Source organism: Kribbella hippodromi (assembly GCF_039531045.1).
In the GTDB taxonomy this organism is placed as follows: Bacteria; Actinomycetota; Actinomycetes; order Propionibacteriales; family Kribbellaceae; genus Kribbella; species Kribbella hippodromi.
Genome location: NZ_BAAAPH010000003.1, coordinates 130,510 through 172,504 on the forward strand (window position 1 = coordinate 130,510; position 41,995 = coordinate 172,504).

General features: G+C 68.5%; 41 protein-coding genes. 14 read left to right on the forward strand and 27 right to left on the reverse strand.

All coding sequences use genetic code 11. The features are described from left to right. Positions 1-225: 225 nt before the first annotated feature. Positions 226-543: a hypothetical protein gene (locus tag ABD260_RS05470; RefSeq protein WP_344232221.1), complete on the forward strand. Its 318-nt coding sequence runs from the start codon at positions 226-228 to the stop codon at positions 541-543. Here ABD260_RS05470 and ABD260_RS05475 read toward each other — a convergent pair. From ABD260_RS05475 to ABD260_RS05515, 9 genes are all read right to left on the reverse strand, one after another. Beyond that, on the reverse strand, positions 540-1,925 hold the full coding sequence (locus ABD260_RS05475) for an amidase (protein WP_344232222.1): 1,386 nt from the start codon (positions 1,923-1,925) through the stop codon (positions 540-542). The two genes, ABD260_RS05470 and ABD260_RS05475, sit on opposite strands and share 4 nt — an antisense overlap. A gap of 65 nt (positions 1,926-1,990) precedes the next feature. Beyond that, on the reverse strand, positions 1,991-2,764 hold the full coding sequence (locus ABD260_RS05480) for an SDR family NAD(P)-dependent oxidoreductase (protein ID WP_344232223.1): 774 nt from the start codon (positions 2,762-2,764) through the stop codon (positions 1,991-1,993). 11 nt (positions 2,765-2,775) lie between these two features. Then, on the reverse strand, positions 2,776-4,209 hold the full coding sequence (locus tag ABD260_RS05485) for an aldehyde dehydrogenase family protein (protein WP_344232224.1): 1,434 nt from the start codon (positions 4,207-4,209) through the stop codon (positions 2,776-2,778). Beyond that, positions 4,206-5,075, reverse strand: a complete 870-nt coding sequence (locus ABD260_RS05490) for an ATP-binding cassette domain-containing protein (RefSeq protein ID WP_344232225.1) — start codon at positions 5,073-5,075, stop codon at positions 4,206-4,208. Before ABD260_RS05490 ends, ABD260_RS05485 begins: the two co-directional genes overlap by 4 nt. Further along, positions 5,068-6,021 carry an ABC transporter ATP-binding protein gene (locus ABD260_RS05495; RefSeq protein WP_344232226.1) on the reverse strand — a complete coding sequence of 318 codons (954 nt, stop codon included), beginning with the start codon at positions 6,019-6,021 and terminating at the stop codon, positions 5,068-5,070. The genes ABD260_RS05490 and ABD260_RS05495 overlap by 8 nt, the downstream gene beginning before the upstream one ends. Positions 6,022-6,052: 31 nt before the next feature. Further along, positions 6,053-6,871, reverse strand: a complete 819-nt coding sequence (locus ABD260_RS05500) for an ABC transporter permease (protein WP_344232227.1) — start codon at positions 6,869-6,871, stop codon at positions 6,053-6,055. Then, positions 6,871-7,815, reverse strand: coding sequence for an ABC transporter permease (locus ABD260_RS05505; RefSeq protein WP_344232228.1), 945 nt, complete (start codon positions 7,813-7,815; stop codon positions 6,871-6,873). The genes ABD260_RS05500 and ABD260_RS05505 overlap by 1 nt, the downstream gene beginning before the upstream one ends. Next, complete coding sequence (locus ABD260_RS05510; protein ID WP_344232230.1) at positions 7,812-9,317, reverse strand: ABC transporter substrate-binding protein; 1,506 nt, start codon at positions 9,315-9,317, stop codon at positions 7,812-7,814. The genes ABD260_RS05505 and ABD260_RS05510 overlap by 4 nt, the downstream gene beginning before the upstream one ends. Before the next feature lie 269 nt (positions 9,318-9,586). Next, positions 9,587-9,712 (reverse strand): hypothetical protein, encoded by a 126-nt coding sequence (locus ABD260_RS05515; protein ID WP_344232231.1) that lies wholly within the window; start codon positions 9,710-9,712, stop codon positions 9,587-9,589. A gap of 218 nt (positions 9,713-9,930) precedes the next feature. On the opposite strand from ABD260_RS05515, the gene ABD260_RS05520 reads away from it, so the two are divergent. Further along, positions 9,931-10,689: a FadR/GntR family transcriptional regulator gene (locus tag ABD260_RS05520; RefSeq protein ID WP_344232233.1), complete on the forward strand. Its 759-nt coding sequence runs from the start codon at positions 9,931-9,933 to the stop codon at positions 10,687-10,689. Positions 10,690-10,805: 116 nt separating this feature from the next. On the opposite strand, the gene ABD260_RS05525 is transcribed toward ABD260_RS05520, so the two are convergent. Continuing rightward, positions 10,806-11,174 carry an MmcQ/YjbR family DNA-binding protein gene (locus ABD260_RS05525; protein WP_344232235.1) on the reverse strand — a complete coding sequence of 123 codons (369 nt, stop codon included), beginning with the start codon at positions 11,172-11,174 and terminating at the stop codon, positions 10,806-10,808. Beyond that, complete coding sequence (locus ABD260_RS05530) at positions 11,171-11,566, reverse strand: MmcQ/YjbR family DNA-binding protein (RefSeq protein WP_344232236.1); 396 nt, start codon at positions 11,564-11,566, stop codon at positions 11,171-11,173. Before ABD260_RS05530 ends, ABD260_RS05525 begins: the two co-directional genes overlap by 4 nt. A gap of 117 nt (positions 11,567-11,683) precedes the next feature. Here ABD260_RS05530 and ABD260_RS05535 point away from each other — a divergent pair, with 117 nt between their 5' ends. Then, positions 11,684-12,613, forward strand: coding sequence for a helix-turn-helix domain-containing protein (locus tag ABD260_RS05535; RefSeq protein WP_344232237.1), 930 nt, complete (start codon positions 11,684-11,686; stop codon positions 12,611-12,613). 20 nt (positions 12,614-12,633) lie between these two features. Here ABD260_RS05535 and ABD260_RS05540 read toward each other — a convergent pair whose 3' ends face one another. Continuing rightward, positions 12,634-13,617 (reverse strand): aldo/keto reductase, encoded by a 984-nt coding sequence (locus ABD260_RS05540; RefSeq protein ID WP_344232238.1) that lies wholly within the window; start codon positions 13,615-13,617, stop codon positions 12,634-12,636. 99 nt (positions 13,618-13,716) lie between these two features. Here ABD260_RS05540 and ABD260_RS05545 point away from each other — a divergent pair, with 99 nt between their 5' ends. Continuing rightward, entirely contained in the window at positions 13,717-14,337 is a 621-nt protein-coding gene (locus tag ABD260_RS05545; protein WP_344232239.1) for a TetR/AcrR family transcriptional regulator, read from the forward strand. Positions 14,338-14,444: 107 nt separating this feature from the next. Here the strand turns inward: ABD260_RS05545 and ABD260_RS05550 are convergent, their stop codons facing one another. From ABD260_RS05550 to ABD260_RS05575, 6 genes are all read right to left on the reverse strand, one after another. Beyond that, a complete protein-coding gene (locus ABD260_RS05550) occupies positions 14,445-14,612 on the reverse strand; it encodes a hypothetical protein (RefSeq protein ID WP_344232240.1) in 168 nt (55 codons plus the stop codon). A 112-nt stretch (positions 14,613-14,724) separates the two neighbouring features. Next, positions 14,725-15,753 (reverse strand): alcohol dehydrogenase catalytic domain-containing protein, encoded by a 1,029-nt coding sequence (locus ABD260_RS05555; protein WP_344232241.1) that lies wholly within the window; start codon positions 15,751-15,753, stop codon positions 14,725-14,727. Positions 15,754-15,825: 72 nt separating this feature from the next. Continuing rightward, positions 15,826-17,262 carry a carboxylesterase family protein gene (locus tag ABD260_RS05560; RefSeq protein ID WP_344232242.1) on the reverse strand — a complete coding sequence of 479 codons (1,437 nt, stop codon included), beginning with the start codon at positions 17,260-17,262 and terminating at the stop codon, positions 15,826-15,828. 700 nt (positions 17,263-17,962) lie between these two features. Next, positions 17,963-18,508 carry a hypothetical protein gene (locus ABD260_RS05565; protein WP_344232243.1) on the reverse strand — a complete coding sequence of 182 codons (546 nt, stop codon included), beginning with the start codon at positions 18,506-18,508 and terminating at the stop codon, positions 17,963-17,965. 90 nt (positions 18,509-18,598) lie between these two features. Then, entirely contained in the window at positions 18,599-21,133 is a 2,535-nt protein-coding gene (locus ABD260_RS05570; RefSeq protein WP_344232244.1) for an MXAN_6230/SCO0854 family RING domain-containing protein, read from the reverse strand. 576 nt (positions 21,134-21,709) lie between these two features. Beyond that, positions 21,710-21,910: a DEAD/DEAH box helicase gene (locus tag ABD260_RS05575; RefSeq protein ID WP_184830968.1), complete on the reverse strand. Its 201-nt coding sequence runs from the start codon at positions 21,908-21,910 to the stop codon at positions 21,710-21,712. 118 nt (positions 21,911-22,028) lie between these two features. On the opposite strand from ABD260_RS05575, the gene ABD260_RS05580 reads away from it, so the two are divergent. Further along, positions 22,029-23,375: a GGDEF domain-containing protein gene (locus ABD260_RS05580; RefSeq protein ID WP_344232245.1), complete on the forward strand. Its 1,347-nt coding sequence runs from the start codon at positions 22,029-22,031 to the stop codon at positions 23,373-23,375. Here the strand turns inward: ABD260_RS05580 and ABD260_RS05585 are convergent. Beyond that, complete coding sequence (locus tag ABD260_RS05585; protein WP_344232246.1) at positions 23,365-24,339, reverse strand: zinc-binding dehydrogenase; 975 nt, start codon at positions 24,337-24,339, stop codon at positions 23,365-23,367. The two genes, ABD260_RS05580 and ABD260_RS05585, sit on opposite strands and share 11 nt — an antisense overlap. Before the next feature lie 105 nt (positions 24,340-24,444). Between ABD260_RS05585 and ABD260_RS05590 the strand changes: the two genes are divergently transcribed. The 3 genes from ABD260_RS05590 (at position 24,445) to ABD260_RS05600 (ending at position 29,074) form a co-directional block, all read left to right on the forward strand. Beyond that, complete coding sequence (locus ABD260_RS05590; protein ID WP_344232247.1) at positions 24,445-27,294, forward strand: DEAD/DEAH box helicase; 2,850 nt, start codon at positions 24,445-24,447, stop codon at positions 27,292-27,294. Further along, positions 27,287-28,621, forward strand: a complete 1,335-nt coding sequence (locus ABD260_RS05595) for an SWIM zinc finger family protein (protein ID WP_344232248.1) — start codon at positions 27,287-27,289, stop codon at positions 28,619-28,621. The genes ABD260_RS05590 and ABD260_RS05595 overlap by 8 nt, the downstream gene beginning before the upstream one ends. A gap of 72 nt (positions 28,622-28,693) precedes the next feature. Then, complete coding sequence (locus ABD260_RS05600; protein WP_344232249.1) at positions 28,694-29,074, forward strand: MerR family transcriptional regulator; 381 nt, start codon at positions 28,694-28,696, stop codon at positions 29,072-29,074. 67 nt (positions 29,075-29,141) lie between these two features. On the opposite strand, the gene ABD260_RS05605 is transcribed toward ABD260_RS05600, so the two are convergent. After that, entirely contained in the window at positions 29,142-30,128 is a 987-nt protein-coding gene (locus ABD260_RS05605; protein WP_344232250.1) for an aldo/keto reductase, read from the reverse strand. Between the two features lie 80 nt (positions 30,129-30,208). Here ABD260_RS05605 and ABD260_RS05610 point away from each other — a divergent pair, with 80 nt between their 5' ends. Then, positions 30,209-31,132 carry a hypothetical protein gene (locus ABD260_RS05610; RefSeq protein ID WP_344232251.1) on the forward strand — a complete coding sequence of 308 codons (924 nt, stop codon included), beginning with the start codon at positions 30,209-30,211 and terminating at the stop codon, positions 31,130-31,132. Position 31,133: 1 nt separating this feature from the next. On the opposite strand, the gene ABD260_RS05615 is transcribed toward ABD260_RS05610, so the two are convergent. The 3 genes from ABD260_RS05615 to ABD260_RS05625 form a co-directional block, all read right to left on the reverse strand. Beyond that, complete coding sequence (locus ABD260_RS05615; RefSeq protein ID WP_344232253.1) at positions 31,134-31,466, reverse strand: iron chaperone; 333 nt, start codon at positions 31,464-31,466, stop codon at positions 31,134-31,136. A gap of 3 nt (positions 31,467-31,469) precedes the next feature. Continuing rightward, positions 31,470-32,450: an SGNH/GDSL hydrolase family protein gene (locus tag ABD260_RS05620; RefSeq protein ID WP_344232254.1), complete on the reverse strand. Its 981-nt coding sequence runs from the start codon at positions 32,448-32,450 to the stop codon at positions 31,470-31,472. 69 nt (positions 32,451-32,519) lie between these two features. Beyond that, positions 32,520-33,383: a TrmH family RNA methyltransferase gene (locus tag ABD260_RS05625; protein WP_344232255.1), complete on the reverse strand. Its 864-nt coding sequence runs from the start codon at positions 33,381-33,383 to the stop codon at positions 32,520-32,522. Between the two features lie 383 nt (positions 33,384-33,766). Here ABD260_RS05625 and ABD260_RS05630 point away from each other — a divergent pair, with 383 nt between their 5' ends. From ABD260_RS05630 to ABD260_RS05645, 4 genes are read left to right on the forward strand one after another with little or no spacing between them, the layout of a single operon-like run. Next, positions 33,767-34,957 carry a hypothetical protein gene (locus ABD260_RS05630; RefSeq protein WP_344232256.1) on the forward strand — a complete coding sequence of 397 codons (1,191 nt, stop codon included), beginning with the start codon at positions 33,767-33,769 and terminating at the stop codon, positions 34,955-34,957. Next, the gene (locus ABD260_RS05635; protein ID WP_344232257.1) at positions 34,954-35,697 is read left to right on the forward strand and encodes a hypothetical protein; all 744 of its coding nucleotides are present in this window, start codon (positions 34,954-34,956) and stop codon (positions 35,695-35,697) included. Before ABD260_RS05630 ends, ABD260_RS05635 begins: the two co-directional genes overlap by 4 nt. Further along, positions 35,690-36,487 carry a hypothetical protein gene (locus ABD260_RS05640; RefSeq protein WP_344232258.1) on the forward strand — a complete coding sequence of 266 codons (798 nt, stop codon included), beginning with the start codon at positions 35,690-35,692 and terminating at the stop codon, positions 36,485-36,487. The genes ABD260_RS05635 and ABD260_RS05640 overlap by 8 nt, the downstream gene beginning before the upstream one ends. Beyond that, positions 36,484-39,621, forward strand: coding sequence for a coiled-coil domain-containing protein (locus ABD260_RS05645; RefSeq protein ID WP_344232259.1), 3,138 nt, complete (start codon positions 36,484-36,486; stop codon positions 39,619-39,621). The genes ABD260_RS05640 and ABD260_RS05645 overlap by 4 nt, the downstream gene beginning before the upstream one ends. Here the strand turns inward: ABD260_RS05645 and ABD260_RS05650 are convergent, their stop codons facing one another. The 3 genes from ABD260_RS05650 to ABD260_RS05660 form a co-directional block, all read right to left on the reverse strand. Further along, on the reverse strand, positions 39,622-39,825 hold the full coding sequence (locus ABD260_RS05650) for a KTSC domain-containing protein (protein ID WP_344232260.1): 204 nt from the start codon (positions 39,823-39,825) through the stop codon (positions 39,622-39,624). A 155-nt stretch (positions 39,826-39,980) separates the two neighbouring features. Next, positions 39,981-40,133: a hypothetical protein gene (locus tag ABD260_RS05655; protein ID WP_344232261.1), complete on the reverse strand. Its 153-nt coding sequence runs from the start codon at positions 40,131-40,133 to the stop codon at positions 39,981-39,983. A 278-nt stretch (positions 40,134-40,411) separates the two neighbouring features. Next, positions 40,412-40,765, reverse strand: a complete 354-nt coding sequence (locus ABD260_RS05660; protein WP_344232262.1) for a helix-turn-helix domain-containing protein — start codon at positions 40,763-40,765, stop codon at positions 40,412-40,414. A gap of 145 nt (positions 40,766-40,910) precedes the next feature. Between ABD260_RS05660 and ABD260_RS05665 the strand changes: the two genes are divergently transcribed. Then, positions 40,911-41,204, forward strand: coding sequence for a hypothetical protein (locus tag ABD260_RS05665; protein ID WP_344232263.1), 294 nt, complete (start codon positions 40,911-40,913; stop codon positions 41,202-41,204). Between the two features lie 484 nt (positions 41,205-41,688). On the opposite strand, the gene ABD260_RS05670 is transcribed toward ABD260_RS05665, so the two are convergent. After that, positions 41,689-41,995 (reverse strand): hypothetical protein (locus tag ABD260_RS05670; RefSeq protein ID WP_344232264.1); only part of this gene is annotated, 307 nt, incomplete at its 5' end.

Below are 41,995 nucleotides of genomic sequence, written 5' to 3' on the forward strand. Positions count from 1 at the left end.
GGTCAAAGGCGGCGTTGCGGGTGAGTGATCTGCCGAAGGGGTGGGACGGGGGTGTCGCGCCGGATCCGCGGACGGCGGAGCCGGCTGGGTTGGTGGAGTACGAGCCGAAGGTCTGTTCCGTGGTGCATGATCCGGCGCGGGATGCGGTGCGGCCGGCGACAAGTGTGCGGGGGGCAGTACTTGCTTCGGGCAAACAGTCCGACCGACGACCTGACCGTCACGGAAGTGATCTTGTCCTGGCCGGAATCGCAGGTTGAGCGGGTGCAGGGGATCGTCACGGCGCTTCCGCGGTGTGCGACGACCACGGTGAAGTACACGTACTCGACGAGCGACACGTACCGGATGTCAGTACGGAAGGTCGGCGTCGCCGGGCTGAAGGACGGTGTGGCTTTGCGCGTGGATGATGGAATTTCTTGGGGGTACGTGGCGCGGGGCGGTACGTTGATGAAGCTCATCGCGGAGAGTCGCACCACGCCAACAGATGCCGCGTTCGGGCAGCTATTGGTGAAGGCTGTTGCGCGGCTGGATGCTGTTGCCGGTTAGGGGGTGGGCCAGGTGCGTTGGTTGTGCAGGTGGTTGCCTAGGGCAAGTGCGGTGAGGTCTTGGTGGTGGGGTACGGCCAGCTGTGCGCCGATCGGAAGGCCCGTGGACGACCAGCCGACGTTGGTGGTGGTGGCGGGGTGGTGGGACATGTTGTACGGGACCGTGAAGCCGATGTGTTCGAAGGGCTTGGCCGGGTCGTCGGTGGGGTAGGCGAGTTCGGCGGGGAATGCGGTGATGGGGGCGACCGGGGAGAGGATCGCGTCGTGGGTGGTGAAGACGTGGGTGACCGCGGCGGCCATCGCTGACATTTGGCTGTAGCCGTGGAAGACGTCGGCGGCGGTCAGATCGGTTGCCGTGGACACCCATTCGCGGATCTGCGGGAGTACTTTGGCGCGGCGTTCTTCGGGCAGGGCGGCGATATCGGTGGCGGAGCGGATTCGCCAGAACCGGTCGAGTCCGTCCAGCATGTCGCGGGTGATGATCGGCGGAATCGGATCGATGATCGCGCCGGCTGCTTCCAGTACGGTCGCGGCGGTGGTGATCGCCGCGGTCACCTCGGGATCGACGGGCAAACCGACGCCCGCGTCGAGCAGAAGAGCGACGCGAAGCCCGACCAGCGAACTGTCCGCCCAACCGCCCGCCAGAGCCCCAGCCGACTCAGCGGAAGCAGATGGTAGGGAGGTGTGGTCGCGGGGATCGTAGCCGGACATGACAGTCAGGGCGAGGGCTGCGTCGGCCGCGGTGCGGGTGAGAGGCCCGATCGCACGCCCGGCGTACGGGTTGCCGACCGCGATCCGCCCGTGCGTAGGCTTCAACCCGATCAACCCGCACCAGCCAGCCGGCAACCGGATCGATCCGCCGATGTCGGTGCCGACATGAATCGGACCGTACCCAGCTGCCGCCGCGGCCGCCGCCCCAGCGCTCGAACCGCCCGCCGTCCGCGACAGATCCCACGGGTTGCGCGTCAACCGGTGAAACGTCGACACCCCGGACGACAGCATCCCGTACTCGGGCATCGTCGTCTTGCTGAAGATCACCGCCCCGGCGTCCCGCAGCCGCGCTGCCGCCGGCGCATCCTCCGCGGCCGGTACGAGGTCGGTCGCTGCGGTTCCTTGCGGTACGGGCGTCCCGCGCGTCGCGATGTTCTCCTTGACCGTCAGCGGCACGCCGTCAAGCGCACCCGCCGTACCGTCCCGCCAACGCCGCTCCGACTCCTGCGCCGCCGCCCGCGCACCGGCCGGATCCAGCGCGTACAGCGCGTGGATCTTCGGCTCGAACTCCTCCACCCGAGCGAGAACGGCGTCGATGACCTCGACCGGTGACAGCGAACGGTCCCGGTACCCAGCCAGCAGTTCGGTCGCAGTCAGATCAGCGAGACTCACAAAACCTCCTTGGTCGAAACATCCACAGGGTTCGACAACTCAGCTCGGCGGTTGAGTCAGTTGGTTCAGTTGGGTGGTTCGAAGCGGCCGTCGACGGCAGTCCAGCCGCCGTCGACCGCGAGTACGCTCCCGGTCACAAAGCTCGCCGCGTCCGACGCCAAGTACACAACCGCCCCAGCCAACTCCCCTGGTTGCGCCCACCGTCCCAGCGCCCCCTTCTGCGCATACGCGTCGTACCACCCCTGATCAGCCTTGATCTGCGCGGTCAACGGCGTCTCCACCACCCCCGGAGCGATCGCATTCGCCCGCACCCCGGCCGGCCCAAGCTCAGCCGCCACAGTCCGCAGCAACTGCACAAGACCAGCTTTAGTTGCCGCATACACCGATTGCCCCGGCTCGACCGTGGTCCCGCGGATCGAACTGAACCCGATAATGCTGCCACTCCCCCGCTCCGCCATTCCCTTGCCAAAGGCACGCATCAACTGAAACGACGCCCGCAAGTTCAGCGAAACCACCCGATCGAACTCCTCGCCGCTGTAGTCGAGAATCCGCTTACGTACGTTGGTTGCCGCCGTGAACACCAGCACATCAACAGGCCCAAGCTCAACCGCCGCACGTTCGATTGCCGCATCGTCCAAAATGTCGAGCCCGTAGGCCGTCAGCGCGTTCGGGTAGCCCTGGGCAACGGTCTGCTCGGCACCGGCCAGGTCCCGATCGGCGCAGGTCACCCGCGCTCCATGCGCCGCCAGCGCGAGCGCGCTCTCCCGGCCGATCCCACTCCCGGCCCCGATGACGACGGCTCGTTTGTCGTCCAGCCGGAACAGTTTCGCGTAGTCCATCGGGCCACCTCTCACGGGCGCGGGCGGATGATCGCCATCCTGGTCGTGGTCAGTTCCTCGATCGCGAATCGCGGTCCTTCGCGGCCGGTCCCGGAGTCCTTCACGCCGCCGTACGGCATCACATCGGACCGGAAGCCGGGTACGTCGTTGATCACCACACCGCCGACGTCAAGCCGGTCGATCGCGGCGAATGCGGTGTCGAGCGACGACGTGAAAACGCTCGCGTGCAGGCCGTACCGGGTCGCGTTCACGGCCGCCAGCGCGCTGTCCACATCGGGCACTGATCGGACCGCGATCACCGGGCCGAAGATCTCCTCGTCCCACGCGGGCAGTCCGTCGGGTACGTCGGTCAGCACGATCGGCCCAAGTACGTCACCCGGCGCCTCGTACGCGATGGATGCACCGGCGTGTACCGCATCGCCGACCCAGGCCCGTACGCGCTCGGTCGACGCGGGATTGATCAGCGCGGACACGCGGGTCGCCGGATCGCGCGGATCACCGACGACAACCGTGGGCAGCCGAGCGCCAAGTCTCGCCAGCAACTCGGAGCGTACGGACTCGACGGCGATCACCCGTTGCACCGAGATGCACGCCTGGCCGGACGCGTAGTACCCGCCGCGGATGATCGCGTCCGCGGCCGCATCCAGATCGGCGTCATCGGCAACAACTAGCGCCGAGTTCGAACCGAGCTCGAGCAGGACTTTGGTCGGCGCCGCGTCCCGCGCGATCCGGTGCCCGACCGCGGCCGAACCAGTGAACGACACCGCACCGATCCGCGCGTCGGTGGTCAGCGTCGCGCCCACCTCCGGTCCGCCAGTCACCAGCTGCAACGCGCTCTCCGGCGCACCCGCATCAGCCAACGCCGACCGCATCAAATGCACCAGCCACAGCGTGGCGAGCGGGGTCTGCGGCGCGGGCTTCACGATGATCGGGCAGCCGGCGGCAAACGCAGGCGCGATCTTGTGCGCCGCGAGCAGCAGTGGATAGTTGAATCCGGTGATCCCGACGACGACGCCGATCGGTTTACGTACCCAAAATCCCTGCAATCCTTCGCCGCTCGGCAGCAGATCGAGCGGCACCGTCTCACCATGAAGTCGCGCGACCTCCTCCGCCGAGGTCTCCAGCGTGAGCAGCGTCCGATCGATCTCGACCCGGCAGTCGACCAACGGCTTGCCGGTCTCCAGCACCAGCAGGTCGACGAACGCGTCCCGCTCGGCAAGAACTGCGGAATGCACGCTCTGCAAGACTTTCCGGCGTACGTGCGACGGCAACCGGCCAACGGTTTCGCGGACCGCCGCCGCGTGATCGAGCGCGGACCGTGCCAACTCGACGTCACCCTCCGGTGCGTCCGCGATGGTCGATCCGTCGTACGGGAAGATCACCGGGATCGTCGCGGCAGGCTCGATCCAGGACTCGCCGATCGGCAGGCCGGCTGGGAACTTCATGCGGGTTCTCCCTTCGCGAGCAGGTCGGACGTGGTCGCACCGGACAGCGCGCGCTGCAGTGTCGGAATCGCGGACACGAGCCGCTGGGTATACGGGTGCTGCGGCGCGGCGTACACGTCACCGGTGTAGCCGGTCTCGACGATCTGGCCGGCGTTCATCACGGCCACCCGGTCGCAGACGTGCTTCACCACCGACAGGTCATGCGAAACGAACACCAGCGTCAGGTCGAGCTCATCGACCAGGTCGGAGATCAGGTTCAGTACTTGCGCGCGAACCGACACGTCGAGCGCGCTGACCGGCTCGTCCGCGACCAGGATCCGGGGTCGCGGGGCGAGCGCGCGAGCGATCGAGATGCGCTGCCGCTGGCCGCCGGAGAACTGATGCGGGTACCGGTCGCCGGCGTCCGCGGACAGGCCGACCGCTTCGAGCAGTTCGCGTACGCGCTGCCCCGAGGCCGGATGCCCTTGCACCACAAGGGGTTCGGCGATGATGTCGCGGACCCGCATCCGTGGATCGAGCGAACTCATCGGATCCTGGAAGACGAGCTGGAGGTTCTCGCGCAGGAACCGCAAGCGCCGGTCCGGCAGCCGGGTGATATCGGTGCCTTCGACAACCACCTTGCCGGAGGTGGCACGGTCGAGGGCTGCGATGATGCGGAGCAGCGTGGACTTTCCGCAGCCGGATTCGCCGACGATGCCGAAGCGTTCGCCCTGTTTGATCTCCAGGTTGATGCCCCGGAGGGCGTGGACGACGGGCGCCGGTTTGAGCAGGGACGTCCGCGGGCGCGGGTAATCACGGACGAGCTCGATGACCTGGATCGCGGTCGGCGTTTCGGGCTCGTGCGTGGTCGGGATGTGATCAGGCATCGGCACCTCCCGCGGGGTGGAAGCAGGCAAAACCTTCTGCCTCGGGTCCGGACCAGGGAGGCGTCTGCTCGCACGCTGCGGTCGCGTGCGCGCAGCGGGTCCGGAACACGCACCCGGACGGGAAGTGCCCGGCGGACGGCACGTTTCCGGGGATGGTCGTCAGACGGCGCGACGTGGTCTCCAGGTCCGAGGCCGCGAGCAGACCCTCGGTGTACCGGTGGCGCGGCCGGGTGAACACCTCGCTGACCGGCCCGGATTCGACGACTCGGCCGCCGTACATGACCAGTACGCGTTCGCACACCGTGGCGACGACAGCGAGATCGTGCGTGATGAAGAGCAGGGCCGACGATCGTTCCAACACGCCGCGGACGATCAGGTCGAGGACGAGTGCCTGGACCGTCACGTCGAGGGCTGTGGTGGGTTCGTCGCAGATGAGCAGCGCGGGATCGTTGGCCAAGGCAAGGGCCAGCACGATTCGTTGCCGTTGGCCACCAGATAGCTGATGCGGGTATGCGCGGAGGGTTTCGGTCGGGAGTTGGACGCGTTCGAGCAGATCGGCGGCAGCCGTACGCGCTGTGGGTTTGGTGCGGGTCTTGTGGATCAGCATCGCTTCGGCAACCTGGTCGCCGATCCGCATGGTCGGGTTGAGGGCGGTCATCGGCTCCTGGAAGACCATCGCGATGTCGTGCCCGCGTACGCGGGACAGGTGGCGTTCGTCGGCGCCGATCAGCTCGTGGTCGACGCTTTCGAGGCGTACGGAACCTGTGGCGTGCACGTCCTCCGGCAGCAGACCGAGGATGCTCAGCGCGGTCAGCGACTTGCCGGAGCCGGACTCACCGATCAGGCCGACCCGCTCGCCCGCACCGACGGTCAGGTCGACGTCCGACACCAGGGTGGTGTCGCGGACCGAGACCGACAGGCCGCGCACCGTGAGTACGTCGCTCATCGGCGGCCTCGCTTCTTGACCGAGCCCGCTTTCATCGGCGGTCCTCCAGTTTGGGGTCGAAGCGGTCGCGGAGGCCGTCGCCGAGGAGGTTGAAGCCGAGGACGGCGATCGCGATCGCGATCCCAGGCACCACGGCGAGCCGCGGGGCGCTGAACAAGAACTCCTGGCTCTCCTGCAGCATCCGCCCCCACGACGGCGTCGGCGGCGGCGTGCCGTACCCGAGGAACGACAACGCCGCCTCGGCCAGGACCGCGATCGCGAACGACACGGAGGCTTGGACGGTGATCAGACTGGTCACATTCGGCAGGACGTGCCGGACAGCGATCGGCCAAGGACGCCGGCCGGCCGCGCGCGCCGCCAGTACGTACTCGGTCCGCATCACCTGGAGCGCGCCGCTTCTGATCACCCGGGCGAAGCTCGGCACCGAAGCGATGCCGATGGCAACCATCGCGGTCAGCGTACTGGCGCCGAACACCGCGCCGAACATGATTGCCAGCAGCAACGCGGGGAACGCCAGCAAAAGATCGTTCGCGCGCATGATCACCTCACCCGGCCAGCGCCGCACCATCGCAGCCAGGATGCCCAGCGGTACGCCGATCACCGCCGCGACGCCCACCGCGACCACGCCGACGAACAAGGTCGTACGCGAGCCGACCATGATCTGGCTAAGTACATCGCGACCGAACTTGTCGGTGCCGAACCAGTGCGACCACGACGGCTGCTGCAAGCGCGCTGCCGGCGTCACGAGCGTTGCGTCGTACGGCGTCCACACGAACGACAGCAGCGCCATCAGTACGATCAGCGCGACGATCACGCCGCCGGCGATCAGGCTTGGATTGAGTCGTCGCATCATGACGTCCTCAGGCGCGGATCGAGGGCCGCGTACAGCACGTCGACGAGGAAGTTGACCAGGAGCACGGCGAGGACGAGCACCATCACGACGTCCTGCACGAGGAGGAGATCGCGGTTCGAAACGCCGTCCAAGAGCAGGCTGCCGAGGCCTGGGATCACGAACACTCGCTCGACGACCACGGCGCCGATCAGCAGCGTGGCCAACTGCAAGCCGAGCACCGTGATCACCGGGACCGCGGCGTTGCGCAGTCCATGTCGCCAGAGTGCCTGGAACGGGCGGAGGCCTTTGGCGCGCGCGGTGCGGAGGTAGTCCTCGCGGAGAACATCCAGCACGGCGCTGCGTACGTACCTGGTGAGCACCGCACCTTGCACGAGACCGAGCGACAACGCCGGCAGGATCAGTTGCTTGAGGAACATGCCGGGGTCCTGCGCGGGCGGGGTCCAGCCGTTCGCGGGCAGCCAGCCGAGTTTTACCGCGAACACCACGATCAGCAGGATGCCGGCCAGGAACGCCGGGACCGCGACGCCGACTTGGGACAGCGCGGACAGCGCCAATCCGGAGACCTTGCGGTGGCGGGCGGCCATGATCGTACCGGCGGGGGCCGCGACCACGAGAGCGATGATCATGCCGGCAACCACCAGCCACAGGGTGACCTGGAGCCGGTCGAACACCTGCGGCCCGATCGCCGCCTTCGACACGTACGAGGTGCCGAAATCGCCGCGCAACAGGCCGCCGAGCCAGTCGAAGTACTGCGCCGGTAGCGGGCGGTCCAGGCCGAACTGCCTTCTGAGCTCGGCGACTGCCTCATCGGAGGCGTTCACGCCGAGCGCGACCCGGGCCGGATCGCCGGGCAGGACCGCCATGAACGCGAACACCAGCACCGAACTGATCGCGAGACTGACCAAGAACACTCCCGCGCGCTCGATCAGGCGGACGATCATCGCGCAAGCTTGGAAAGATCGAAGTTCTCGGTGATCGCGTTCTGGGGCAGGCCCTTGACGTTCTTGTCCGCGACGATCAGGTTCGGCAGCAGGAACAGCCAGTCCCCCGCGGCCTGCTCCGACAACCGCCGGGCCGCCTTCTTCATGTCGGCGATCTGCGTGGCCTCGTCACCGGCGTCTGCCGCGGCCAGGTCTGCCTGCAGCGTCGGGTCGTTGTAGCGGGTGTAGTACTTGGCGTTGAAGACCGCGCCGAGATCGCGCGGCTCGACGTGCGCGATGATCGACATGTCGTAGTCGGCGTTCCTGAACACGGTGGTCAGCCAGGCCGCCGGGAACTCGAGCTGATCGATCTGCACCTTCAGCCCGGCCTGCTCCAGCATGCTCTTCACCACCTGGCCGCAGGAAGTTGCGTACGGCAACGTCGGCAGCCGGAGGCGGAGCGTCTTCCCGGCCGCACCTGATGCCTGCAGCAAGGACTTTGCCTTGGTCAGGTCGTACGGGGCGATGCCGGTGAGGTCCTCGTACCAGGGGTCGGTCGGCGGGACCATGCTGCCGATCAGCTTGCCGCGGCCGGCCCAGCAGGTGTCGAGCAGGGCCTTGTGGTCGATCGCCATCCGGATCGCCTGCCGGGTCCGGATGTCCTTGAACACCGGGCGCTCGTTGTTGAACGACAGCAGCACCTCGCCGTTGGTGGTGCCTTCGATCACCTGGTACTTCGCGTTGCTGGTGAACTGGCTCAGTGCCTCCGGTGCTTGGACCGTACCGATCACGTTGATCGTGCTGGTGAGGAGCGCGTTGTTCAGCGCGGTGGCGTCTTTGAAGTACTTGAGGGTGATTTGCTGGAAGAACGGTTTCGTACCCCAGTAGCTGTCGTTGCGGAGGAGGACGATCGAGTCGCCGCGGTTCCACTTGGAGAACTTGAACGGGCCGGTGCCGATTGGCGTGGTGGCTAGTGCGCTGACGCCGGTTTCGGAGAACATCGCGCCGATGCGGGTGGTCATCCGGAACAGCCAGTCGTTACTCGGTTTCGCGAGCGTGACCTGGAGCTGGGTCGGGGACAGTGCCTTCGCGGATGCGACCACGTCCATTGCCGACTTCAGCGAGGTCGTCCAGGCGGTCTTGACCCGGTTGATGCTGAACACCGCGTCGTTGGCGGTGAACGGTTTGTCGCTGGTGAACTTCGCGTTCGCCACCAGGTCGAACGTGTACGTCTTGCGGTCCGGCGAGACTGTCCACGATTTCGCGAGTGACGGGACGATCTTGCCTGAGTCGTCCTGTTTGACCAGCGTCTCGTAGACGTTGCCGAGCAGCGCCTGCGGGATGGCGGCGCCGTCGGTGGTGGTGAAGTCCAGGCTGGCCGGCTCCGCTACCAGACCGATCGACAGATTCTGATCACCACCGGGCGAACTCCCGCCGGAGGACGTACCGGAACCAGCGGAGCACGCGGTCAACGCAAGCACCGCCGCCGCGACAACCGCAACCACCCGGACAGGAACCTTCACGCCAACTCCTCCAGTACCTCGACCCATCACCACACCCACCACAACACCCACCAGCACAACCCCGCGTCACCCACCAGCACAACCCCAGCGTCGCCGACCAGCACAGCCCCGCGTCCGGCGCCACCGCCGCACTACAACCGCACCACCATCACCTGCCAGCACATCATCGCCGCACCGCGACCACTCCGCCGCACAACCACTGCTCAACCACCATCACCCGGCGCCACATCACCACCGGCACCACATCACCGCCCGGCACCGGTGGTGCATCACCGCCGGCACCGCATCCGCCGTACGGCGACCACTCCGCCGCATAACCACTGCACAACCACCACCATCGCCCGGCGCCACATCACCACCGGCACCACATCACCGCCGTACCGCGACCACTCCACCGCTCAACCACCGCCGCGCTGTCCTCCGGCGTCGTGTCACGGCCGCATTCTTGCGAACTGGTTCCTCCGGGCAGCCGGGCCACGCCGGGCGGCGGACTTCGCCGTTCAGCTGTGACTGGTCAGACCAGTGGACTAGGTAGCCGTGGGGCACTAGGTTTGTCGCACCACACCGCCGTGTCAAGACGATTGGGTGTGTCAACCAGATTGGAGTGCACCGGATGACAAAGACGCCGCAGTTCGAGCCGGTGCAGCCCATTCGCGCGTACCAGCGGATCGTCGAACAAGTGGAGGATCAGCTCGCCCGCGGTGAGCTCACCCCGGGTCAGCGGCTCCCGAGCGAACGGGAGCTGGTCAGTCAGTTCGCCGTCAGCCGCTCGACAGTCCGCGAGGCGCTCCGGGTGCTGGAGAGCAACGGGGTGGTCCGCTCCCGAGCGGGTGATCCGAACGGTCCGGAGGTGCTGCCGTTCTCCCAGGTCGCGCTGCGCAAGCAACTGGTCCGGCTGGCTCGCGTCGACGAGCTGACGTTGAGCGAGCTGATCGGCTTCCGGATGATCATGGACGGCGCCGCGATCCAGGTCGCGTCCCGGCTGCGTACGCCCGAACAGCTGGACGAACTGGAGGCGACGCTGGTCGCGATGCGGGACGCGATCGACGTCGACTTCGACGCGTTCAGCCAGGCTGATCTCGCGTTCCACGAGCTGATCGCACGGATCAGCCGGAACACGCTGATCCAGACCTGCAACGAGGTCGTCCGCGGCGTCGTACTCGGGCTGATCTCGGACAAGATCGCCCACGCGCCGAACAGCCGCTCGCTGATGCTCGAGTCGCTACATCACCACGCCGAGGTAGTCGACGCGATCCGCGACGGCAACGGTCACGCGGCAGCACGAATCGCCCGGCAGAACATGTACGACTACTACGCCGGCTACGTACCCGAATCCGACCAGGAAACCCTCCAGGCCCTGATCGAAGACTGACCTACCAATCCACCCGCACAACCGCCTCTCGGGTGGTGGGAGGTGCGGGTGTGGTGGGCGTTGCTTGGGACGCTGACGGGCGGGAGTTCAGCCGCTCGCGGGGAGGTTCGCGGCGCTCATCGCGCACCGGGTCGCTCGTGTCGCGGCAGTGTCTCGACGACCAGGTCGTAGGAGTACTCGACGGCGTCGATGACCAGTCGCCTGGTGATGCCAGTTCCTGGGCCGATTGAGATCCAGTGTTGTTTGTCGAGGTAGCGGCCCGGGGTGATCGTGGCGTGTTCGCATGTCTGCGCGTGGGCGTGGTTGGGTTCGCACTTGACCGTGATGATCTGGTCGTCGGGGTCGTCGGTGATGATCAGGAACACCTTGCCCGCGACCTTGTACACGTCCAGGTGCTCGGTGAACGGGTAGCCGTGGTCGGTGGCCGGCAGCGCGAGGGCCGCCTTGCGGGCGGTGTCCTGGAGCCGGTCTCCGGCCGCGCTCACCGGGCCGCCCGCGCTCCGACGCCGTAGGAGTGCGGGCCGACGGGCTGCTCGGCCTTGGGCAGGTGTGCGACGACGAGCCGGTAGGAGTCGGTGACGAGTTCGGTGACCAGCTGCTCGTCGATGCCGTCCCCGTCTTCCAGGGTGATCCAGTGCTTCTTGTTCATGTGGTATCCGGGCGTGATGTGGCTGTACTGCTCCCGCAGGGCGCGGGCCTCGCCGGGGTCCGCCTTGAGGATCACGACGGAACGCCCGGGAACCTCGGTCATCAGCATGAACACCTTGCCGCGCACCTTGAAGACCTCCCAGTCGTCGCCGAAGGGATGCTCCAGCTGGGCTCCGGGCAGTCCGTCGGCGCAGTTGGCGGCGATCTTGTGCAGGGCCGATCCGCTCATGGGTGCCTCGTTTCTCTAGGTGGTTCCGGGCCGACGGGGGCGAGCGGCGTGGTCGCGGCCGCACGTTCCATCCTTTCCCCGAAGACGGCATATCGGGCGGTAGACTACGGACACGTGATGGTCGACAAGCGACACCTACGGTCGGGCGGGCAGGCCGGAGACGCCGAGATCACGTTGTACGGCTTCCAGCCTCCGGTCGGCACCCCGTACGGGCTCGAGGTGAATACCGTCGAGGACTTCTTCGCTCAGCACGACGACTGGCCGTGGAACCCTCCCCTGCCGGGCCGCGCAACCTTCCACTACCTCATCGCGGTCACCGAAGGAGAGCTGCTCCACGACGTTGACCACCTCACGCGGACCGTCGTCCCTGGCCAGTGGTTGTGGGTGCGGCCCGGACACGCCCAGTGCTGGCACCCGCCCGGGGCCGCCCGCGGCCCGTTCATCCTGTTCGAACCGGGCGTGCTGCGGCCCGACACCGCCCGACTCCTGGCTCAGGTCACAGCGCACGACGCCCCCGCGGTACTGACCCCGCACCCCGAGGACGCCGCCTGGCTCCACCAGACCGCGCTCCAACTCCTGGACGAACACCGCGCCCTCGGGCGGCGACCCCTGGACGTCCACCACGCCCTGCGGCGCAGCCTGCTCGAATCGCTGCTGCTGCGCCTGGCGGCCGCACCGGGCGTCACATCCATGAGCGCGACCACGGCCAACACGGGCCGCGGCGGCAGATACGGGCGTTTCCTGGACGCCTTGGAGCTGCACTTCCGCGAACTACACCGGGCCGCCGACTACGCGCGGCTGCTGGACTGTTCGGTCCGCACCCTCAGCCGCGCCGCCAGGGATGCGACCGGAAAGGGTGTTCGTGAGCTCATCGACGACCGGCGCCTGCTAGAAGCCCGCCGCCTGCTGGGCGAGGGCGGGTGGGACGCCCGGGCCGTGGCCACCCAGCTCGGCTTCACCGATCCCGCGAACTTCGGCCGGTTCTTCCGCGACCGCACCGGTCTCACCCCGGCCGCTTTCGCGGCCCGGGAGGCAACGCGCAGGTAGGGGTGCCGATCGGGCTGGGGTCACACCCAGTTGGGGGCATGCTCTTCGGCGTAGCGGGCGCCGAATCCGCCGTTCGGGAGGATCTCGTGGATCGCGGCGAGATCGGCCTCGGTGAGGGTGACGTCGGCGGCGCGGGCGTTCTCCTCCATGCGGGCGGCGCTCCGGGTGCCCGGGATCGGGACGATCTGCTCGCCCTGAGCGAGCAGCCAGGCCAGGGCGAGCTGGGAGACGGTGAGGCCCTTGGCTGCGGCCAGCCGGCCGAGCCGCTCCACGGCTTCGACGTTCTTCTCGAAGTTACCGGGCTGCCAGCGCGGATCGGAGTTGCGCATGTCGCTGGCGTCGTATGAGCCGGCGGGCTTCGCGGTACCGGTGATGAAGCCGCGACCGAGGGGCGAATAGGCAACGAAGCCGATGCCGAGCTCCTGCAGAACCGGAAAGAGCTGCTCGACGTCGCGCTCGAACAGCGAGTACTCGGTCTGCAGGACCGAGACCGGCTGGACGGCGTGCGCCTTGCGGATCGTCTCCGGACCCGCCTCACTCAGGCCGAAGTACTTCACCTTGCCCGCGTCGATCAGTTCCTTCACCGTCCCGGCGACGTCCTCGATCGGCACGTCCGGGTCGACGCGGTGCTGATAGAAGACGTCGATCTGGTCGACGCCCAAGTAGCGCAGGCTGTTGTCGGCGACTTTGCGGATGTTGTCCGGGCGGCTGTTGAGGCCGAACCCCTGGGACGGGTCGGACAGGTCGAAGCCGAACTTGGTGGCCAGGACCACCTCGTCGCGGAAGTCCTTGACCGCCTCGCCGACCAGGATCTCGTTGGAGCCGGTGCCGAAGCCGTAGAGCTCGGCGGTGTCGAAGAAGGTGACGCCCAACTCATGGGCGCGACGGATAGTGGCGATGCCCGCCTGCTCGTCGCCCGGCCCGTAAGCCATGGTCAGGCCCATCGAGCCGTAGCCGATCGCCGAGACGGTCAGGCCCTGGGTGCCGAGTGTCCGGTGCTGCATGTGAATCCCTTCCGGATCGAACCAAACAGTTTGGTTTGAAGCCTATCCCGACCATCGCCAGAATCAAACCAAACGGTTCGGTCTGGTAATCTTGACGGCATGAGCGCACCCACCCAGGATTCGGTCCGCGACCGCATCGTGAGTGCCGCCAAGGCCGAGTTCTCCCAGCACGGGATCGCCGGGGCGCGGATCGACCGCATCGCCAAGGCCGCCAAGACCAGCAAGGAACGTGTCTACGCCTACTTTTCCAGCAAGGTCGCCCTCTATCGGTTCGTCTCCGCACAGGAGCTCACGGCCGTGGCCGAAGCGACCCGCCTGGACCCTGCCGACCTGCCCGGGTACGCCGGCCGTCTCCATGACTACTTCACCGGACACCCCGACCGCTTCCGGCTCATGAGCTGGGGGCAGTTCGAGCTCGACGCCGGCGACCCCCTCCCTCATGACGCCTTCCGGGAGTCAGTGGCCCGCAAGCTCGAGCAGATCCGCGAGTCTCAGGAAGCCGGCCATCTGGACGCCCAGTGGGACCCGGTCGACATCCTCGTCCTCGTCAACCAGATCTCCACTGCCTGGGCCGCACAGCCTGACTTGCTGCCCCCGTCCCGCGAGGATCGCGCCACGTTCCTGGCGGCACGCCGAGCCGCTGTCGTCACGGCCGTCGAGCGGCTGTTTCCTGCGGCGGCGAACCGACAGGTTCCCAGTTCCTCCGCCCGTTCCTCCTGAGCAGGCCGCGGGCGGCCACTGCCACATCGCTCACCCACCGAGAGCCCGTCGGATGAACTCCTCGCGGGTCGCGTTGGCCGCGCACGACACCGCCGCGTCGCCCGCCGTCAGGTCGGACCCTTGAAGGCCCCGCCGCCCCACATGTGCAGGTCGACGCTCACGCCCGCCTCGTGGCTCACGTGGTCCCCTCGGCCGCCCATGATCATCCCGCCGCCGTGGAGGCTGAGGATGCCGCCCTTGGGGCCACGGTCCTCGGCGGGGCTGAGGATCAGCACCGTGATGTCCGGTGCGCCTTCCGGCCCGGGGACCTGGCGCTCCTCCCGGGTCGACCTAGTGCCCGACCGAGTCGCCGGCTGCGATGAGTACGTCGCGCCCCGCGATCGGTTGTCAGTTGTCCAGGACGACGACGTGCTTGCCCGGTGTGGTGCCGGACTCGACGTCGGCCTGGGCATCACGGACCTGCTCCAGGCCGTGGTAGACCTTCGCGACCGGGGCCTTGAGGCTTCCTTCCGAGATGGCCTGAAGCTGGTGGGCGAAGGCATCGGCCGGGAGGTCGGCGGCATCGCCCGCGTAGGCGGTCAGCCGCACCCCGTTGGGGATCATGAACGGGGTGAAGTCGGTGATGGTCCATTGGCCCGCCAGGGCTCCGGTGAAGCAGAGGGTGCCGTGCCGGCGGACGGTGCGCAGGGTGTCGGTGAGGACCGAGCAGCCGACCAGTTCCAGTGCGGCGTCGACGCCGTTCGGGAACAGGCCGCGCACCTGGTCGCTGAGGGTGCCGTTGTCGACGAGGGGGTGGTCAACTCCCGCTGCCCGCAGTTCCCCGGCCCTCGCCTCACTGCGCGAGGTGGAGATGACGGTCGCGCCGAGATCCTTCGCGATCGCGGCCGCGCTCAGCCCGACAGTGGAGGTGCCGCCGCGGATCAGCAGCGTCTGCCCGGCCTTCAGGTCAAGGCCCCGGGTCAGGGCTCCGTACGCGGTCTGGAACATCTCCGGCAGCGCGCCGACCACATCCCAGGGCAGGCTGGTGGCGAACGGGATGACCTGCCCGGCGGGGACGGTGACGTACTCGGCGTACGCGCCGTCGTACGACCGGCCCATGCCGCCCATCATGGTCGCCACCTGCTGGCCCGGCCGCAGACCGCTGTCTTCGTCGGCCTCGTCGACCACGCCGACGCCCTCGATGCCCGGGATGCGCGGGTAGGTGACCTCCGGGTCCGACTCTCCCTTGCGGGTGCTGACCTCGGACTCGTTGACACCGAACGCCTTCACCTTGATCCGCACCCAGCCGGGATTGCGTACGGGCACCGGCACATCCTTGATCTGAAGCGCGTCCAATCCGCCGGGGCGGGTGACGACGACGGCCCGCATCGTCGCCGGTGCAACGTCGTCGGCCGCTGCTGCTGTCGACTGACTCATGCCGAGTTCCTCCCTCTGTTCATCCCTGATGCCTGTTCCCCTGGTGCGCTGTTCCGCATTGCCCGCTCGCCGTCAGGGGCGGTCGATGCCTTCCCACAGGTCGAGGACCTGCTGGTAGTGGGCGGTGCCCTCGAACGGAGAGTTGCCGACGGTTCCCGAGACGAGCTGGTCCGTGACGGCGGGCCACAGACGGGAGTGCTCGCCGGTGGCGAAGTCGAGCACGATGTCGCGGATACGCGTGTCCCGCTCCGCCTGCTCCGCGCTGCGGCCCGGCTGCTCCTGGCCGACCAGGGCGTACATCTCGGTGCCGTGCACGGCGGGCGCACCGTCGGCGGGGCCGATCAGGAGGAGGTGGGCGTTGCCGCCGGCGGCGGCGTGGGCCAGGGCGCCGCGGGCGGCCGGGATCGCGAAAAGGTAGTCCGCCATGACCGCGGCGCGGACCTCCGCCGGGGAACGGCCGCCCTGATCGTAGGTATTGACGATCTTCTCGGCGCGGGAGCGGGAAATACGCCACCTCGCGACCTCATCGACGACGCGGTCGATCGTCTGCGGGTCGAACCGGTCGACGTCGTTCGCCACCCACCAGCCCATATCGTCGCTGGCCATGCTCAGCAGCACGTCGACGTCGCGGTGCGCCCCCGAGGCCAGGACGTCCATGGGGTGCGCGTGCACCACCGCGCCAGGCTGCCCGATGTCCAGGACGACGCCTGTGGCCTTGTTGTCCACCCCTCCGCGGACACCGAGGTCCGTCGGCGCGACCTTGCGCAGGGCGTCCCGCAGGGAGAACGGATCGAGGTCGAGCACCTTCTCCGGGTTGTTGGCAACGCCGAGCTCGGTGACGAACCGGTCCGTGAGTTCCTCGGCCCACCAGGCCGGGATAGAGCGGGCGGGCCCGCCGGAGAACCCGGCCAGGCGCCGGTACAGGCCGTCCGCGGACGAGGCGCCGAGCAGTCCGAGGGTGGAATAGGCGCCGCCACTGTGACCGTAGACGGTGACGCTGGCGGGGTCGCCACCGAAGTGGGCAATGTTCCGCTGCACCCAGGTGAGCGCGGCGATGATGTCCTGGAGGAAGAGGTTGCTGGCCTCGGCGAGCCGCCCGCCGTACTGCGAGAGCGAGAGCGCACCCAGCGAGCCGAGCCGGTAGTTGATCGACACACCCACCACGCGCCCCGTCGCGGCCAGACCGGAGGCATTCGAGGTGATCTGCGTGTTCGCGCCGTACTCGAATCCGCCGCCGTGGATGTACACGGTCACCGGAAGCGCCTTGCCGGCCGGCTGCTCGGGGGCCCACACGTTCAGGTTCAGGCAGTCCTCGCCCATCCCGCTGTCCGCCTCCAGCCAGTCGCCGCTGTCGGGCTGGATCGAGACGACGCCCTTGCGGTCGTAGGGGAGGTCTGGATCGAAAGCCGCGACCACGGGGCGGCGGTACCGCTCGGCGGTGGCGTACGGAATCCCCCACCAGGACCGCACCCCAGGTGCAGTTGGGGCCTTGGGTGCGATAGCGGTCACGGCATGTCCTTCCGGCGGGCGTTGGTGTTTCGCGCGGTTTGTCGGCGGCTGATCAGTCGGCGGCGCGATGCCGCTGTCCCATCGTTGCCCGAGAACCGACAATTCGCCCGACCGGCAGCGGACACATGCTGGTCGCCAGGTGACATTTTTCGCGCGGCAGCTCGGCGAGGACCGACAGCATGCCGAACACCGCGTGGAGCGGTTGCTGCCCAGCCTGGCGCGGATGCTCTCCCGCATGGAGCGAGTGCCGAGCGGATGCTGCCACACCTGGAACGGATGCACTTCTACGTGGAGCGGGTACTTAGCGGTGCTACTCCGCGTAGACGGGTGCCAAGCGGGATGCTGCTCCGCGTGGAGCGGATGCACTTCCGCGTGGAGCGGATGCACTTCCGCGTGGAGCAGGTGCTGCTCAGCCTGGCGCGGGCGTGCTCCCGCGTGGAGCGAGTACCAAGCGGTGCTGTTCCGCGTGGAGCGGATGCACTCCCGCATCTAGTGGGTACCAAGCGGTGCTGCCGGATGTGCTCCCGCACGTCGGTCAGGTACGTGTACGCGGCCGCGCGATCGAGGGGTGCTGCTCTGGGTGGGGTGGGGCTGTGGGGCCGGTGCCGGACGGCAGGAGGCGGTTGGCGGTGCGCGCCGTCGCCGTCAGGAGCCCGCCCGCTCCGAGGCGAAACTGCTTCCTGCCGTCCGGTACGGGTCCTCAGGTGTCGTGCTCGAGGATCCGAACCCGGGAGACCTTCAGCAGCTTCCTGGCCTTGGCGCTCCAGTCGGAGCACAGGAAGCGGGCCGCGGTCTCCGGCCAGGCGACCACCACGACCTCGTGGCTTCCGGTCGTCTTCACCATCTGCATCAGGGCCAGCAACACCTCGCCGTGCGTGATGGACACATGCACCGGATCGCGACTCGCGGCCCGGAGCCTTCGGGAACTGTGCTCGATCACCGAGGCCAGATCGACGGCCGGGTCCGCGAGGGTGGCCACCGGTGTCCGGCTCGGTGCCGGCGGGATGACCCGCGCCGACGGGACTGTCGCGGAGCCGACCACGGTCGCCGAACCGGTCAGCCCGGCCACGTCCGCGAACGTCGAACCCAGCAACGCCATCGGTCCACCGAACCCGTTCTCCGGATGACTGGAGACCAGCAGGTGGTACTCGACGGTGTCCTCGTACCTTGCGTGCAGGGCGGCAACGCGGCGCGCGTCGCCCTCGCTCATCTCCCGCTCGATGAGCACCACCACGTCGTACGTCATTCGTGGCTCCCTTCGCCAATTCCGTTGTACTCCTGGACCCCGATGCGCCAAAACCGCCCCCGCGTCCGTCACGGAATTGTCAAACTCCTCTCAGGAGGCTCCCAGACTCGCCCGGGCGCGGGTGTCAGGCGCCAGCCCGGCCAGCAGCTGCGGCGCGTCGACCAGCGCCACGCTGGCCCGGTCGAGCAAGCGCGGGTGCAGCGCGAACACCTCGCTCCCCGGCCGCGGCGTGACATCGCCCGTCAGCACCGCGACGAAGTCCGACCGGCCGGCCGCGTCCTCGTCCCAGGCGCGGTCCGGCTCCAGCCGCGCCGTCACCCGGCGCGCGAACGTTGCGATGTCCTCAGCCGCGTCCCGGATGTACCCGACGACCGAGCCGTCGGCGCAGCGAACCGCGATCTCATCGGTCCGGGCCGCGGCGTGCCAGCAGCAGATCTCCCACAGGCTGACCCGATCGCCCGAGCCGTACACCTCCTCCAGCGTCGCGGACATCAGCCCGAGGCGGCCGCCGTACCGGGCGATGTTGTGGCCGTAGCCGGCCGCGCCGAGGTTCACGTCGTACCAGCGGAGCTCCTTGGTCTGCAGGTCGACGCCGAACGGCATCAGGATCTTCGCCGGACCGGACAGATCGAACCGTTCATCGACCGCGGCCGGGTCGAACAGCCCGTTCGGCCGGCGCATCACGCCGACGAACCCGCGCTCGAGTACGTCGAACGGCACGTCGTTGTAGCTGAACACCACCGGCAGTACGTACCGGCCGCCGATCCGCCGCACCGCGCGGAGGTCGACATCGACGAACTCGGTCGAACCATCCGGCGCGGGCGCCGAGGTCAGGTCGCCGGAGTGCACCAGCGCGTCCTCGTCGAACCGCAGCCGGGTGTAATCGCAGAGCCCGACGAATCCCCACTCGTCATCGAACACCGCGACCGACAGGTCCAGATCGATCCGCCGGCGCCTCGGCTCGACCCAGTGCAAGAACAGCCGCAGCAACTCGTCCGGCGGGATCGGCACCGCGCTCCCCCGCGTCATCCGCAGCAGGCTCGACGACGCGGTCCGCTCCGAGGTGGGCGCGGCCAGGCGGGTCAGCTCCTCGTCCAGGAAGGCGCGCCGCCAGCGCGGCAGATCCGTTGCCCGGCGCAACATTTCGCCGGTGAGGACGCCGGACAGCGCCGACGCCAGCTCGGACGGGATCGGCTCGCGCTCGTCGACCGCGGTCCAGACCCGGGCCGTGCCGCCGCGCGGAAAGAACAGGCGCAGGTCACCCGGTGGCGTACGCACCTGGCCGAGCGCCGCGGTCAGCACCACCGGCGACACGTCCGACGCGGCGGTCGTCAGCGCGTCGACGAGGAGCGGGTGCTGCTCCGGCGGAAGGGTCCGCGCCAAGTGCACCAGGCGGCGTACGAGCTCGCCTGGGCGTTGACGAAGCAGATCGAGCGCCTGATCGGGGCGGTCACGCGCGAATGCACTCTCCACCCGCGCGGCGAAGGTGGTCATCACCAATCGTCCATCCGCGATGCGTACGAACGGATGGCGCGACGCCTCGCCGGCTACCGCGCGACCGGCCGGCGTACTCAGATCCAGATCCGTGCGGCGCAGGATCGCGAAGGCCAGCGCGGCGACCGGGAAACGTGCCGCGAACTCGAACGGGTGCAGGTTCTCCGCGATGCGCTTCCAGACGCGCTCGTGCCGCAGCAGGTCCTCGATCAGGGTCTCGACCGGCATCCGGTCCAGCCGCTGGAGCAGCAGCCGCCGGGTGGCGCGTGGCAGCGACTTCCGGCGGAGCGGTGGCGTACGGAGGCTTGGGTCGGCGTCCATCAGGGCATGGATCACGCGAAGCACATCGGTCGCGGTGTCCGTGCGGTCGATCAGCTCCGGATCGTCCGGAAGGAACCGGGCGAGCACCAGCGCGCGGGTTTCGCGTACCGGAATGTCGGCGGGCAGCCAGGACGAGTCCGCTCCGTCGAGCAGGACGAGCAGATCGGCGCGGTCGGACGCTGAGAGCGGCGCACGGCGTTGCAGGAGCGCCTCAGCGGTCTGCCGGGCGGAGTCGCGCGTTGCCAGCGACAGCAGCCGGAGGCGGTCCGAACGGACGTGCGCGGGCTGATCCGCTTCGGTGGACGGCTGCAGGAACGGGTCATTGGGGTCGATCCGGCGCAGGCACAGCGGGCAGGCGCTGAGGTCCGCACCGTCCCAGCAGGTACGGCAGACCAGGTGGGCGCACGGTGCGACCGGTTGGACCGTGCTGGTGTCCCCACACAAGACACAGGGCTGGTTGGGCTCCTGGAGCAGCCGGGCGAACACTCTGTTCACGTAGAACGTCTCGGTGTTGCCCGGGACGGACTGCGGGAAGTCACGGAACAGTGGCGTGTGCTCGGTGTCGAATCCGGACTCGGCGTCGAGCAGGTCGAGCAGTGCGGTGCCGAAGCCGGCAAGGGCCGGAGCTGAGAGGGCAGTGCAATGCCGGTACAGGTCGACTGACAGTAGGTAGCCCCGCTGGATCAGGTCCGCCTGGAGCGCGGACAGGCCGGCCTGGATCGTCAGCGGGCGGCGCAGCCAGTGCCAGGCCGAGCGCCGGACCGGTGGGGTGAGCGTGGCGGCGTCGACAAGCCTGCGGTGACGGAGCATAACCGCCGCTTGCGTGCCCCATGCCTTGGTCAGTGCACGCGAGTTGTCAGGTGCGGCAGGCATGGCGGCGGCTCCCCCGGTCGGCGGTGCGGACAGCGCCAGGGGCGGAGAGCGGACGCGCTACTTGGCCTGGTGAGGGAGAAGGAAGCACGTCCAGGAGCCGCCCCTGGCACCGAGAACGCTACCGGCGGCCACCGACAGTTTCCGGCCGGACAGCCGGAGCACTCGGGCCGCCGCGGAGCCGAGCCTGGGGCCGGAAAAAGGGCCCGGAAAAGAAGAGCTCCGGTAGCAGGGTCGGGGCCGCCCCGCCCAGACCCCGCTACCGGAGATCTCCAGAGTAGAACCTGCACCCAAATAGCGCTCCACCGGGTCCTCGATTCGGTCCGGAGCCGGCACTGCTGCGCCGCCGCCCGGCCGCGGTTCGTCACCCTCGGCAGGCGGCAGCGTACGCATTGTGCCCGGCGACGACCGCGACAATTCCAGGTACAGTGCATCTCGTGGAATTCCGTACCGTCCCGGATTCAATCCGTGACGATTGCGGTGAAATGTAAGAAACAGGTAAAGAATTACCCGGGGTTACCAGTCGTTGCCGCCGGCGAACCAATCGTTACCACCAGCGACGAACCAGTCGTTGCCGCTACCGGTGAACCAGTCGTTACCACCGCCGCGCCGGGCGGAACGGCCGGTGAACCAGTCGTTTCCCCCAGTCAGCCAGTCGTTCCCGCCCCCGGTGAACCAGTCGTTGCCGGTGCTGGCGATGCGCATGGTGTTCTGCATGATTTCGACCCTTCTGATGACCAACTGGTGGAATGCCCCGAACTTCGGAGTGACCTGACGTGAACGTCCAGTTACGATGAACGCATAACCGCCGGGATATACCGTGTGAGGGCTGCTGATGATTCTGATCGGTCGGAGCAACTGGTTGCCACCCCGGCAATGGAAGCTCTGGTCGTTGCCGAGAACAGCATTGGCTTATGTGCTCGCGATCGATGTGATCGCGGTCACGATCACCGCCCTCGCCGTTCGCACTACGGTGAGCGGCCCGCATCCCGGGGTCCGGCACGCGGAGTGGGTGGCGTTCGTCGTGCTGGCCGCGACGTCGACGCTGCACCTGGAGTCTGCCCGCAGTATCGAGCGCCGACGCGAGATGGCGGCCAATACTTCGCCGCACACCAATCTGAAGTGCCTGTGGACGTTCGCGGCGCTGCTGCTGCTCCCGCTGTCCCTGGTCATCCCGCTGATCGTCTTGTCGTACTGCTACTCCTGGTTCCGCGTGTACGGGCGGACCGTGGCGCACCGGAAGGTGTTCTCCGCGTCGACGTACATCCTGGCCAGCGCGGCAGCAGCCGCCGTACTGCGCGCCGGGGGCCTGTTCGACGCTCCGCGGGTGCCAACCGGCTTCTGGTCACTGCTGGTGGTCGTAGCTGCCGCTGCGACGTGGTGGCTGGTGAACTACGCGCTGGTGATCGGTGCGATCCTGCTGTCGAGTCCGGAGGCCACAGCCCGCCAGGCGCTCGGTGAGCTGTCCGACCAGCTGGTGGTGTGTGCAGGGCTTGGGCTGGGCGTAGCGATCGCTGCGATCCAGTCGTCGTACCCGTGGGTCGTGCCGGTGCTGATGGTGACAGTGCTCGCACTACACCGGGATCTGTTGCTGCCGCAGTACCAGCGCGCAGCCGGTACGGACGCAAAGACCGGTCTGGCCACGTCGTCGTACTGGGCGAGCGCGGTGCCCGCGGAGCTCGCTCGTGCGGACACACTGCGCAGCACTGTCGGTCTGCTGTTGCTGGACCTCGACAGGTTCAAGGAGATCAACGACACGTACGGGCACCCGGCTGGTGACCAGGCGCTGCGTGCAGTGGGACAGGCGATCCGTGCCGAGGTCCGCAACGGTGATCTGGTCGCACGGGTCGGTGGAGACGAGCTGGCAGTACTGCTGCCGGGTGCATCCGAGCCAGAGGTACTGGAGATCGCGGACCGCATCCGTGAGCGGCTGGTGAGCCTCAGCTTGTCGGTCAGTACAACCGGTCGGGGCATGGCTGTCATCAACGGCGTACCAGCCTCGTTTGGCGCGGCCATCTACCCGGAGGTGGCGACGACCATGGACCAGCTCGTGCTGGCCGCCGATGACGCACTGCTGACAGCCAAGCGGGCCGGGCGCAACCAGATCATCGCTGCCCGGCCGCACCCGGCCACTACGGAACAGCCAGAGTCAGAGGACTCGGACCGGTCCGTCAGCGACTGACTCTGATCAGGGCCTTGCCACGGAGGGTGCGACCCTCCAGAGCGCGGTGAGCGTCGGCCACGTGGTCTAGGTCGTACTCCTGGTCGACCACTGGCTTCAGATCGCCTGCCGCGGCTCGGGCGATGACGTCCGCGCCGGTGACCGTCGTAGTCGTACTGTCGGCGCGGAGGTCCATGATCCCCTTGACGGTGATGGCACGCCGCGCAGCCTCGTCCGGGTCGATGGCAGCGAAGCCGCCGCTCGGTGCACCGTGCGCCGAGATCCACCCGCCGTCCGCGGTGGCCCGGAACGCGGCCGCGCCGAGTTCGCCACCGGCGCCTTCGAACACGATGCCGGCGCCGCGGTTGTTGGTCACCTCCAGTACCGCCTTCTCCCAGCCGGGGTGGCTGTAGTCGATCAGTACGTCCGCGCCCTGCGTACGACTGAGCTCAAGCTTCTCGTCACCACGGGCGGCTGCGATCACCCGTGCGCCGGCCTGGTGGGCCAGTTGGACGAGTAGTAGGCCCATGCCGCCGGCGGATGCGGTTACTAGTACGTCCTGGCCGGTCATTGGTGGTGCAAGTGCTTCGAGCATGAGGGCGGTGAAGCCGTCGCCGTACACCGCGACTGCGGTTTGAAGGTCGAGCTCGGGCGGTACCTCGACCAGGTCGGTGGTCGTCAACGCCAACTCGGCATGCGCGCCGAAGCCGATGGAGCGGCCGACGACGGTCTTTCCGATCCAGTCCGCCGGTACGTCCGGGCCGACCGCGCGAACGGTGCCACCGAGTGTGCCGCCGGGAACGTACGGTGGCTGGACGTCGAAGAACTTGCCATGCTCCCCACGGCGGATCGCGGTCTCGACGAAGATCACGTCGGCGTACCCGACTTCCACCAGCACCTGCCCCGCGGCGGACACCGGGTCCGGAAGAACCTTGGTCTCGATCACGTCCGGACCGCCGAACCCGGTCACTACTGCTGCACGCATGACTACCTCTCCAGTCCTCGACTTCAGTACTCCCGAGCCTGCTACCTCAACGTCGGTTGAGGTCAAGAAACCGAAGTTGTCGGCGCGGCCGCGTACTGTGCGGGCATGCTGAACGCCGTCTTCGTCCCCGCTGACCCACCCCGCCTGGGTCAGCTGGCGCTGTACGGCGATCTGACTGCGGCCGAGCCGGCCAACGGCACCGCCACCCTCGCCCTCCCCCAATCCAGCACCGTCCGCGAAACCACCATTCCCGCCCACCTGCTCACCATCCCCACCCTGCTGACTCACCTGACCGATCCGACGGCATCGGAGGGTTGGGAAGCGTCGGTTGGTTGGCAAGCCTGGCGGGCAGCGGGGCTTGCCGGGCTGGGCTTGATCGGGCGTGGACGATTGGTGCCAGACCACAGTCCCGCCGGGTACGGCGCTTGGCGGGTCGCTCCGCTGGAGCCACTCGATCTCGCCTGGCTCCGCAACCTCAGCGCCGCGATGCCGCCGTACGCCTATGCGGTCCCGATCGAAGGGTCCGACCCGCTGCGCATCGTCGAGCCAGAGGAGCTCATCCGCGCCTTCTGGGACGCCCTGGCCGACACCCTCGTCCGCACCCCCGCCGCCGCGCTCACCACCCATCCCAGCGCCGCTCCCTTCGCCGCCACCGCCCCCACTCCGATCGAAGGCTCCACCACCTGGCTGGACGAAACCACCCTCACCGAACAAGCCGGCACGCACCTGGTCCTGCGCATAGAACCTCCGGACCTCCCCTCCAACGAAGACGCGCACCACAGCCCGTACGCGGACTTTCGGGCGGTTTTGCAGCTTCGGAGTGGGGTGGATCCGAGTCTGCTGATTGATGTTGCCCAGCTCTGGAACGCACCGTCCGCCGTGCTCTCCGCGCTCGGCGAACGGGCCGAGACTGACCTGCTACTGGCGCTTCGTCGCGGCGCCCGCGTCTGGCCGCCGCTCGGTGCCGCGCTCGCCGACGCCGCGCCGGAGCACGTCACCATCGACGACACCGCCCTGGAAGAACTCGCCGAGGGCAGCGCCGCACTGGAGGGCGCCGGCATCGAAGTGCTCTGGCCGACCGAACTCTTCGCGGGTCAACTGGCGATCCGCGGCACCGCCGGCACCCCGACCCCCGGCGCCGTCACCGGCCCCGACTTCAACCTCAACGACCTGGTCGCGTTCCGCTGGCGCCCAACGCTCGACGGCGAGGACCTGACCGAGGCGGAAGTCTCCGCCCTCGCCGAAGCCAAACGCCCGATGATCAGGATGCGCGGCCGCTGGATTCGGGTCGACCAGGACCTCGTCCGCAAACTCCGCGACGGTTCGACGCGCCGGCTGACCGGTGCCGAAGCGCTCGGTGCCGCGCTCACCGGGACGATCGATGTCGACGGCGAGCTGGTTCCGTTCGACGCCGGCGGTTCACTGGCCGCGATGCTCGGCCGGCTGCGTACCGCCGAGGAACCAGCTCCGTTCACGGACCCGGTCGGCCTACGCGCTACGCTCCGCGACTACCAGCGCCGCGGCGTCGCGTGGATGGCGCAGCTCGCCGACCTTGGCCTCGGCGGTTGCCTGGCCGACGACATGGGCCTGGGCAAGACCATCCAGGTGATCGCCCTGCATCTGCACATCAACCGCCGCGGCCCGACGCTCGTCGTCTGCCCGTCGACCCTGCTCGGCACTTGGGAGCGCGAGTTCGCCAGGTTCGCGCCGGACGTGCCGACCCGGCGCTACCACGGTTCTGGTCGGAGCCTCAGCGATCTGGGCGCGGACGAGGTCGTGCTCACCACGTACGGAGTGGTGCGGCAGGACCATCGCGTCCTCGGTGAAATCTCCTGGGGCCTTGCCGTCGCGGACGAAGCACAGCACGCGAAGAACCCGCTGTCACGTACCGCCCGCGCCCTGAGAACGTTGCCGTCAGCAACCAGGATCGCCCTGACCGGTACGCCGGTGGAGAACCGCCTGTCCGAGCTCTGGTCGATCCTCGACTGGTCCGCGCCTGGGCTGCTCGGCACGCTCGATCGCTTCCGCCAAGACGTCGCGGTGCCCGTCGAGCGCTTCCACGACGAGGAGGCGACGGCTCGGCTCGGGCGGGTGACGCGGCCGTTCCTGTTGCGCCGGAAGAAGAGCGATCCCGGGATCGCGCCGGAGCTGCCGCGGAAGTCCGAGCACGACGTCGTCGTACCGCTGACCACCGAGCAGGCCACGCTGTACCAGGCCGTCGCGAAGGAAACGCTCGCCAAGATCGAGTCGGCGGAAGGGATCGCGCGCCGCGGGCTGGTGCTGAGTCTGCTGACGCAGCTGAAACAGGTGTGCAACCATCCGGCCCAGTTCCTGCACGAGAAGGGTCCGCTCGAACGGCGCTCCGGCAAACTCGCCGCGCTCGACGAGCTCCTGGACGTGATCCTGGCCGAGGGCGAGTCGGTGCTGATCTTCAGCCAGTACGTGGAGATGTGCCGGCTGATCGAAGCGCATCTCGCGGCGCGGCAGGTGCGTACGCTGTTCCTGCACGGCGGGATCGGCGTACGGAAACGGGAGGACATGGTCGAGCAGTTCCAATCCGGCGCCGCGCAGGTGTTCTTGCTGTCGTTGAAGGCCGGCGGTGTCGGGCTGACGCTGACCCGCGCGACACATGTCGTGCATTACGACCGCTGGTGGAATCCTGCGGTCGAAGATCAGGCGACGGACCGCGCGTACCGCATCGGGCAGGACCGGCCCGTACAGGTGCATCGGCTGGTCACCGAGAACACACTCGAGGACCGGATCGCGACGGTCATCAACGCCAAACGGGACCTTGCTGACGCGGTCGTCGGTTCCGGCGAGGCGTGGCTGAGCGAGCTGTCCGACACCGAGCTGACGGAGCTGGTCGAGCTGTCCACCACACCGGCGAAATCGGGCGCGGCGAGCGCGTACAACCCTTCCACAGTTGGCAAATCCGGCGGTGATCCGGGTGGCTGATGAGGAGCGTACGCCGTGGCAAGGCTGGCGGCGGAAGGGTGAGGACGCCGGGCTGCCTGCGGCGAAAGGGCCGGGCAGCCGGCGTACGTTCGGCGCGACCTGGTGGGGTCGTGCCTGGCTGGATGCGCTGGAGCAGCGGGCCCGGCTCGATCCGGGTCGGCTGTCGCGCGGACGGTCGTACGCGCGCCGGGGCAGCGTGCTGGAGCTGACTGTCGCGGCCGGCGAGGTCGAGGCGACTGTGCAGGGCAGTCGCAGTACGCCGTACCAGGTGACCGTACGCATCCGCGCGTTCTCGACGACCGAGTGGGATGCGGTGCTGAAGATCATGTCGGCGCAGATCGGCCGCGTCGCCGCGCTGCTCGACGGTGAGCTTCCACCCGAGGTGGTGGATGACGTACGCGCCACAGGTCTCGATCTGCTTCCTGGCGCCGGCGAGGTGATCACCCACTGCACCTGCCCCGATTTCGCCGTCCCGTGCAAACACTCCGCCGCCGTCTGCTACCTGATCGCCGACGCCTTGGACGAGGATCCCTTTGCTCTACTCCACCTCCGCGGCCGCTCCAAACAAGACCTCCTCACCACTCTCCGCGCCCGCCGCTCGCACCCCACCACCACTCTCCCCACCTCGCCCCGCCCCCGAGGCATCCCAGCCCTAGCCGCCTTCGCCGCCCACTTGCCGGCCCGCGCTGTTGATGCCCCGGAGGGTGCGGATGGTGTTGTGGGTGGTCTGGTGGCGGTGCCGGCTGTGGGGCGGGTGTTGGGGAAGGCGGGGGTGCCGGTGGCAGTGGGGGTGTTGGAGGCGCCTCGGGGGTCGGGGATTGAGGTGCGGGAGCTGGTGGAGCTCGCGACGGACGCGGCCCGGCGGGCTTGGGAGTTGGCGTCGGGCAACGGGGACGGCGGTCTCGAGCTGACCTTCGAGCAGGACCTCGCGCGCCGCGCATCGCACGTACTCGGCACACCGGAGCTCGCTGACCTCGCCCACCGCGCCGGGATCTCCGCCCGCCAACTGACCACCTGGGCCGCCGCCTGGCACGAAGCCGGCGCCAGCGGCCTCGCCGTCACCCTCGACGAGCCGCACGACGCAGCTCCCGAAGCACTCGCCGAAGCTTCCCCCGAAGCATTCGCCGAAGCACTCGCCGAAGCACTCGCCGAAGCCGAGCAAGCCCTCCGACCGCTCGGCCCAACCAGCACTCAAGCCAACCGGGTAACGACCGGCAAACTCCAACTCCGCTTGGGCAAAGACAACCTCTGGTACCGCTTCGACCTCCAGTTCAACGACTGGACCCTCACCCGCCCACCCGCCGCCGACCCCCAAGACCTTCTCTGAGATCGACCGCGCGGGTGGTTGACCGGCGGTCGGAGCTGGAGCCTGCTCCAGGTGAGCTGTTAGGTTCTCGTGATGACGACCTACTCGCCGGCCGAGGCGGCCGAACAATCCGGGTTCAGCATCGACACGCTGCGCTATTACGAGCGCGAAGGCATTCTGCCGCGCATCGAGCGCACCGCTGGTGGCCGGCGCGTCTACAGCGACGGCGATCTCTGGATGCTCGGATTCCTGCGTTGCCTGCGGGACACCGGCATGTCGATCGAGCAGTTGCGCCGGTACGGCGAAATGAGCCGCGACGACAACACGATGCCGGAGCGAGTCGCTTTGCTCGAGGAGCACGCCGACTCGATCCGGGCGCGGATCACCGAGCTGAACGCGATCCTCACGCGAGTCGAGGAGAAGACGGACTGGTACCGCGGGGAACTCCGCCGGACGAGCGATGCGGCATCCTGACCGGCTCCACCATCCGGACATCATCGTGTTCTTCGCGCGGCGGTCCAGCTCCATCTGTGGCTGCCGCTTATGCGCCGTCCAGCGCCGCCAGCTCGTCCTCGGTGAGGATGGTTGATGCGCCGAGCACGGCTTCCTCGACCTGTTTCACGCTGCTGACTCCGACGATCGGGGTCAGCGCCGGGCTCCCGGAGGCCAGCCACGCGAGCACCACCTGGCCGGGTTGAAGTCCACGCGCAGCGGCAACCCGGCGCAGCGCCGCCATCCGTCGCTCAGTGCCTGGATGGCAGTACTCGGTCTCGAGTGGCCGGTCGTTGCGGTCGTAGCGGCCTTGGAGGGTGGCCGTGTAGACCCAGCCTTCGAACGACGGGTTGCGTCGCAGGAAGTCGAGGCCATCCGGTGACAGCATTCCCAGCGGGATCGGCTGGCCCTCCACGGCCATGCCGCCGGCAGGCTGAAGATACGAGTAGCGCTGCTGGTAAGCGGCTGGTTGCGGCTGGCCGGCGCGTTCGGCGGTGGCCCGAATCCGCTCGAGCAGCCAGGACGGGTGGTTTGACACGCCCCAGCGAGCGGTCAGCCCGTCACGGACCAGACCGCCGAATGTCTCGACAAGGTCGTCCACCGGAACGGTCGGGTCTTCGACGTGCGCCCAGTACAGGTCCACACCGTCTACGCCCAGCCGCTCCAAGCTCGTCGCCATGGCTGCGCGCACGACATCCGCGCGCAGTCCTTCCAAGTGGTCGGGGAACCCGCCGACGCACGTGGGCTGGGCACCTACCTTGGTACTCAGGCGGACGTGGACACCGGGGTTTGACGCCAGCCAGCGGCCCAGCAGCGCCTCACTCTGACCGCCGAAACCCGTGTCGGACGTCCAGAAGCTGTAGTTGTCGGACGTATCAATAAAGGCCCCGCCCAGTTCGGCGTACCGGTCAAGGATCGAGAAAGCGGTCCGTTCATCCACCGTGGTGCCGAAATACATCGTCCCGAGGGCCATCGTGGGTGCATTCATGGGCCCCACCCTCCCTGCTGGAGCGCGCTCCAGGTCAAACCGGCTCACGAGAGTAGCCTCGCCACCAGCGCGCCGGCCCTCAAAATCTCCTCTAAGCTCCACCCCTAGCCACACCCTGGGGGAGATCCATGCGCCGCATCACCACACTCGTCGCCACCGCGGCAGTCGCCCTAACCCTGCCCGCCTGCGACCCAGCCACCACCCAACAGTCCAAACCATCCGCAACCCCCACCACCGCCGCAAACCTCTGCGACCAAGTCCGCCCCCACCTCCCCGGCACCTGGACCACCGCATCCGAACCACCGAGTACCGCCGCACCGCTGTCGGACAGCTGCGCCCTCGTGGACTCCGCAAGTCCCGCCCGCCGCATCCGCATCTCACTGTCGCTCCTGCCCGTCACAGACAAGCAGGCTGCTGCGTATCGCAAGCACGACGAGGTGATGGTGAAGTCGGGAGGTTACGTCGTCAAGGTCACCGACGGTGAGGCCGGACCTGGATCGTGGGCGTTGAACCCAGCCGCCGCTGCACCCTGGCTCGTCTTCCGGGCCGCAGGTCACCAGATCCGCCTGCGGATCGAGAACGCCGGTGCCGGAACGATGGAGGACCTCCGCTCAGTTGCGCGCGCCGTCACCGGTCTGTCGGGCGGTCTGCCGTCCTTGCCGGCCGTGATCGCCCGGCCGGAGTGCGAACGCGGAACACCAGCTGCCGAGCACATCCTCGGCGCGAAGGCCGTAGTACGCCGTGATGCTCTGGTTGACGGCCACCTCTGGTGCCGGTGGGGTTCAACGGACCGCACAGCGTGGGTCAGCTCAGGAACGGCCGGCTCTGAGGCATCGTTGGACTTTGTTGACGTCAAAGCCGGTGCGACAGGCGAGGTCGGGATCTCACACAGTGTCAGTGTCGGCGCCGAGGGTTGGCAGCAGAACGACGGCCTCCTGGCCTTCCGTACCGGTTCTGGCGCGTACGTCACGGTTGGTTCTGAACCGTGGGACGAGATGCGCCCGATCCCCATCGTCGTCCTCGCGCGGGCGATTGTTCCTGCGTACAAGTAGGTCAGCGGTTGGTGTACGCGTGGGCCAAGCGGGTGATCAGGTCGTACGGGATGGGCTTGTTCAGTGGGAACTTCAGGGTGCCTTTGCCGGAGCGGTACGGTTCGATGGCGGTGGCCAGGTCTTCGTCGACGGGTGGGATCGGGTACAGGGCGACGTGCGCCTTCCAGCCGCTGAAATGTACGAGCGGGCGGTCGTCCAGGACGATCGTCGGGATCTGGTAGCTGATCTTCTCGCCGGCGCCCGGTACGGCCGCGTGGATCGTACGGCGTACCTTCTCCAGCACCTCACCGACCTCCGCCGGAAACGACTGGATGTACTCGTCAACGGTCTCCATGGCCTACCTCCGGCGGCGTAATGCGGTGTGCTTCTCCAGCTCCGGGATCAACTGGGCGGCGATCTTCGCGTGTCCGGCGACCGAGGGGTGGACCTGGTCGGTGCAGTCGTCCTCGGTGATCCAGCCGGTCGAGTCGATGCACACCAGCTTCGCATCGTCGAGCGATTGCACCGCGGACCGGATCGTCTCGGCGTGCTTCCCGCTGAAGGGCGTCAACGACACGATCGTGGTCTCCGGGTAGGCGGCGCGCACCCGCCGTACATAACGCGCGTACTCCTCGACGTCCAGCGTCGGATCGTTCACCCCGAGATTGACGACCACCACGTCGGACGGCTCGACCCGCTCGGCGCGCGAGCCGGCGTAGTTCCAGCCGAACGAATCCAGCCCCGACGGCACCTCCCCGTTCCCCGGCTTGCTGATCCCCTGGCTGCCGAACCCGACCTGGTACGAGGTCGCGCCGAACGCCCGTGCGGTCAGGTACGCGTACGAGGTCGTGCCGTCCGCGCCTTCCGACTCCGGATGCGTACTGAGCGAGCGCACGCCCTGCGTAATCGAATCCCCGTAGAACTCGATCCGCGGACCAGCGGGCCGCCCGCTCAGCCGGAGCCGGGTCTTCACATCGAGCACCAGCCCCGCGAACACGACCGCGCACCCGAACGGCGGATTCCACCGGTTGGCATGCTCGTTCACATCCTTCACCACGACCTCGACCTGATGCCTGCCGTCGGGCGCGGACAGTTCGACGACCGGCTTCTCGATGATATGCAGTTCGGGCTCGCCGTCGTCGAGCGTTATCCACAGGTGCGGGGCGACACTGAGGCCGTCGGTGTCGAAGAGCAGTTGCACCCGCTCGCCCGCGTACGAGAACGAGATCCGGGACCCGGAGTTGACCGTCACCGCGACGCCGGGCTCCTGTCCCCATTGGCCTTCGAGGACGATGCGCGGATCGGACGGGGCGACGACCTCGCCTGGCTCGAACGGCACGGGCTGCTCCTTCTGCTGGACGGTTGCGCGCGGCTGTTTCACGCGGCCGGAGCCATTCTGCCTGGGCGGTCACCACCCTTCCTTGCGAGCCCGCGCCTCGAACAGCAGGATGCCGGCGGAGAGCGCCACGTTCAGCGAGTCCGCCTGCCCGAGCATCGGGATCGAGACCGCGCCGAACCCTTCGGCGTGCCACTCTCGCGACAGCCCGGAGCCTTCCGAGCCGACCACGAACGCGGTCGGGCCGTCGTACCGCGGGATTCGATAGCTGCCGGTCGCTGCCGGATCAGCGAGATGTACGTGGAATCGGTGACTGCGCAACCATGCCGCGGCGGCCGGGATGTCGTCGAACTCCAGGATCGGGGTCGACAGGACGGTGCCGCGGCTCGCCGAGTACACGGCCGGGTGGGTCGGGCGGGCGCGGCGGCTGGTCAGGATCAGGCAGTCGACCTTCGCGGCGTCGGCGGTACGGATCAGGGTGCCGAGGTTGCCGGCGTACTCGACGCCGTCCGCGACCAGGACCAGGGACTCCTCGGTGAACTGGAACGCGTGCCGGTGCCACTCAGGCAGGCGGGCGATCGAAATCAGGCCGTCGGACCGGGTCTTGCGGGACAGCCGGGCGAGGAGTTTCGCGGAGATGCGATAAACCTCGAGCGCGCGATCCGCGATCCGGCCGACATCGTCTGGGAGAGCGCGATCGGTGGTCCGGCCGACATCGTCGGGGAGAGCGCGGTCGGTGGTCCGGCTGACGTACGCCGGAGCGGCCTCGGGGCACCAGAAGAGGGTCTCGATGATCGCGGTGGTGGTGAGCAGACGGTCGTGCTCCCAGCCTCCTTCGACCATGATCCGGCCGGGCGAACCGTCCTTGCGCAGGGTGAGCAGGTCACGGACACGGGGGTGTTGCGCGCCGATCGACGCGACAGGGTGCACAGTCATGTGCAGGCTCCGTACGGAGAGAATCAGCAAGCGCGCCGGGGGGCCCACGACAGGGCCCGCACCGGCGGGGCGACGCCACCAGGCGCCGTGGTACAGACGCGGCCTTCCCGACCGCATCAACCAAGGATTCTCATCACCCTCCGGATGCTAAACACCCCATCCCCCACCGTCACCCGGTTTTCCACAACCCCGCCGCCCACGTGGCCCACAAGCAGGCGGCGGGTGTGTTTTGGGATGCCGGGCACCAACCACTTCCGCCGTCCGCACCCCACCCGCCTCAGTTGTCCACAGGGAGGCGGCGGGTGGGTTTTGGGTTGTCGGTGGGGCTCGTTAGAGTCCTTGGTCTGGTAGCCCGAGCTGCTATCACACGGGAGGGAGTACGGATGGACGCGACACTGCTCGACGCCGAAGCCGAGGCGGCTGTACTGCGCGTCTACCGTCAGGTGTTCGCCGTGCTCGCCCGCGAGGCCGGCGCGATGATCATCGACCCCGATCTGCTCGACGCCGACCAGGCAATCCTGGACGCGTTCGCGGAGGCGGGCAGCGACGGCCTGACCGTGGAGCAGGCGACGCTCGCCTGCCGCGCATACCCGCATGACGTGATCACCCGCCGCTTCGACGTCCTCAGGCAGTACGGTGCGATCACCAAACTGGTCGACCGGCCGAACGAGTTGCGTCACCGCGCCGCCTTCGCGCCGTACGTGATGCTGATGTTCCTCCGCCGGATGTCCGTCCAGGGCGGCCAGGCCGAGCTGCACCAGCTGCTCACGCTCGAAGCACACAGCGTCAGCGACCCGAACGCGATCGCCGACGACGGACGCGCGTCGATCGAGCGGCTGACCAAGGTCTTCCGGCTGCTCGGCAACGAGCTGGCGATCCTCGTCTCCACCAGCACCACCGCTCAGCTCCGGGAGAACGCGCAGCTCGCGTGGGGCAATGAGCGGTTGATCGAGCAGGCCGAGGGAGTACACCGCCTGGTCCTCGGCCGCTGGCCGGAGTTGCACCGCGACTGCACCTCGCTCCGGATGGCGCTGGCGGCGTACGCCGACGCGGTCCAGCTGGCCGCCGGCCGCCTGGTCGAGCGTGCTGGTACGACGCGAGCGCTCGGTCTGCTACCGAGCGAAACCTGGCTGACGTTCACACGTGGCAGCGAGCCCGAGGCGCTGGCCGCCGTACTGGACGGCATGCTCTTCGACGCCGCCGCGCCGGATTTCTCCGCGCAGACGATGGTCGAGGCGATCGAGATGGGGCGGCGTACGGGCAGCGCGCGGATGGCACCGCCACGCCCCACCGCGGACGCGGAGGCACCGGAATCGGCCGCGGCCACCGATCGGGAAGATCTTCGCGCCGAGGCGGAGCGGGTACTCGCCGGGCGTGCCGAGGTCGACATCGTCGAGGTCGTCGACGAAGCCGGTGACTGGATCACCGCACGGCGCGTACTGGCCGAGTTGACCGCGGCGCACTTGCACGACGAGCTCGAGTACGAGCTGGTCTGGTCGGACGGGATGCGGATCGATCCGGCCGCGGGGACGCCGTGGGCGACCGAGGGCGTGTTCCGGCGGGTGGCGCGATGAGTCCGCAGCAGTCGGAGGCGGTGGAGCGGCGGCTGTACAACGCGCTGTGGTGGGCGAAGGTGCAGTCCGCGGGGCCGATCGTGATCGATCCCGATACGCCTGCCGTCGCCGGGTTGACCCGCGCTGTCGCTCCGGAGGGTGACAAGGTCTGGCTGGTCCCGACGCTGCCGTCCGGCGCCGGACACAGCGTGCTCGAAGAGCTCGGCGCTCCCCCGGTCGCCGTCGAACAGCCGAACGAAACCGCCCGCCTGCTCGCGATCTGCGTCACCTGCTGCTGGACCGACCGCAGCGCGCCCGCCTGGCCCGGTACGACCGGCACTCTCGCACAGATCCGCTCCGTGTACGCCGGTATGCGCGGCCGCCGCGAACAACCGAGCGACCTCACCCTGATCATCGGCAGCCTCCGCCGCCTGCACGCCACCCAGTGGATCCGCTGGGACGAGAAGGTCGCCGAGGTACGCCTCGGCCCCCGCGTAGTCACCTGGACCCCCACCGACCTCTCCACCCTCCGAGACCTCTGCCGCCACCTCCCCGACCCACCCCCAGCTACCCTGACCCCCCGCCCCACCCAACCCCCTGCCGACGCCCTCCCAGACCCCAACTCCCCCGAGCCCGACCCTGCAGCTGACGTTGCTCCTGAGGAACCGCCAGCTGGTGTCACCGGTCCAGCTGTTCCCTCTCAGCCCGACCGTGCGGCGGGTGTGGTTGTGGATGAGGGTACGGAGGTGGGCGATGAGTGAGCAGCAGCATGCGTTGTTCGACTCGTTGCTTCAGGACTTGAGTGATCGGTCTCGGGACGAGGTGCTGGCCGCGTTCAGTGCGGTGCAGTATGCGGCGCACCCGGTCGCGGAAGTGCAGCTTGCCGGGCTGCGCGACGTCACGCTCCGGCGCCAAGTGCAGCGGATGCTCAAGCTCATCGGGCGTACGCTCGTACACGTCGACGGCACGCACTGGACCGCCGGGTACGACGACGACATCGCCGCGACTCTCACCGCGCAGGGGTGGCAACCGCTTCCGGTGATCGATCGTGCGGTGCTCGTGCTGGTGCTGATCCACTCGGTCGCGATCCCTCGTAGCGAAGGCATTCTCACCGGCGACTCCTGGAAGTCCGCCCGCCCGACTACGGTCGACGAGCTCCGGACGTCCCGGATCAGTGGTGAAGAGCGGCGATTGGCCCTGCAGCGGTTGCGCGCCGCGGGGTTGATCCAGTTGTCGGGCGATCATTCCGGCGGGCCGGCGTACATCCCGGGTCCGCAGCTGCAACGGCTCACCCCAGCCGCGCGCCGTCGCCTGCAGGACCAGCTGATCCTCGCCGCCGCCCCCGCCAGCCCCATCGCCGAAGCCATCCGCGCCCGCAACGGCACCCCACCAGCACCAGTGCCTGCTCCGGCCGCAAGCAGCGCAACAGCAGACAGCACCACAACCCGCGGCGCAGCAGATCGCCGCGCCGCAGACAGCGGTTCCGCAGACCGCGGTTCCGCAGAGCGCATTGCAGTAGAGGTTGGTTTGATGACGGGAGACGATGCATGAGCGCCGGAGAAGACGGGCCGTTCGACATTCTTGGGTCGAAGGTGCTGCTCGGCGTGCAGGTGGTCGACCTGTCGCGGCTGTCGACGCACCCGATCCCGATGATCGGCCGTGGTTTGATCACGGTCGCCGGCCAAGGCCCGACCGACTCGAACGGTGCCGGCAAGTCGTCCTGGATCGCCGCGCTCAGCCTGCTGCACGCCGACGACCAGTGGCGTCTCACCAGCGGCGCACCAGGCGCGGCCGAGCTGCTGTTCACCGCGGAAGCGGCCGGCCAAGAAGGCAACTGGTCGAACGTCGACCGCGGCTACATCGTCGGCGTCTTCTCCGACCCGGACCTCACCGACCTGGAGGAGATCGAGGCCTCCGCCGTCACGGTCTGGATCCGGATCAACCGCAAGGCCTCGTACATCGATCTGCGCTGGAAGCACGGCCTGCACATCCCGTACGGCGCGACCGAAGCCGAGCGTGCCGCCGGCGCCGACGAGCTTTGGGCCGCGCTCCCGCACTCCAACGGCCGCACCGACTTCCACGCCAACAAGCTGTCCCAGGTTTTGTACGGTGGGCAGGTCCGGTGCGTCTCGTTCTTGTCCACGTCGGTGCGCTCCAGCCCGACCGCGAACTTGCTGGCCGAGCCGCTCAACGAGCTCGGCCCGGCCCGGATCTTCAACGCGATCGCGACGCTGACCGGTCTTGACCATGAGCTCGAGCAGGAGCAGGCGCACCGCTCCGCCGAGCACACCCAGCGCGAGGCGACCAAGCAGGCCGCGGCCGACCTGCAGCGCTGGGAGCAGGAGATGGCGACGGTCGAGGCCGGCATTCTGCAGCGCGCCGCGGCCAGGGAGGCGCTCGCGGCGGCCAAGGAATCCTGGCTGGCCCGCTGCGCGCGGCACCTGATCGACGGCGCCGGCCGGAACGAGGAGATCCTGCAGGAGCTGGCCGCGCTCGACGAGCGGGTCGCCGAGCAGGAAGCCCGGAAGGAAGCCGTCGAAGGCGAGATCGATGCCTTTGGCAACGAAGAGGGTTTGCTCCGGGACGTGCAGCTCACCCGCCAGGAGCGCGACAAGCTGGACGCCCGCGACCGCGAGCTCGACCTCGCGCAGCGCTCGGTGCGGGAGCAGTTGGAGCGGCTCGGCCAAGAGCACCGGCGGCTGCTGGAGGCCGGTCGTTCGGCGGACGGTCGCGATTTGGCCGCTGCCGCCGCCGAGCAGGACGAGGCGCGCGCGGTACTGGAGGAGCACATCGGTCGTGACCACGCGGCGCGCTCCGCGGTCGACCACGCTTCGGCCGAGCTGCGTGAGGCGGAGAGCGGCCAGACCGTGTCTGCGCCGCAGCAGCAAGTCCTGGAGAACGCCGGCATCGAGTGCGGTGCGCTGACCGACATCACCGAACTGCCCGCCGCGGACCGCGCCGAATGGGAACCACGCCTCGCGCCGTACCGGGAAGCTGTCGTCATCGATGCCAGCGATGCGGTGCTCGCGGCGAGCGCGCTCGCCGACGCCGGGTACGCGGGATTCCTGCTGGTACTGGCGAATCGGCCTGGTTCGCCTGCCAAGGGTTCGCCGGCCAAGGGTTCGGCGAAACGTGGGCCGAAGTCGGCGGACAAGCGGTTCGTACTGGACGCGTTCTTCGCCACGATCGGCGAGCGGGCGACCAAGGACTCGATCGACGAGGTCGCGGGTGTTGTCGCGGTCGGCCAGTTCGAGGAGCCGATCACTGGGCGGACCGCACGGATCGAGGCAGCGCGCCGCCGGGTCGAAGCCGCGGTCGAAGCGCGGGCCGAGGCGTCCGCTGCGCTCGAGCAGGCGCGCTCCCGGGTCGATCAGGCGGCGCGGCGTACGGCGGCGGCGCGCGCACTTGCCGACGCCGAATCGATCCAGGAGCAGATCCTCGCCCTCCGCGAAACCGTCGACCGGCACGAAACCGACCGCGATTCGCTCGCACCGCAGCTGCAGGCCGCGAAGGAGTCCGCCGAAACGGCCGCGGGCCAGCAACTTGTCCGCGATGAACGCCTGAAGAACCTGGAAGCCACCCGGCGCGACCACAACCGGATCCTGGACGAGTTGCGCGGCCGCCGGCTCACGCTGCTCGAGGAGCAGGCGGCGCTCGACCTGACCACGCGGACAACTGCCTGGGGCGGTACGCCCGCGGAGGCCGAGGAGTTCGTGCTCGCTCTGGCCGAGGACGCCCAGCGCCGGACCACGGCCGACTGGAACCACCAGGCGTGTACGCAACTGGACGACGTGATCCGGCGGTGCTTCCCGAGCGCACGGTCCCGGGAGGAGATCCCGTCCGAACTGTGGGAGATCCTGAACGGCGCGGACGGCTGGACGAACGGTACGCTCAGCGACCGCGTCGGGCTCGTACCCGCACTGCACCGGACGCTGAGCACGCACCTTGCGCAGCACGAGACGTTCGACAGCTTGCAGCAACAGCAGATCGCGACCCAGCGCGCCGAGCGGAACGCTGCGCTCGAACGCGCCCGTGAAGGTCTCGGTGAGGCGGAGAGTACGGCGCGGGCGCACCGCGCGTCGCTTGCCGACGGGATCAAGGCGCGGCTTCGGCTGGTGTCACAGGAATTCGACCGGCTCGACCAGCAGTACGGCGGGTACGGCGCGAAGCTCGAGTACCCGGAGCCCGATCCGCCGGCTGAGCCGGACAAGCCGTGGCGCTGGACGGTCACGCCGAAGTGGCGGCGCTCCGAAGGCGGCCCGTTCTCCGCGTTCAACGTCAAGGGCAACACGGCGCAGATGGACGAAAAGGCCGTCAAGCTGGTGTGCGCGGCGGCGCTCGCCGGTGGGTCGGACCGGCCGTTGCTGCTCATCCTCGACGAGCTCGGCCGGAACCTCGGTTCACAGCACCGGCGGGAGGCGGTCGCGCTGTTCGAGCAGATCGGGCGGGACCGGAACATCACCGTGATCGGCGCGCTTCAGGACGACATGGAGCGGTACGCGCTTGCGTCCTCCCGGCTGTACGTGAAGCTCAGGCGGAGCTCGGACACCATGCCGTACAACCAAGCGCCCGTGGTGAAGGGCAACGGGGAGAACGCGTCTCGCGTGGAGCTGCTGCGCGAGTGGATGACGTCGTACCGCGGGGCCACCCCCACCCTGGAGCTCGCCGCGCCGACACTGACGTAGTCAGATCTCGCGAAAGTCGTAGTACGGCTTGATGTGCTCGTTCACGTACGCGCCGATGCTCGGCGCAGCCATCAATGCTGCGAACGTCGGCTGCGGTACGTCGAGGTACTGGTAGACGTACCCATTCACGTACTCAAGCTCCAACGTCCCATCAGACCACCCAACCGACCGCACACTAGCCGACTCCACCACCCGCCGCCTCATCCACAACCCCTTCCACACTCACCACACAACCCAGCCATCACCCAACCACCTCGCCTGCCCACCTCTCGCCGTCCCACGCCCGCCAACTTCGCGCCGTCCCACGCCCACCCACACCTCGGGCCGTCCCACGCCCGCCCACACCGACACCGGTGGAGTCAGACGCGCTCATCACCGCACTCCCACCGCGCGTCCGCATCGCGCTCAACCACCACGCCCGCCGCCGCACTCACCACGTGCACGTCACCGCACTCACCAACGCTCTCACCACCGTGCACGTCATCGTGCTCGGATCGCGAGTCATCGGTCACCCTTGCGCTTCCACAGTGTTTCGCGACACGTGGCGGTCGCCGCCCGGACGCGCCGTCGCCGAGCTTCGCTCAGCTTTCCACGGGTTTGGGTCGCGTGCTCACCGCTCCCCCGCCTTTGATGGGTCCTCGCTGGGACCTGTCTGACCGGCGACACCGTACTACTGCCCACGGATCTCTTGCGGGCGCGCCGCACTGCCTGCCGCGTACTTGATGCGCGCGCAGAGGCGTCTGTTCGGACGCGACCGACCGCGCACCGCTGGCTGGGGTGTCGTTGGGTGTCAGGTGGTTGGCGTGCGCTCCCTCGTCTCGGTTTGCAGGCGGGCTACGGCTCGGGCCAGGTCGCCGATTGCTGCGTTCAGCTGGGTCAGCACGGTGCCGTCGATCGGCATCCGGCGGTCGTCGGCACCGAGGTTGGCGGCGAAGCGCACCTTGGCGTCGTCCGATGCCTCGTTCAAGAACGTGTCCAAGGCTCCCTGCAGATACGGACTGGGGACTACCTCGGGTCTCTCCCGCCACTTCGTCAGCGTGCGCGGCGAGATACCGAGTTGCTCGGCGAAACCCTCGTTCGTCAGCCGCAGCGCCGTACGCAACGCATGCACATGCCGGCCGGTCCATTCCTCGATCACGGTCATTCGCGGTAGCTCCTTGGATGAGTGGGTGGCTACTCCCTGCAATGAGAATATGGCGATTGGGTGACCAATGGACGGCCGAATTTGTGCGCTGTGGATACCGGTTGAGTTCCTGGTGCGGGCACGGCGGTACGCGTTGACTTGGCCCATGGACGAGATCAGCGGGTCAACCGCGACGCTGCTACGGACCACCCGGCGACGTCACCTCCGAGTCGCGGGCGAGCCCGGCCCTCGCCGCTTCCTGCTGGACCGGCACCAGGACATTTCCGGCGTCAGCGGTACGGGAGTAGTCGCCGAGGGAGTCGAGTGGAGCGACGGCACAGTCGCCCTGCGCTGGCTCGGCCGCCACCCGACCACGACGGTCTGGCAAGACGGCATCGACGCCCTACTCACCGTCCACGGCCACAACGGCGCCACCACCATCCGCTGGCTGGACGCGTGACCACACCCCCACACCCCGGTGGGGCGGGCCACCCCCTGCACCCCACCCGCCCCACCGGACCTACTCACCCCGCTGACCTACAGACGCTGGGTGCTCGCTCGCCAGCCGAGCGGGCTACGCCGATCTGGCCCGCGCCCCGGTCTCCCCGGCCCCCGTACGATCCCTCGACTCACTACCCACCGACTCACCGCTTGCCCAGCGAGCCCACTCACCTCCTCACCGCTTGCCCAGCGAGCCCACTCACCTCCCAAACCGGTTCGGGGCACCCAGCAGCCCATTCCAGGAGTGCAACGCACCCCACTCCACGCACGCACCCTCCCCAAACCGGTTTGGGGCACTCAACATCCCACCGCAGCAGCCGCTTGACGCAACTGACAGGGACACCCTGTGCCGTCCGCCTACGCATCGCAGCCCAGGTGGGCGGGCTGGCGACCGTCTCGTCGTCTACTCGCTGAAGAACTGCTCTCGGTACTGCGGGTCGTCCTCAGCCGCACCGCCACGCAAGCCGTGCTTCCCGTTCACCCCGCGGTGCTGGTCGGATGTGGTGGGCCCGGTCTCGTGCCGGCCGTCGTTTAGCGTCGGGTCGCGCCGCACGACCGGGCGCTGGTGGGCCGACGCAGCCAATCCGCCCGATCCAGCCGACGCGGTCGACCCATTCGGCCCGTTCGACCCACTCGGCCCACTCGGCCCGTTCGGCGCAGTCGGCGCAGTCGGCGCAGTCGGCGCAGTCGACCCAGTCGACCCAGTCGACCCAGTCGACCCAGTCGACCCAGTCGACCCAGTCGACCCAG

What these genes read in the sequence shown, in the direction of transcription:
- ABD260_RS05480 (WP_344232223.1), bottom strand. Translation starts at nt 2,764, where the DNA reads ATGGACTACGCGAAACTGTTCCGGCTGGACGACAAACGAGCCGTCGTC.
- ABD260_RS05485 (WP_344232224.1), bottom strand. Translation starts at nt 4,209, where the DNA reads ATGAAGTTCCCAGCCGGCCTGCCGATCGGCGAGTCCTGGATCGAGCCT.
- ABD260_RS05490 (WP_344232225.1), bottom strand. Translation starts at nt 5,075, where the DNA reads ATGCCTGATCACATCCCGACCACGCACGAGCCCGAAACGCCGACCGCG.
- ABD260_RS05495 (WP_344232226.1), bottom strand. Translation starts at nt 6,021, where the DNA reads ATGAGCGACGTACTCACGGTGCGCGGCCTGTCGGTCTCGGTCCGCGAC.
- ABD260_RS05500 (WP_344232227.1), bottom strand. Translation starts at nt 6,871, where the DNA reads ATGCGACGACTCAATCCAAGCCTGATCGCCGGCGGCGTGATCGTCGCG.
- ABD260_RS05505 (WP_344232228.1), bottom strand. Translation starts at nt 7,815, where the DNA reads ATGATCGTCCGCCTGATCGAGCGCGCGGGAGTGTTCTTGGTCAGTCTC.
- ABD260_RS05520 (WP_344232233.1), top strand. Translation starts at nt 9,931, where the DNA reads ATGACAAAGACGCCGCAGTTCGAGCCGGTGCAGCCCATTCGCGCGTAC.
- ABD260_RS05530 (WP_344232236.1), bottom strand. Translation starts at nt 11,566, where the DNA reads ATGAGCGGATCGGCCCTGCACAAGATCGCCGCCAACTGCGCCGACGGA.
- ABD260_RS05535 (WP_344232237.1), top strand. Translation starts at nt 11,684, where the DNA reads ATGGTCGACAAGCGACACCTACGGTCGGGCGGGCAGGCCGGAGACGCC.
- ABD260_RS05540 (WP_344232238.1), bottom strand. Translation starts at nt 13,617, where the DNA reads ATGCAGCACCGGACACTCGGCACCCAGGGCCTGACCGTCTCGGCGATC.
- ABD260_RS05545 (WP_344232239.1), top strand. Translation starts at nt 13,717, where the DNA reads ATGAGCGCACCCACCCAGGATTCGGTCCGCGACCGCATCGTGAGTGCC.
- ABD260_RS05555 (WP_344232241.1), bottom strand. Translation starts at nt 15,753, where the DNA reads ATGAGTCAGTCGACAGCAGCAGCGGCCGACGACGTTGCACCGGCGACG.
- ABD260_RS05565 (WP_344232243.1), bottom strand. Translation starts at nt 18,508, where the DNA reads ATGACGTACGACGTGGTGGTGCTCATCGAGCGGGAGATGAGCGAGGGC.
- ABD260_RS05570 (WP_344232244.1), bottom strand. Translation starts at nt 21,133, where the DNA reads ATGCTCCGTCACCGCAGGCTTGTCGACGCCGCCACGCTCACCCCACCG.
- ABD260_RS05575 (WP_184830968.1), bottom strand. Translation starts at nt 21,910, where the DNA reads ATGCAGAACACCATGCGCATCGCCAGCACCGGCAACGACTGGTTCACC.
- ABD260_RS05580 (WP_344232245.1), top strand. Translation starts at nt 22,029, where the DNA reads ATGATTCTGATCGGTCGGAGCAACTGGTTGCCACCCCGGCAATGGAAG.
- ABD260_RS05585 (WP_344232246.1), bottom strand. Translation starts at nt 24,339, where the DNA reads ATGCGTGCAGCAGTAGTGACCGGGTTCGGCGGTCCGGACGTGATCGAG.
- ABD260_RS05590 (WP_344232247.1), top strand. Translation starts at nt 24,445, where the DNA reads ATGCTGAACGCCGTCTTCGTCCCCGCTGACCCACCCCGCCTGGGTCAG.
- ABD260_RS05600 (WP_344232249.1), top strand. Translation starts at nt 28,694, where the DNA reads ATGACGACCTACTCGCCGGCCGAGGCGGCCGAACAATCCGGGTTCAGC.
- ABD260_RS05610 (WP_344232251.1), top strand. Translation starts at nt 30,209, where the DNA reads ATGCGCCGCATCACCACACTCGTCGCCACCGCGGCAGTCGCCCTAACC.
- ABD260_RS05615 (WP_344232253.1), bottom strand. Translation starts at nt 31,466, where the DNA reads ATGGAGACCGTTGACGAGTACATCCAGTCGTTTCCGGCGGAGGTCGGT.
- ABD260_RS05625 (WP_344232255.1), bottom strand. Translation starts at nt 33,383, where the DNA reads ATGACTGTGCACCCTGTCGCGTCGATCGGCGCGCAACACCCCCGTGTC.
- ABD260_RS05630 (WP_344232256.1), top strand. Translation starts at nt 33,767, where the DNA reads ATGGACGCGACACTGCTCGACGCCGAAGCCGAGGCGGCTGTACTGCGC.
- ABD260_RS05635 (WP_344232257.1), top strand. Translation starts at nt 34,954, where the DNA reads ATGAGTCCGCAGCAGTCGGAGGCGGTGGAGCGGCGGCTGTACAACGCG.
- ABD260_RS05640 (WP_344232258.1), top strand. Translation starts at nt 35,690, where the DNA reads ATGAGTGAGCAGCAGCATGCGTTGTTCGACTCGTTGCTTCAGGACTTG.
- ABD260_RS05645 (WP_344232259.1), top strand. Translation starts at nt 36,484, where the DNA reads ATGAGCGCCGGAGAAGACGGGCCGTTCGACATTCTTGGGTCGAAGGTG.
- ABD260_RS05650 (WP_344232260.1), bottom strand. Translation starts at nt 39,825, where the DNA reads ATGAGGCGGCGGGTGGTGGAGTCGGCTAGTGTGCGGTCGGTTGGGTGG.
- ABD260_RS05660 (WP_344232262.1), bottom strand. Translation starts at nt 40,765, where the DNA reads ATGACCGTGATCGAGGAATGGACCGGCCGGCATGTGCATGCGTTGCGT.
- ABD260_RS05665 (WP_344232263.1), top strand. Translation starts at nt 40,911, where the DNA reads ATGGACGAGATCAGCGGGTCAACCGCGACGCTGCTACGGACCACCCGG.